This window comes from Brevibacterium renqingii (assembly GCF_017808105.1).
Taxonomy (GTDB): Bacteria; Actinomycetota; Actinomycetes; order Actinomycetales; family Brevibacteriaceae; genus Brevibacterium; species Brevibacterium renqingii.
In genome coordinates this window covers 169771-225493 of record NZ_JADBHF010000006.1, presented here as the reverse complement: position 1 = coordinate 225493, position 55723 = coordinate 169771, and the positions used below count along the sequence as shown (strand labels likewise).

General features: G+C 64.0%; 60 protein-coding genes (2 of these 60 running past the window's edge). 12 read left to right on the top strand and 48 right to left on the bottom strand.

What is annotated here, in order from left to right; genetic code table 11:
• The 3 genes from IHE57_RS08415 to IHE57_RS08405 form a co-directional block, all read left to right on the top strand.
• Window positions 1–536, top strand: partial view of an enoyl-CoA hydratase/isomerase family protein gene (locus IHE57_RS08415; protein WP_209325741.1) — the 3' portion only. The gene continues 520 nt to the left of window position 1, outside the view; 536 of the gene's 1056 nt are visible here — the last part of the coding sequence; its start codon lies beyond the left edge, outside the window; the stop codon is at window positions 534–536.
• A complete protein-coding gene (locus tag IHE57_RS08410) occupies window positions 533–1309 on the top strand; it encodes an enoyl-CoA hydratase (RefSeq protein ID WP_209325742.1) in 777 nt (258 codons plus the stop codon). The genes IHE57_RS08415 and IHE57_RS08410 overlap by 4 nt, the downstream gene beginning before the upstream one ends.
• Before the next feature lie 204 nt (window positions 1310–1513).
• Complete coding sequence (locus IHE57_RS08405; protein ID WP_209325743.1) at window positions 1514–2512, top strand: NAD(P)H-dependent flavin oxidoreductase; 999 nt, start codon at window positions 1514–1516, stop codon at window positions 2510–2512.
• A gap of 71 nt (window positions 2513–2583) precedes the next feature.
• Here IHE57_RS08405 and IHE57_RS08400 read toward each other — a convergent pair whose 3' ends face one another.
• The 3 genes from IHE57_RS08400 to IHE57_RS08390 form a co-directional block, all read right to left on the bottom strand.
• Window positions 2584–3633: an App1 family protein phosphatidate phosphatase gene (locus IHE57_RS08400; RefSeq protein WP_209325744.1), complete on the bottom strand. Its 1050-nt coding sequence runs from the start codon at window positions 3631–3633 to the stop codon at window positions 2584–2586.
• A gap of 2 nt (window positions 3634–3635) precedes the next feature.
• Entirely contained in the window at window positions 3636–4634 is a 999-nt protein-coding gene (trpS, locus tag IHE57_RS08395; RefSeq protein WP_209325745.1) for a tryptophan--tRNA ligase, read from the bottom strand.
• Between the two features lie 248 nt (window positions 4635–4882).
• Window positions 4883–5698 carry an exodeoxyribonuclease III gene (locus tag IHE57_RS08390; protein WP_209325746.1) on the bottom strand — a complete coding sequence of 272 codons (816 nt, stop codon included), beginning with the start codon at window positions 5696–5698 and terminating at the stop codon, window positions 4883–4885.
• Between the two features lie 85 nt (window positions 5699–5783).
• On the opposite strand from IHE57_RS08390, the gene IHE57_RS08385 reads away from it, so the two are divergent.
• Window positions 5784–6272: a GNAT family N-acetyltransferase gene (locus tag IHE57_RS08385; RefSeq protein ID WP_209325747.1), complete on the top strand. Its 489-nt coding sequence runs from the start codon at window positions 5784–5786 to the stop codon at window positions 6270–6272.
• A 112-nt stretch (window positions 6273–6384) separates the two neighbouring features.
• On the opposite strand, the gene IHE57_RS08380 is transcribed toward IHE57_RS08385, so the two are convergent.
• Window positions 6385–7272: a bifunctional methylenetetrahydrofolate dehydrogenase/methenyltetrahydrofolate cyclohydrolase gene (locus tag IHE57_RS08380; RefSeq protein WP_209372366.1), complete on the bottom strand. Its 888-nt coding sequence runs from the start codon at window positions 7270–7272 to the stop codon at window positions 6385–6387.
• The gene (glyA, locus tag IHE57_RS08375) at window positions 7272–8546 is read right to left on the bottom strand and encodes a serine hydroxymethyltransferase (protein ID WP_209325749.1); all 1275 of its coding nucleotides are present in this window, start codon (window positions 8544–8546) and stop codon (window positions 7272–7274) included. Before glyA ends, IHE57_RS08380 begins: the two co-directional genes overlap by 1 nt.
• Before the next feature lie 169 nt (window positions 8547–8715).
• Between glyA and purU the strand changes: the two genes are divergently transcribed.
• Both purU and putP read left to right on the top strand, forming a co-directional pair.
• Window positions 8716–9567, top strand: a complete 852-nt coding sequence (gene purU, locus IHE57_RS08370; protein ID WP_209325750.1) for a formyltetrahydrofolate deformylase — start codon at window positions 8716–8718, stop codon at window positions 9565–9567.
• 93 nt (window positions 9568–9660) lie between these two features.
• Window positions 9661–11181 (top strand): sodium/proline symporter PutP, encoded by a 1521-nt coding sequence (gene putP / locus IHE57_RS08365; RefSeq protein WP_209372364.1) that lies wholly within the window; start codon window positions 9661–9663, stop codon window positions 11179–11181.
• Between the two features lie 267 nt (window positions 11182–11448).
• Here putP and rplQ read toward each other — a convergent pair whose 3' ends face one another.
• The 6 genes from rplQ to infA all read right to left on the bottom strand — a co-directional run bounded on the left by rplQ (window position 11449) and on the right by infA (window position 14578).
• The gene (gene rplQ / locus IHE57_RS08360; RefSeq protein ID WP_209325752.1) at window positions 11449–11973 is read right to left on the bottom strand and encodes a 50S ribosomal protein L17; all 525 of its coding nucleotides are present in this window, start codon (window positions 11971–11973) and stop codon (window positions 11449–11451) included.
• A gap of 23 nt (window positions 11974–11996) precedes the next feature.
• A complete protein-coding gene (locus IHE57_RS08355) occupies window positions 11997–12995 on the bottom strand; it encodes a DNA-directed RNA polymerase subunit alpha (protein ID WP_209325753.1) in 999 nt (332 codons plus the stop codon).
• Window positions 12996–13146: 151 nt separating this feature from the next.
• Entirely contained in the window at window positions 13147–13551 is a 405-nt protein-coding gene (gene rpsK / locus IHE57_RS08350; protein ID WP_209325754.1) for a 30S ribosomal protein S11, read from the bottom strand.
• 52 nt (window positions 13552–13603) lie between these two features.
• The gene (gene rpsM, locus IHE57_RS08345) at window positions 13604–13972 is read right to left on the bottom strand and encodes a 30S ribosomal protein S13 (protein ID WP_025777905.1); all 369 of its coding nucleotides are present in this window, start codon (window positions 13970–13972) and stop codon (window positions 13604–13606) included.
• A gap of 211 nt (window positions 13973–14183) precedes the next feature.
• A complete protein-coding gene (rpmJ, locus tag IHE57_RS08340) occupies window positions 14184–14297 on the bottom strand; it encodes a 50S ribosomal protein L36 (protein WP_009884960.1) in 114 nt (37 codons plus the stop codon).
• A 59-nt stretch (window positions 14298–14356) separates the two neighbouring features.
• Window positions 14357–14578, bottom strand: a complete 222-nt coding sequence (gene infA, locus IHE57_RS08335; RefSeq protein ID WP_009379245.1) for a translation initiation factor IF-1 — start codon at window positions 14576–14578, stop codon at window positions 14357–14359.
• Between the two features lie 428 nt (window positions 14579–15006).
• On the opposite strand from infA, the gene IHE57_RS08330 reads away from it, so the two are divergent.
• A complete protein-coding gene (locus tag IHE57_RS08330; protein WP_209325755.1) occupies window positions 15007–16152 on the top strand; it encodes a MalY/PatB family protein in 1146 nt (381 codons plus the stop codon).
• Window positions 16153–16211: 59 nt separating this feature from the next.
• Here the strand turns inward: IHE57_RS08330 and map are convergent, their stop codons facing one another.
• The 27 genes from map to rpsL form a co-directional block, all read right to left on the bottom strand.
• Window positions 16212–17045, bottom strand: a complete 834-nt coding sequence (map, locus tag IHE57_RS08325) for a type I methionyl aminopeptidase (RefSeq protein WP_209372362.1) — start codon at window positions 17043–17045, stop codon at window positions 16212–16214.
• The gene (locus tag IHE57_RS08320; protein WP_209325757.1) at window positions 17042–17608 is read right to left on the bottom strand and encodes an adenylate kinase; all 567 of its coding nucleotides are present in this window, start codon (window positions 17606–17608) and stop codon (window positions 17042–17044) included. Before IHE57_RS08320 ends, map begins: the two co-directional genes overlap by 4 nt.
• Before the next feature lie 49 nt (window positions 17609–17657).
• On the bottom strand, window positions 17658–18959 hold the full coding sequence (secY, locus tag IHE57_RS08315) for a preprotein translocase subunit SecY (protein WP_209325758.1): 1302 nt from the start codon (window positions 18957–18959) through the stop codon (window positions 17658–17660).
• Between the two features lie 222 nt (window positions 18960–19181).
• A complete protein-coding gene (gene rplO, locus IHE57_RS08310; RefSeq protein ID WP_209325759.1) occupies window positions 19182–19634 on the bottom strand; it encodes a 50S ribosomal protein L15 in 453 nt (150 codons plus the stop codon).
• Between the two features lies 1 nt (window position 19635).
• Window positions 19636–19818 carry a 50S ribosomal protein L30 gene (gene rpmD / locus IHE57_RS08305; RefSeq protein ID WP_209325760.1) on the bottom strand — a complete coding sequence of 61 codons (183 nt, stop codon included), beginning with the start codon at window positions 19816–19818 and terminating at the stop codon, window positions 19636–19638.
• Window positions 19818–20501: a 30S ribosomal protein S5 gene (gene rpsE, locus IHE57_RS08300; RefSeq protein ID WP_216629780.1), complete on the bottom strand. Its 684-nt coding sequence runs from the start codon at window positions 20499–20501 to the stop codon at window positions 19818–19820. Before rpsE ends, rpmD begins: the two co-directional genes overlap by 1 nt.
• Window positions 20498–20878, bottom strand: coding sequence for a 50S ribosomal protein L18 (gene rplR, locus IHE57_RS08295; protein WP_209325761.1), 381 nt, complete (start codon window positions 20876–20878; stop codon window positions 20498–20500). Before rplR ends, rpsE begins: the two co-directional genes overlap by 4 nt.
• Window positions 20879–20880: 2 nt before the next feature.
• Window positions 20881–21417 (bottom strand): 50S ribosomal protein L6, encoded by a 537-nt coding sequence (gene rplF, locus IHE57_RS08290; RefSeq protein WP_209325762.1) that lies wholly within the window; start codon window positions 21415–21417, stop codon window positions 20881–20883.
• A gap of 16 nt (window positions 21418–21433) precedes the next feature.
• Complete coding sequence (gene rpsH / locus IHE57_RS08285; protein ID WP_209325763.1) at window positions 21434–21832, bottom strand: 30S ribosomal protein S8; 399 nt, start codon at window positions 21830–21832, stop codon at window positions 21434–21436.
• A gap of 67 nt (window positions 21833–21899) precedes the next feature.
• Window positions 21900–22469 (bottom strand): 50S ribosomal protein L5, encoded by a 570-nt coding sequence (gene rplE, locus IHE57_RS08280; protein ID WP_209325764.1) that lies wholly within the window; start codon window positions 22467–22469, stop codon window positions 21900–21902.
• Window positions 22469–22837: a 50S ribosomal protein L24 gene (gene rplX / locus IHE57_RS08275; protein WP_166970657.1), complete on the bottom strand. Its 369-nt coding sequence runs from the start codon at window positions 22835–22837 to the stop codon at window positions 22469–22471. Before rplX ends, rplE begins: the two co-directional genes overlap by 1 nt.
• 2 nt (window positions 22838–22839) lie before the next feature.
• The gene (rplN, locus tag IHE57_RS08270) at window positions 22840–23208 is read right to left on the bottom strand and encodes a 50S ribosomal protein L14 (protein WP_025777921.1); all 369 of its coding nucleotides are present in this window, start codon (window positions 23206–23208) and stop codon (window positions 22840–22842) included.
• Window positions 23209–23352: 144 nt separating this feature from the next.
• The gene (gene rpsQ, locus IHE57_RS08265; RefSeq protein ID WP_209325765.1) at window positions 23353–23640 is read right to left on the bottom strand and encodes a 30S ribosomal protein S17; all 288 of its coding nucleotides are present in this window, start codon (window positions 23638–23640) and stop codon (window positions 23353–23355) included.
• The gene (gene rpmC, locus IHE57_RS08260; protein ID WP_246475954.1) at window positions 23640–23891 is read right to left on the bottom strand and encodes a 50S ribosomal protein L29; all 252 of its coding nucleotides are present in this window, start codon (window positions 23889–23891) and stop codon (window positions 23640–23642) included. Before rpmC ends, rpsQ begins: the two co-directional genes overlap by 1 nt.
• Window positions 23892–23893: 2 nt before the next feature.
• Complete coding sequence (rplP, locus tag IHE57_RS08255; protein ID WP_209325766.1) at window positions 23894–24310, bottom strand: 50S ribosomal protein L16; 417 nt, start codon at window positions 24308–24310, stop codon at window positions 23894–23896.
• Between the two features lie 3 nt (window positions 24311–24313).
• A complete protein-coding gene (gene rpsC / locus IHE57_RS08250) occupies window positions 24314–25129 on the bottom strand; it encodes a 30S ribosomal protein S3 (protein ID WP_209325767.1) in 816 nt (271 codons plus the stop codon).
• On the bottom strand, window positions 25129–25515 hold the full coding sequence (rplV, locus tag IHE57_RS08245; protein ID WP_025777926.1) for a 50S ribosomal protein L22: 387 nt from the start codon (window positions 25513–25515) through the stop codon (window positions 25129–25131). The genes rpsC and rplV overlap by 1 nt, the downstream gene beginning before the upstream one ends.
• 42 nt (window positions 25516–25557) lie before the next feature.
• Window positions 25558–25839, bottom strand: coding sequence for a 30S ribosomal protein S19 (gene rpsS / locus IHE57_RS08240; RefSeq protein ID WP_135537125.1), 282 nt, complete (start codon window positions 25837–25839; stop codon window positions 25558–25560).
• Window positions 25840–25854: 15 nt separating this feature from the next.
• Window positions 25855–26691 carry a 50S ribosomal protein L2 gene (gene rplB, locus IHE57_RS08235; RefSeq protein ID WP_209325768.1) on the bottom strand — a complete coding sequence of 279 codons (837 nt, stop codon included), beginning with the start codon at window positions 26689–26691 and terminating at the stop codon, window positions 25855–25857.
• A 30-nt stretch (window positions 26692–26721) separates the two neighbouring features.
• Window positions 26722–27021, bottom strand: a complete 300-nt coding sequence (rplW, locus tag IHE57_RS08230) for a 50S ribosomal protein L23 (RefSeq protein ID WP_209325769.1) — start codon at window positions 27019–27021, stop codon at window positions 26722–26724.
• Window positions 27018–27671 (bottom strand): 50S ribosomal protein L4, encoded by a 654-nt coding sequence (rplD, locus tag IHE57_RS08225; RefSeq protein WP_209325770.1) that lies wholly within the window; start codon window positions 27669–27671, stop codon window positions 27018–27020. Before rplD ends, rplW begins: the two co-directional genes overlap by 4 nt.
• Window positions 27672–27676: 5 nt before the next feature.
• Window positions 27677–28351 (bottom strand): 50S ribosomal protein L3, encoded by a 675-nt coding sequence (gene rplC / locus IHE57_RS08220; RefSeq protein WP_209325771.1) that lies wholly within the window; start codon window positions 28349–28351, stop codon window positions 27677–27679.
• 11 nt (window positions 28352–28362) lie between these two features.
• Window positions 28363–28671 (bottom strand): 30S ribosomal protein S10, encoded by a 309-nt coding sequence (gene rpsJ / locus IHE57_RS08215; protein WP_009379191.1) that lies wholly within the window; start codon window positions 28669–28671, stop codon window positions 28363–28365.
• Between the two features lie 494 nt (window positions 28672–29165).
• Window positions 29166–30359, bottom strand: a complete 1194-nt coding sequence (gene tuf, locus IHE57_RS08210) for an elongation factor Tu (RefSeq protein ID WP_209325772.1) — start codon at window positions 30357–30359, stop codon at window positions 29166–29168.
• Between the two features lie 116 nt (window positions 30360–30475).
• Window positions 30476–32581 carry an elongation factor G gene (fusA, locus tag IHE57_RS08205; RefSeq protein ID WP_209325773.1) on the bottom strand — a complete coding sequence of 702 codons (2106 nt, stop codon included), beginning with the start codon at window positions 32579–32581 and terminating at the stop codon, window positions 30476–30478.
• Between the two features lie 99 nt (window positions 32582–32680).
• Window positions 32681–33151, bottom strand: coding sequence for a 30S ribosomal protein S7 (gene rpsG / locus IHE57_RS08200; RefSeq protein ID WP_209325774.1), 471 nt, complete (start codon window positions 33149–33151; stop codon window positions 32681–32683).
• Window positions 33151–33525, bottom strand: coding sequence for a 30S ribosomal protein S12 (gene rpsL, locus IHE57_RS08195; protein ID WP_092015674.1), 375 nt, complete (start codon window positions 33523–33525; stop codon window positions 33151–33153). The genes rpsG and rpsL overlap by 1 nt, the downstream gene beginning before the upstream one ends.
• Window positions 33526–33977: 452 nt before the next feature.
• On the opposite strand from rpsL, the gene IHE57_RS08190 reads away from it, so the two are divergent.
• The 4 genes from IHE57_RS08190 (at window position 33978) to IHE57_RS08175 (ending at window position 38705) form a co-directional block, all read left to right on the top strand.
• On the top strand, window positions 33978–34454 hold the full coding sequence (locus IHE57_RS08190) for a Fur family transcriptional regulator (RefSeq protein ID WP_209325775.1): 477 nt from the start codon (window positions 33978–33980) through the stop codon (window positions 34452–34454).
• A gap of 121 nt (window positions 34455–34575) precedes the next feature.
• Window positions 34576–36783 (top strand): catalase/peroxidase HPI, encoded by a 2208-nt coding sequence (katG, locus tag IHE57_RS08185; protein ID WP_209372360.1) that lies wholly within the window; start codon window positions 34576–34578, stop codon window positions 36781–36783.
• Window positions 36784–36999: 216 nt separating this feature from the next.
• Window positions 37000–37683 (top strand): DUF1707 SHOCT-like domain-containing protein, encoded by a 684-nt coding sequence (locus tag IHE57_RS08180; protein WP_209372349.1) that lies wholly within the window; start codon window positions 37000–37002, stop codon window positions 37681–37683.
• The gene (locus IHE57_RS08175) at window positions 37680–38705 is read left to right on the top strand and encodes an ATP-dependent 6-phosphofructokinase (RefSeq protein WP_209372347.1); all 1026 of its coding nucleotides are present in this window, start codon (window positions 37680–37682) and stop codon (window positions 38703–38705) included. Before IHE57_RS08180 ends, IHE57_RS08175 begins: the two co-directional genes overlap by 4 nt.
• Window positions 38706–38812: 107 nt before the next feature.
• On the opposite strand, the gene IHE57_RS08170 is transcribed toward IHE57_RS08175, so the two are convergent.
• The 3 genes from IHE57_RS08170 to IHE57_RS08160 all read right to left on the bottom strand — a co-directional run bounded on the left by IHE57_RS08170 (window position 38813) and on the right by IHE57_RS08160 (window position 47582).
• Complete coding sequence (locus tag IHE57_RS08170; protein WP_209325779.1) at window positions 38813–42685, bottom strand: DNA-directed RNA polymerase subunit beta'; 3873 nt, start codon at window positions 42683–42685, stop codon at window positions 38813–38815.
• A 68-nt stretch (window positions 42686–42753) separates the two neighbouring features.
• Window positions 42754–46233 carry a DNA-directed RNA polymerase subunit beta gene (gene rpoB, locus IHE57_RS08165; protein WP_209325780.1) on the bottom strand — a complete coding sequence of 1160 codons (3480 nt, stop codon included), beginning with the start codon at window positions 46231–46233 and terminating at the stop codon, window positions 42754–42756.
• A gap of 197 nt (window positions 46234–46430) precedes the next feature.
• Entirely contained in the window at window positions 46431–47582 is a 1152-nt protein-coding gene (locus IHE57_RS08160) for a GNAT family N-acetyltransferase (RefSeq protein WP_209372345.1), read from the bottom strand.
• A 135-nt stretch (window positions 47583–47717) separates the two neighbouring features.
• On the opposite strand from IHE57_RS08160, the gene IHE57_RS08155 reads away from it, so the two are divergent.
• Entirely contained in the window at window positions 47718–48512 is a 795-nt protein-coding gene (locus IHE57_RS08155) for an MBL fold metallo-hydrolase (protein ID WP_209372343.1), read from the top strand.
• A 22-nt stretch (window positions 48513–48534) separates the two neighbouring features.
• Here IHE57_RS08155 and IHE57_RS08150 read toward each other — a convergent pair whose 3' ends face one another.
• From IHE57_RS08150 to exaC, 7 genes are all read right to left on the bottom strand, one after another.
• Window positions 48535–49683, bottom strand: a complete 1149-nt coding sequence (locus tag IHE57_RS08150; RefSeq protein WP_366933902.1) for a hypothetical protein — start codon at window positions 49681–49683, stop codon at window positions 48535–48537.
• Between the two features lie 11 nt (window positions 49684–49694).
• Entirely contained in the window at window positions 49695–50558 is an 864-nt protein-coding gene (locus IHE57_RS08145; RefSeq protein WP_209372339.1) for a hypothetical protein, read from the bottom strand.
• On the bottom strand, window positions 50558–51799 hold the full coding sequence (locus IHE57_RS08140) for a hypothetical protein (protein ID WP_209372337.1): 1242 nt from the start codon (window positions 51797–51799) through the stop codon (window positions 50558–50560). Before IHE57_RS08140 ends, IHE57_RS08145 begins: the two co-directional genes overlap by 1 nt.
• Before the next feature lie 141 nt (window positions 51800–51940).
• Window positions 51941–52330 (bottom strand): 50S ribosomal protein L7/L12, encoded by a 390-nt coding sequence (rplL, locus tag IHE57_RS08135; RefSeq protein ID WP_209325786.1) that lies wholly within the window; start codon window positions 52328–52330, stop codon window positions 51941–51943.
• 66 nt (window positions 52331–52396) lie between these two features.
• Window positions 52397–52924: a 50S ribosomal protein L10 gene (gene rplJ, locus IHE57_RS08130; RefSeq protein ID WP_209325787.1), complete on the bottom strand. Its 528-nt coding sequence runs from the start codon at window positions 52922–52924 to the stop codon at window positions 52397–52399.
• Window positions 52925–53276: 352 nt separating this feature from the next.
• Window positions 53277–54296, bottom strand: a complete 1020-nt coding sequence (gene adhP / locus IHE57_RS08125; RefSeq protein WP_209372335.1) for an alcohol dehydrogenase AdhP — start codon at window positions 54294–54296, stop codon at window positions 53277–53279.
• Between the two features lie 134 nt (window positions 54297–54430).
• Window positions 54431–55723, bottom strand: the 3' portion of a protein-coding gene (gene exaC, locus IHE57_RS08120) for an acetaldehyde dehydrogenase ExaC (protein ID WP_209372333.1). 231 nt of this gene lie beyond the right edge of the window; only the last 1293 of its 1524 coding nucleotides appear in the window; its start codon lies off the right edge, out of view — the gene reads right to left on this strand; its stop codon occupies window positions 54431–54433.

Here is a 55723-nt window from a genome sequence, read left to right as displayed (position 1 = left end):
GCCGACCGGTCGGAGCCGGCACCGCGATCGCCCTCGGGCTCGCCGACCACTACGTTCCCGATGCGCGGATCCCCGATCTCATCTCCGATCTGACCTCCGGACAGGAGCTCGACGCCGTTCTCGGCAAGTACTCCGCAGCAGCACCGGTCGATGAGCTCGCCGAGGCGGCCGACTGGATCAACGAATGCTACGTCGGCAACAGCGCCGAGGACATCGTCGCAGCCCTCGCCGCGCACGAGGATCCCGACGCTCAGGCCACCGCCGAGCTCATCGGCTCCAAGGCCCCCACCTCGGTGAAGGTGACGCTGGCCGCCCTGCGGAAGGCCGCATCCATGTCCCTGGCCGAAGTCCTCGAACAGGACTATCGCGTCGCCGTGGCGCTGACGGAAAGACCCGATCTCAAGGAGGGCATCCGCGCTCAGGTCATCGACAAGGACCGCAATCCGCAGTGGAGCCCGGCGACCCTGGCCGATGTCAGCGACGAAACCGTCGAGTCCATCCTCACCACCGATCACGAAGAGAAGGTGTTCTCATGAGCGAATACGAAACCATCCTCACCGCCGTCGAGTCCGGCGTCGCCACGATCACCATCAATCGGCCGAAGGCGCTCAACGCGCTCAACCTGCAGGTGCTCACGGACATCACCGATGCCGCCACCGGGTTCGACGCCGATGACGAGGTCAAGGCGATCATCATCACCGGCAGCGAGAAGGCATTCGCCGCCGGGGCCGACATCAAGGAGATGTCGAGCCTGGACTTCGCCACCGCGTACAAGGCCGACTGGTTCGCCGGCTGGTCACGCCTGACCGACGTGCGTAAGCCGGTCATCACCGCCGTCGGCGGCTTCGCGCTCGGCGGCGGCTGCGAGCTCGCGATGATGGGCGATATCCTCATCGCCTCGACGAAGGCGAAGTTCGGCCAGCCGGAGATCAACCTCGGCGTGCTGCCGGGCATGGGCGGATCGCAGCGGCTGACCCGGGCCATCGGAAAGGCGAAGTCCATGGACATGTGCCTGACCGGTCGGATGATGGACGCCGAGGAGGCCGAGCGTTCCGGCCTCGTCGCCCGCGTGGTCGAACCCGAGCAGCTGCTCGAGACGGCCACCGAGATCGCCCGGACGATCGCAGGCAAGTCCCGGGTCGCCTCGGCGATGGTCAAGGAAGCGGTGAATACCGCGTTCGAGACGACTCTCGAACAGGGGCTGCGCTACGAACGCCGCCTCTTCCACTCCTCGCTGGCCACGAACGACCAGTCCGAGGGCATGGCCGCCTTCGTCGAGAAGAGGGATCCGAACTTCACGGACTCCTGATCTCGCTCTCAGCTCGATCCACGGCGCAGGCCCCTCTTCGGGTCTGCGCCGTGTTCGTCTCAGGCCCGCTCTCGACCGCGCCCTGATCCGGGCATCGAGCGGTCTCTGCTGGCGCAGGCCTCGGCGCGGACGATCTTCGGCGGACACCGAACATGCGGATGTGGCGGATATCGCATTTAACAATCGTTCAGTTAAAGTGGGGGCATGCATTCATCTACTCAAGCAGGCATCGTGTCCTCTCTCACCGATCTGTCCTCCCAGCTGCGACTGCCCGTCTTCGGCTCCCCGATGTTCATCGCCTCCGGCCCCGAGCTCGTCAAGGCTCAGTGCCAGGCGGGAATCGTCGGTGCCTTCCCCACCCTCAATGCGCGACCGGCATCGCTGCTGGCGGATTGGCTCGACGAGATCACCGAGTCGAACGCCGCTTTCAATTCGGCCAACCCTGATCGGCCGGCCGCTCCCTTCGCGGTCAACCTCATCGTCCACCGTTCGAACAACCGACTCGAAGCCGACCTCGCCGAGGTCGTCCGCCATGAGGTTCCGATCGTCATCACCTCCCTGGGCGCCCGCGAGGAGGTCAACGAGGCCGTCCATTCCTACGGCGGCGTCGTCCTCCACGATGTCATCAACAACCGCTTCGCCCACAAGGCCGTCGAGAAGGGCGCCGACGGTGTCATCGCCGTAGCCGCAGGCGCAGGCGGGCACGCCGGTGCACAGTCTCCGTTCGCCCTCGTGCAGGAGATCCGGTCGTGGTTCGACGGTCCTCTGCTGCTCTCCGGTGCCATCGCCCACGGTCGGTCGATTCTCGCGGCGCTGGCGGCGGGCGCGGACTTCGCATATATCGGATCGGCGTTCCTGTCCACGCCCGAGGCGAATGTCGTCGAAGACTATCGGAAGATGATCGTCGAATCAGGGGCCGATGACGTCGTCTACTCGAACTACTTCACCGGGGTCAAAGGCAACTACTTGCGCGGTTCGATCGTCGCTTCCGGTCTCGATCCGGACAACCTGCCCGAGGCCGATCCGACGAAGATGGACTTCGGCACTGACCCGGACTCGGAGGCGAAGGCCTGGCGCGACATCTGGGGCTCCGGGCAGGGCATCGGCGCTCTGGGCATGCAGCAGACGACGGCCGAACTCGTCGGCACTTTCGCCTCTCAGTTCGAGGAGGCGAAGCAGCAGCTGCTCACGCGCCTGCGCTGAGCCTGCCTGAGAGCAGCGAGCCCGGTTCCCCAGTGTCGGGGAGCCGGGCTCGACTCGTGCCGGCGCAGTGCTCAGATGGTCGAGATGATTCCGCGTTCGGTCAGACGCGAGGCGAGCCCTGCGCCATCGGGAGCATAGATCCACGGCACCCCCTGCCCCCGGCCGTGGCGCTTCGACCGGCCTCCCGCCCACACGGCCTCGCCGACGGTCAGCTGCCGGATGGCCACGGCGGCGACGTTCTCCGGATGGTTCTCGACGAACTCCCCGTAGACCTCCTCGTCCTTCTGCCCGTCGTCGCCGATGAGCAGCCACTTCATCCATGGGAACTCCCGCGACAGGCGCTCGAGAGTGTTGCGCTTGTGCTCTTTGCCCGAGCGGAAGACTCGCGTCGTCGTCGGTCCCCAATCGGTGAGCAGCAGAGGGCCCATCGGGTAGAGGTTGCGGGAGAGGAACCTCTTGATCGTCAGAGCCGAGTTCCAGGCTCCGGTCGACAGGTAGATCATCGGCGTCGACGGTCGCATGAAGGTGATCCGGTCGTAGAGGACGGCCATGCCCGCCACCGGGGATCTGGCATGCTCGCTGAGCACGAATGTGTTCCACGCGGCCAGGAACGGTCGGGGCAGCGAGGTGACCATGACCGTGTCGTCGATATCGGAGATGATGCCGAATGTCGAGTCCTCGCCGATGATGCGCACCGCTGCGGAGTCGACGAGGGACCCATCGGTCCACAGCTCGATCTCCGTCTCCCCCGGTTCGAAATCGCCCGGAATGACGGTGTCGATGATGCCGCCGCGGTCCGAGGTGACCATGTGCTCTTCGTCGTTGACTCGCACCCACGCGGTGTCATTGGGCAGCGGAACGCTGACGAAGGACTTCCATCCGCGGATGCTCGCGTGGACGTCCGCGGCCGGCTGCCCGCTGGGGGTGAGCACCAGGCGACCGAGCACACGCACCCATCCGGTGCCGCCGTAGGTGTCGTAGGCGATGACCGTACGCTGATAGCTGTGGTCGGTGGCCCGGTTCTGGATCCACTCGTTGAACCGGTCCTCCACCCGCGCAGCGGTGTGGAGCATGTCCGGCGTGAGATTGAGCGGGCCCTCCTCGGGCTTCTTCCTCGCCACGATCAGATGAAGCCGATCTTGTCGTAGACCTCACGCAGAGTCGCCTCCGCGATCTCGCTGGCCTTGGCGGCTCCGCGATCGAGGATGGCCTGCAGCTCGGCCCGGTCCTCGAGCAGCTCCAGAACGCGCTCCCGCACTGGAGTGAGAGTCTCGACGGCCACCTCGGCGAGGTCGACCTTGAGGTGCCCGTACATCTTGCCCTCGTATTCGGCGACGATGTCGTCGACGGATCGGGAGGTCAGCGAGGAATAGATCGTCAGCAGGTTCGACACGCCGGGCTTGGCCTCGGGGTCGAAGGCGATCTCGGTGCCGTCATCGGTCACGGCGGATTTGATCTTCTTCGTCAGTGACTTCGCATCGTCGAGGATATCGATGCGGCCCTGGGGGCTCGGCTGCGACTTCGACATCTTCGCGCCTGGGTTCTGCAGATCGAAGATCTTCGCGGTGGCCTTGAGGATCTGCGCCTCGGGGACGACGAAGGTCTTCCCGAAACGGTAGTTGAAGCGTTCCGCGAGGTTGCGGGTCAGTTCGAGGTGCTGCCGCTGGTCCTCGCCGACCGGGACGAGCTGCGGGTTGTACAGCAGGATGTCGGCGGCCATGAGCGCCGGATAGGTGAGCAGACCCAAGGACACATGCTGCTGTTTGGCCGACTTGTCCTTGAACTGCGTCATCCTGCTCGCCTCACCCATCGAGGTGGTGCATTCGAGCACCCACGACAGCTGCGGGTGGGCAGGCACTTGGGACTGGACGAAGATCGTCGACTTCTCCGGGTCGAGACCGGCGGCGATGAACTGGGCGGCGGTGCGCAGCGTCCGCTCCCGCAGCTCGGCAGGATCCTGTTCGACGGTGATCGCGTGCATGTTCGCGATGAAGTAGAAGGCGTCGTGCGAATCCTGATGCGTCACGAACTGCTGCAGTGCCCCGATGTAGTTGCCGAGATGGAGAGAATCGGAGGTGGCTTGGATACCGGAGACCGTGCGAGGCAGTGAAGAGATCGTCATAGTCCTATGATGCCATCTTCGTCTCCCCTGCCCGACGTTCGGTCCTCGTCCGAACCGGGATGCCCGCCCACGTGTTCGAGGGCACGGAACGGAACGAGCGAGCGGTACAGTGACCTTGCCGATCACATGACTCGCCACGGCATACCCCATTTCGCGGCCGAACATCGAGCTGCAGCCCTCGATGGGACGGCAGCCGGGCCCGCCTGATCGGCTGCGGGGGAATGCTCGTCACTCCAGTTCGCCTCGCCTCAGGCCGCGGTGGCCGGGAGTTCGTAATCGATGACCAGCGGCGCATGGTCGGACCACCGTTCGCCCCAGCTGTCTGCTCTGTCCACGCTTGCCTTGACCGCAGATTCCGCGAGCGCCGGTGTGGCCATGTGGTAGTCGATGCGCCAGCCTGTGTCGTTGTCGAAGGCCTTCCCACGCATCGACCACCAGGTGTAGGGCCCGTCGACGTCACCGCTGAGCTTCCGGTGGACGTCGACATAGCCGACCTCGCCGAAGAAGCCGTCGAAGTAGGCACGTTCCTCAGGCAGGAAACCTGCCTTCTTCCGGTTGGCCTTCCAGTTCTTCAGATCCCGTTCGGTGTGGCAGACGTTGAGATCACCGGTGATGAGTACGTGGTCGGCCCTCTCCGCCAGCTGCGGCATCCGGACGGTCATGCGGTCGAGGAACCGATACTTGTCGTCCTGTTTCGGGGTGTCGACCTCGCCGGAGTGCACATAGGCGGAGACGAGCGTGAGCAGAGATCCGTCACCGAGTCGGTAGTCCGTCTCCAGCCATCGTCCGGCCCGGTCGAAGTAGCCGTCGTCCCCGAGTCCTTCCCGCTTCGACTCCGGTTCGGACCGCGCCATCACGGCCACTCCCGCGCGCCCCTTCGCCTCCGCGTCATGGCTGACCGTGGTGTACCCGGTGTCCTCGAGGACACCGAGGGCGACGTCGTTGGCGGCACGCACTTCCTGCAGAGTGATGAAGTCCGGTTTCGCGGCATCGACCCAGGTGGGCATCCCCTTCCTCCATGCTGCGCGGACTCCGTTGACGTTGACTGAAGCAATCCGAATCATGTGATCTATCATGACATGTGCGCGCTACTCTTCCGGGGCGGGGCGTTATAGAGTGAGGGAAAGAACGAATACATCAGGAGGCGCAATGGCCGTTGACGAAACTTTCGAGACCGAGCAGCTGAGCATCAGTCCGCTCGATGAAGTCGACGCCCGTGAGATGCGAGAGTTCCTGCTGGGAGCACAGGAGAATTTCTGGGGAGACCGGGACCTCAGCGGGGACCACGACGCCTATTGGTTCCGGCAGTTCGTGACCTCCGGCCTGGTCGCCCGCTACCGCTCGGAGATCGTCGGCTACCTGCTGGGCGTCATTCCGCACGACGGACCCGCTTATATCCATCTGGTCGCCGCCCGCACCGATTACCGGCATCGGGGAATCGGCCGTCACCTCTATCAGCACTTCATCGACCGCGCTCGTGAGCTCGGAGTGGCGTCGGTGCAGGCGACGACGAAGCCCGAGTCCTCCGGCGCGATCTCGTTCCACTCCTCGCTGGGGTTCAACGGCGAGCTCATCGAGGACTACGCAGGGTCGAACAACCCGAGAGTGTTCTTCGAACTCAAACTGGCCGAGGAGTGATCAAGGCCGACGCCCCGCCCCCGCAATGAGTTGGGCCCCGAACATCAGTTCGGGGCCCAACTCATTCATGGACTTAGTGGATGCGGTCCGCACGATGGAGACCACGAGCGTTTCAGACGTCTGCGACAGCTCGCTGTGCGGTATCGACGACGTTCTTCAGCAGCAGGGCTCGGGTCATCGGACCCACGCCGCCCGGATTCGGAGACACCCAGGCAGCCACCTCGGCGACGCCGGAATCGACATCGCCGACGATCTTCGACTTGCCCGTCTCGGGATCGGTCTCACGAGAGACTCCCACATCGAGGACGATCGCTCCGGGCTTGACGGACTCGGCCTTGACGATCCGGGCGGAGCCGGCGGCCGCGACGATGACATCGGCCTGAGCCAGCAGTTCGTCGAGGTTCCGGGTCCCGGTATGGGTCAGCGTCACCGTGGCATTGTGCTCACGCCGCGTCAGCAGGGCGCCGATGGATCGGCCGACGGTGACTCCGCGGCCGATGACGACGACGTGTTTGCCGTTCAGCTCGATCCCGTTGCGCGTCATCAGCTCGATCACACCGCGCGGGGTGCACGGCAGCGGTGTGGTGATCTCGGAGCTGACGTTGAGCATGAGCCGACCGAGGTTCGTCGGGTGCAGACCGTCGGCGTCCTTGGCCGGGTCGATGGCCTCGAGGATGGTGTCGGTGTCGATGTGCGCAGGCAGCGGCAGCTGCACGATGTAACCGGTGCAGGCAGGATCGTTGTTGAGATCGTCGATGACGGCCAACAGCTCGTCCTGTGTCACTGTCTCCGGCAGGTCGCGGCGGATCGAGTGGATGCCGACCTCGGCGCAGTCGCGGTGCTTGCCGGCGACGTACCACTTCGACCCGGGGTCCTCCCCCACCAGGACGGTGCCGAGGCCGGGAACGATCCCGGTCTTCCCCAGCTTCTCCACCGCCTCGGTGAGTTCCGACTTGATCTGCTTGGCGCAGGCCCTGCCGTCGAGGATCTGTGCACTCATCAGTACTGTTCCAGTCCCTCATAGAGCGGGAAGTCATCACTGAGCCTCTGCACCCGGGCGGCGAGAGCCTCGACGTCAGCCCCGGGCTTGAGCGCCTCGGCGATGACGTCGGCGACCTCGGTGAATTCCTTGTCGCCGAAGCCACGGGTGGCCAGGGCCGGGGTGCCGATGCGCAGACCCGAGGTCACCATCGGCGGGCGGGGGTCGAACGGGACGGCATTGCGGTTGACCGTGATCCCGACCTCGTGCAGGAGATCCTCGGCCTGCTGCCCGTCGAGGGCGGAGTTGCGCAGGTCGACGAGCACCAGATGCACATCCGTGCCGCCGGTGAGCACGGTGGCTCCGGCTTGGGCCACGTCGTCGGCGAGCAGGCGCTCAGCGAGGATCTGGGCACCGCGCACTGTCCTCTCCTGCCGTTCCTTGAACTCTGCCGCGGCAGCGAGCTTGAAGGCCACGGCCTTGGCCGCCACGACGTGCATGAGCGGTCCGCCCTGCTGGCCCGGGAAGACAGCGGAGTTGAGCTTCTTCGCGAATTCCTCCTTGCCGAGGATGAACCCGGAACGCGGACCGCCGATCGTCTTGTGGACCGTGGAGGACACGACATCGGCGAAGGGGACCGGGTTCGGGTGGAGATCGGCGGCGACGAGACCGGCGAAGTGGGCCATATCGACCCACAGCTTCGCATCCACCTCGTCGGCGATATTCCGGAAGGCCTGGAAATCCAGCTGACGGGGGTAGGCCGACCAGCCGGCGACGATGACCTGCGGACGGTGCTCGAGCGCCTTCTCCCGCACCTTGTCCATGTCGATGCGGTAGGTGTCGGGGTCGACCTCGTAGGAGGCCACGTCGTAGAGGCGTCCGGAGAAGTTGATCTTCATGCCGTGGGTGAGGTGCCCGCCATGGGCCAAGGAGAGCCCGAGCAGCTTGTCTCCATGCCGAGCGAGTGCGTGCATGACCGCCGCATTCGCCGATGCGCCGGAGTGCGGCTGAACATTGGCGTATTCGGCGCCGAAGAGGCTCTTGGCCCGCTCGATCGCCAGGTTCTCGGCGACATCGACATATTCGCACCCGCCGTAGTAGCGCTTGCCGGGGTAGCCCTCGGCATACTTGTTCGTCAGCACCGAACCCTGCGCTTCCAGCACGGCGCGGGGGACGAAGTTCTCCGAGGCGATCATCTCGAGAGTCGAACGCTGGCGGCCCAACTCGAGGTCGAGGACCTCGGCGATCTGGGGATCGATGTCTGCAAGCGAGGCCTGCATCGAGTTTTCGGTCATGAGTACTCTCCTGTGGCATCCGATGTGGTGAGTGGAACAGCGAGATCAGCCGCCGCGAACACCCGCAGACCATGCTAACAGCGAACGTCGCGAGCACCGCGGGCCGACCGCCATCCGGATGACGGCACCGGATTCTTGCCGATGGACTCCAAAGGCTAGGATCGAGCCCATGAGCAGAGAATGGATCCTGAGAGTCACCTGTCCCGACTCGACCGGCATCGTCCATGCCGTGACGGGCGTGCTCGCAGGCCTCGGCGGCAATATCACCGAATCACAGCAGTTCTCCTCCCCCGATTCCCGCCAGTTCTTCCTCCGTCTGCAGTTCTCCACTTCCGCAGAGGTCTCCGCCGAGACGCTCGAAGCCGAACTCGCCGAGGCGGCCGACCGCTTCGCGATGACCGTGAGTCTGCAACCGGTGGAGAAGAGGACTCGCACGCTCATCCTCGTGTCCAAAGCCGCACACTGCCTCAACACCCTGCTCTTCCAGCATTCCTCCGGCCAGCTGCCCATCGACATCGTCGGGGTCGCCGGGAACCACGATTCGCTGAGGTCTCTGGCCGAATTCCACGGTCACGCCTTCCACCACATCCCAATCACACCAGACACGAAGCCCATCGCCGAGGCGAAGCTGTCCTCCCTCGTCGATGAGCTCGACGTCGAACTCATCGTGCTGGCCCGCTATATGCAGATCCTCTCCCCCGATCTCTGTGACCGGCTCGAAGGCAGAGTCATCAACATCCACCATTCCTTCCTGCCCAGCTTCAAGGGAGCCAAGCCCTATCACCAGGCGCACGCACGAGGTGTGAAGATCATCGGCGCCACCGCGCACTATGTCACCGGCGATCTCGACGAAGGTCCGATCATCGAACAGGACGTCGCACGCGTCGACCACAACCGAGCGATCGCGGACTTCGTCCAGCGCGGTCAGGACGTCGAGGCGGCTGTCCTCGCACGGGCCGTGGCCTGGCACGCGGAGGGACGGGTGCTCATGGACGGGCACCGCACAGTCGTCTTCAACTGAGCTTGGCCGCCGCGCGCAGTCACCCAGGGAATTCACACCCGGGATCACTTCTGCTGTAAAGTCGCGACGGCCTATTGAAGGAGCTGAGCTCGAATGACGGAAACCACTTTCCGGACAATCGCGATCGTCCTGTATTTCATCGGGATGCTGGCCATCGGTTGGTTCGCCTATCGCAAGACGAAGAACAGCCTCGACGACTACATGCTCGCCGGCCGGGGTCTGCGCCCGAGTGTGGCGGCTCTCAGCGCGGGCGCCTCGGACATGTCGGGGTGGCTTCTCATGGGCCTGCCCGGAGCGATCTACCTCTCCGGCCTCATCGAAGCGTGGATCGCCATCGGCCTCACGGCCGGCGCCTGGGTCAATTGGAAGTTCGTGGCCCCGCGCCTGCGGGCCTTCACGGAGAAGGCCGGCGACTCGATCACGATTCCCAGCTTCTTCGAACAGCGCCTCAAGGACCGCTCCCGGCTGCTGCGCATCGTCTGCGGCGTCATCATCCTCGTATTCTTCACCTTCTATGTCTCCTCAGGCATGGTCGCCGCGGGCAAATTCTTCGAATCGAGCTTCGGACTCAACTACCTCGGGGGAATGCTGCTCGTCGCGGCCATCACCATGGTGTACACGCTCTTCGGCGGATTCCTCGGCGCGACGCTGACCGATGTCGCCCAAGGTCTGCTCATGTTCGCCGCCCTCGTCGCCGTGCCCATCGTCGCGGTCATCAACGCCGGCGGCCCCTCAACCGTGCTCAGCAACGTCTCGCAGATCGATCCCGGACTGCTCAGCCTCCTCGGCAGCGAACCGTTCTGGGCCAGCGGCGCGTACTTCACAGTGATCTCATCCCTGGCGTGGGGCTTGGGATACTTCGGCCAGCCCCACATCATCGTGCGCTTCATGGCTCTGCGGACCCCAGCCGATGCCAAGGTCGCCCGACGGATCGGCGTCGGCTGGATGGGCATCTCCGCGCTCGGCGCTGTCGCCACCGCGATCGTGGGCATCTCCTACTTCTCCCATCACGCGGGAATGGAACCGGCCGATGCCGAGACCGTCTTCCTCGATCTCGCCCAGATCCTGTTCCACCCGTTCATCGCGGGCCTCGTGCTAGCCGCGGTGCTGGCCGCGATCATGTCGACGATCTCCTCCCAGCTCGTCGTCACGTCCTCGGCGCTCATCGAGGACCTGTTCAAGATCGTCGCTCTGCGCGCCGGATCCAAGCGCACCCTGCAGGACAGGACGTATGTGCTGCTCGGCCGCCTCGGCGTGCTGGTCATCGCCATCATCGCGGTGATGCTGGCGATCTCTCCGTCCAACAGCATCCTCGATCTCGTGGCGTTCGCCTGGGCAGGATTCGGCGCATCCTTCGGGCCGATCGTGCTGCTCACCCTGTTCTGGAAGCGCCTGAGCAATTGGGGTGCGCTGTGCGGACTCCTCTCCGGTGCCGTCGTGGCGTTCGTCTGGGGCCAAGTGAGCATTCCGATGACGGACAAGATCTATGAGATCATCCCCGGCTTCGCCGTCAACCTCATCGTGGCGGTCGTCGTCAGCCGCTTCACCTACAAACATGACGATGAGGCCGACAGGGAGTTCGACGAATCGGTCGCCCTCTCCCGCGTGCAGTAGCCGCAGGCGAGCCGGTCCCCGAACGGTGACCGGCTCGGTCTGCGGTGGCCCCTGGCCGGCGACGAACCTGCGACGGGCACGTCGGCTGTCAGCTGTCCGGTCCACAGGAATGGCCGGAGCCCTCGCGCTCCGGCCATTCGTCTGTCCGCCCCACATGCACGTCGGCGCTCAGTGCGTGAATACACCTCAGGCGGGCACCCGGAGTGGGTGCCCGCCTGAGGTGTTCGGCCGTCCGCTCCCTCAGTCGAGGCGAACAGCCCGAGGAGCTTACTTGTCCTCGGCAGCCTCGGTGGACTCTTCTGCGGTCTCGGCAGAGGTCTCGTCGGAGGCCTCTGCGGAAACCTCGTCGGTCTCGACCGGAGCCTCTTCCTCCGCAGGTGCGGCCGCTGCGGTCGCCTGCTCGGCTTCCTTCACGGTTGCCTGCTTCGGCGAGTAGGGCTCGAGGACCAGTTCGATGACGGCCATCGGAGCGTTGTCCCCGGGACGAGGGCCGATCTTGGTGATACGGGTGTAACCACCGGGACGCTCCGCCATGGTCTCGGCGATCGAGGTGAAGAGCTCGTGCACGACCGACTTGTCGGAGATCTGAGCGAGCACGCGACGACGTGCGGCCAGATCACCCTTCTTGGCGTTCGTGATCATCCGCTCGGCGACAGGGCGCAGGCGCTTGGCCTTGGTCACTGTCGTGGTGATCTGCTTGTGCTCGAACAGCTGGGCAGCCATGTTGTTGAGCATCATGCGCTCGTGTGAGGGCGATCCGCCGAGGCGGGGACCCTTGGTTGGGGTTGGCATTGTGAGTTACTCCTAGTTCTGAATCAGTACTGTTCGTCTTCGACGTAGGACTGGTCCTCATCAGCGAGACCGGACTCGAATCCGGCGGGACTGTCCTTGAGGCTCAGGCCCAGCTCATTGAGCTTCGCCTTGACCTCGTCGATCGACTTCGAACCAAAGTTGCGGATATCCATGAGGTCGGCCTCGCTGCGAGCAACGAGCTCACCGACGGTGTGGATGCCTTCGCGCTTGAGGCAGTTGTAGGAGCGCACGGTCAGGTCCAGGTCTTCGATGGCCAGCGCCAGGTCGGCGGCCAGGGCCGCGTCCACAGGCGAGGGACCGATCTCGATGCCTTCGGCTTCGACGTTGAGCTCTCGCGCCAGGCCGAAGAGCTCGACCAGGGTCTTGCCCGCAGATGCGATCGCATCGCGGGGGGTCATCGAGGGCTTCGTCTCGACGTCGAGGACCAGACGGTCGAAGTCGGTGCGCTGCTCGACACGAGTGGCTTCGACCTTGTAGGTGACCTTGAGAACCGGAGAGTAGATCGAATCGACCGGGATCCGGCCGATCTCTGCATCAGCGTTCTTGTTCTGGGCGCTCGAGACATATCCGCGTCCGCGTTCGATGGTCAGCTCCATATCCAGACGGCCCTCACCATTCAGCGTGGCGATGTGCAGGTCCGGATTGTGGATCTCGACTCCGGCGGGAGCAGAGACATCGGCAGCGGTCACAGTGCCAGGGCCCTGCTTGCGCAGGTAGGCGACGACCGGTTCGTCGAACTCGGAGGACACGACCAGGGACTTCAGGTTGAGGATGAATTCGGTGACATCCTCCTTGACCCCTGGCACGGTGCTGAACTCGTGGAGAACTCCGTCGATCCGGATGGAGGTGACGCTGGCACCCGGAATCGAGGACAGCAGGGTCCGCCGAAGCGAGTTGCCGAGGGTGTAGCCGAATCCGGGCTCGAGCGGTTCGATGGCGAATCGTGAGCGATTGTCGGAGACGACTTCTTCCGTGAGCGTTGGGCGCTGTGCAATGAGCACGTGGGCTTCCTTTCAGCGAACATCCGCTATATGACGTTCGCACTGCACGTCATGGCGAGAAGCCATGAAGAACGGTTCGGGTTATCTGGGAATCCGTTCTGCGACCGATGCCGGGCCGAGGCCCGCCATCCGTTGCAGTTCCACGGAAGGATCAGCCGCGGCGGCGCTTGGGGGGACGGCAGCCGTTGAACGGAACCGGGGTGACATCCTGGATGGTGCCCAGTTCCAGACCGGCGGCCTGCAGCGAACGGATCGCGGTCTCGCGCCCCGAACCCGGTCCCTTGACGAACACGTCGACCTTCTTCAGGCCGTGTTCCTGCGCTCGGCGAGCGGCCGATTCCGCAGCCATCTGCGCGGCGTAAGGGGTCGACTTGCGCGAGCCCTTGAAGCCGACCTCGCCTGAGGAGGCCCAGGAGATGACAGCACCGGTCGGATCGGTGATCGACACGATCGTGTTGTTGAAGGTTGATTTGATGTGAGCCTGGCCGGCGACGATATTCTTCTTCAGCTTGCGGCGAGGCTTGCGCACTGTAGCGGCGCGTGACTTGGGAGGCATATGTTCCTACTCCTGATCGAGGTGGTCGGCCGCAGCCGACCGGGTGAGCGAGTTACTTCTTCTTACCGGCCACGGTGCGCTTGGGGCCCTTGCGGGTACGCGCATTCGTCTTGGTCCGCTGACCGCGAACCGGCAGACCGCGGCGGTGACGCAGGCCTTCATAGCTTCCGATCTCGACCTTGCGGCGGATATCGGCGGCCACCTCACGACGGAGGTCACCCTCAACCTGGAATGTGCCCTCGATGTAGTCACGCAGCTGGACGAGCTCTGCGTCGCTCAAGTCCTTCACACGGGTATCAGGGCTGATTCCCGTTTCGGTCAGGGTCTGGCGCGCACGGGTGCGGCCCACACCATAGATGTAAGTCAAGGCGACTTCCACGCGCTTTTCACGCGGGATGTCGACTCCGGCAAGTCGTGCCATAGGTACTGTCTCCTGTTGTTGTTTCGGAGGTGCTGATGCAAACCTGTCCCTGGTCTCCCAAGGTCTCCGGCCCCCGACCGGAGGTATCGTCCTGCGGGTGTCCACGGAAGTTCGCACTTCCCATGGAATCGACCGCAGATGGCGAGGTTTGCGCGGGTGTGGTGCTGCTGAAGCTCCTCAGCGGAGCTTCGATCTGCTCAGAACGAGCTGCTCAACCCTGGCGCTGCTTGTGGCGCGGGTTGGAGCAGATGACGATGACCCGACCGTGACGGCGGGTAATCTGGCAATTCTCGCAGATCTTCTTGACGCTGGGCTTAACCTTCATCGTTTTTCCTTCTTTCGGCCCTTGCCCGCATGGAGCAAGACGCGAATGATCGAAGATCCTTACTTGTAGCGGTAAACGATTCGTCCGCGCGAGAGATCGTATGGAGACAGCTCCACAATGACCCGGTCCTCGGGAAGGATGCGGATGTAATGCTGACGCATCTTTCCGGAGATATGCGCCAGCACCTTGTGCCCATTGCTCAGCTCGACCCGAAACGATGCGTTCGGCAGAGCCTCGACAACGGTGCCTTCGATCTCAATGACCCCTTCTTTTTTGGCCATATCGTTCGCTAACCTCGTATTCCCGCGAAACCTTCGCGTTCGACGTAATCGTGTATCACCGGCTCACTGTCGGTGACCCCTTGGACTGCAGACCTCGTCACCACATGAAAAGAAGTGGATGGCAGAAGCCGCCCACATCTGAAAAAGGGTGAGTTGAGTGAGAACAGACCAATCATCAACCTTACACTACGGACGAAGAATCTTCCACATGGTGCTCGCTTCCCGGGGTGAAGTCGCTTACAATCCACCCGCACCGCAACGGTCGGCTGTGTCGCCCGCGGTCCGGGCCGTCGCACATGAACGCCGAAGTCGCTGACACCCCAGCGCGGATGCCGCGACTGCTAGCGTGAGAGCAGCGTCTCCCCTCCTGCCGGGAGATGGGGTCGTCGACCGCGATCCGTCGAAATCATCAGCAGAGGAGAATGAGGATGTCCGAACTCGACGCCATCACCGAAGAGTCCCTCGTCACCAAGGGCGGGCGCAAGTGGTCGACCTTCCCCGGCTCGATCGGAGCCTTCATCGCGGAGATGGACTTCGGCGTGGCCCCAGCGGTCCGTCAGGCGATGCGAGAACTCGATGAGCACGACCTCTACGGTTATGCGCCCCACGCTCTGACAGCCGAGCTGAGGACTGCGACTGCCGACTTCTACGCAGATCGCTTCGGCTGGCGGATTCCGGACGACCACATCCAACCGGCCAGCGATGTCATCGCGGCCTTCTTGGGCGTGCTCACCCATCTCACACCAGCCGGGACGCCGATCGTCCTGCCCACCCCCGCATACATGCCGTTCTTCGACGTCGCGAGGACCACCGGTCGCGAACTCATCGAGGTGCCGATGCGGCGTACCGAGACCGGCTGGTCGTTGGATCTCGATGGGATCGCCGCCGCCCTCGTGCCCGGCGCCACGCTCGTCCTGTGCAATCCCCACAACCCGATCGGCAAGGTCTACTCCGAAGCCGAGCTGCTCGCCCTCGCCGACGTGGTCGAGGACGCAGGTGCCCGAGTGTTCTCCGACGAGATCCACGCTCCCGTCGTCTACGGTCCCGCCCGACACATCCCGTACGCCGCACTCACCGAGGCGACCGCCGCCCACACGGCCACCGCGACAGCGGCGTCGAAGGCCTTCAACATCCCGGGGCTCAAATGCGCCCAGCTCATCCTCACCGCACCCGACGATCGCGACCTCTGGACACAGAAGGGGCAGTTCGTCTCCGGCGCCGCGTCCAATCCCGGCATCCTTGCCACCACCGCCGCCTACACCCGTTCACGTGACTGGCTCACCGAGATCAACGGCTACCTCAAGGGCAACCGTGATCTGTTCACCGACCTCGTCGCGGACATGCTGCCCAAAGCAGTCTTTCTCCCACCGGAGGGCACCTATCTGGCCTGGCTGGATCTGCGCGGCTACGGTCTCGAATCGGGTCTGGCGGACCACATCAACTCCCGCGCCGAGGTGGCCGTGACCGAGGGTCGGCTGTGCGGTGAGGTCGGCGCTGGGCACATCCGATTCAACTTCGCGCTCCCCCGCCCCCTGCTCATCGAGGCAGTCGACCGGATCGCACGGATCCTCTGAAGGGATCGGAGGCACTGCCCCGGCGTGCGCGGACGTGTCCTCCCCTCCGTTCTTCGGGCTCAGCCCGCCGGCGGCACCGGCGTGATCCCGAAGGGCGACAGCCCGGCCGCTCCCCCATCCTCTGCGGTCAGCACCCAGACGCCGTCCACGTGGCGAGCCACACTGTGTTCCCAATGGCTCGCCCGCGAACCGTCGGCGGTGACCGCGGTCCAGTCATCATCGAGAGTGACCGTCTCACCACCGCCTCGAGTGAGCATCGGTTCGATTGCCAGGCACATGCCCGCCTTGATCTTCGGACCATTGGATCGTGCACGGTAGTTGAGCACCTCGGGTGCCATGTGCATGGCCGTGCCGATCCCGTGACCGGTGAATTCCTCGACCAGTCCCAGATGCGGAAAGCGTTCGGTCACGAAATCATCGATCGCGTCTCCGATGTCGCTCACTCGAGTTCCGATGGCGAATGCCGCGATGCCGGCCCACATGGCCTGCTCAGTGGCTGCGGACAGTTCACGGTCGGCCGCGCTGCCGGCATCGTCGCCGCCCACGATCATCGTCAGCGCAGAGTCGCCGTGGAACCCTTCGACGATGGCACCGCCGTCGATCGAGACGAGGTCGCCGGCTTCGAGCGTTCGGGGGCCGGGGATCCCGTGGACGATCTCCTCGTTCACCGAGATGCACACGACGGCCGGAAATCCCTGGTATCCCTTGAAGTTCGACCGAGCGCCGGCCGCGACGATGACGTGCTCTGCGGCTGCGGCCACCTCGGCGGTGGTGGCTCCTGGAACCGCCGCGGACCGGGCCGCTGCAAGCACTTGACGTGTCAGCTGCCCGGCCCGATGCATGACCTGAAGCTCGGCGGGAGTCTTCAGCTCGATCCGTGGTCCGAAGATCATCGAATGGCGGCGAGGATGCGCTCGGTGATGTCGTTGACTTCGCCGAGACCATCGACCTGGTGCAGCAGTCCGCGCCTGCGGTAGATATCGGTCAGAGGCTGGGTCTGCTCCTCGTAGACGTCGAGGCGGTGACGGATGACGTCTTCGCTGTCGTCGCTGCGCCCTTCTGTCTGTGCGCGGGTGAGCAGACGGGCGACGACTTCGTCGGTATCGGCTGTGAGTTCGACGACGTGTTCGATGGCCTTGCCTTCGGCCGCGAGCATGCGATCGAGCTCTTCGACCTGAGCACTGGTGCGCGGGTAGCCGTCGAGGAGGAAACCCTCTGCAGCGTCATCCTGGGCCAGACGGTCGGCGACCATCGAGTTGGTCACCTCGTCGGGCACGTATTCGCCGGCGTCCATGTAGCGCTTGGCGAGCCTGCCGAGTTCGGTCTCACCCTTGACGTTCGACCGGAAGATGTCTCCCGTGGAGATCGCCGGAACGCCGAGTGCCTCGGACAGACGGGCGGCCTGGGTGCCCTTGCCTGCCCCGGGCGGGCCGATCAGGATGATGCGTGAGCTCATGAGGTGTCCTTCCAATGTTCGTCCGCTGAACGTCAGCGTCCGGTCGTGATCAGCGCAGCAGTCCCTCGTAATGGCGCTGCTGCATCTGAGCGTCGATCTGCTTGACTGTCTCCAGCCCGACACCCACGACGATCAGCAGAGAAGTTCCGCCGAACGGGAAGTTCTGATTCGCGTTGATCAGCACCAGGGCGATCAGCGGGATCAGGGCGACGAAGGCCAGGTAGAGAGAGCCGGGGAAGTTGATGCGGCTGAGCACGAAGCTCAGGTAGTCGGCGGTGGGTCGACCGGCGCGGATGCCCGGGATGAATCCGCCGTACTTCTTCATGTTGTCGGCGACCTCTTCCGGATTGAAGGTGATCGCGACGTAGAAATAGGCGAAGAAGATCGTCAGCAGCGCGTAGACCGTGATGTAGATCGGATGATCCCCGCGGGTGAAGTAGGTGTTGATCCATTCGACCCATTTGGATTCGGGGTCGAAGAACTGGGAGATCAGACTCGGCAGATAGAGCACCGAGGAGGCGAAGATGACGGGGATGACGCCGGCCATGTTCACCTTGATCGGGATGTAGGTCGAGGTGCCGCCGAACATCCGTCGGCCTACCATGCGCTTGGCGTACTGGACCGGAACGCGTCGCTGCGACTGCTCGACGAAGACCACGAGGGCGACGAGCACGAGGCCCACGGCCATGACGATGAGGAAGATGTCGACGCCCTGCTCGCGGAAGATCGCGCCCAGCGAGGAGGGGAAGGCCGAAGCGACCGAGGTGAAGATCAGCAGGGACATACCGTTGCCGACGCCGTGTTCGGTGATCTGCTCGCCCAGCCACATGATCAGGCCCGTGCCTGCGGTCAGGGTGAGCACGAGGACCGTGATCCCCCACCAGGTGTCGTTGGCGATGAGGTCCTGGCAGCCTTCGACATTGCCGAAGAGCGCACCGGAGCGGACGGTGGCGACCAGTGTCGTCGAGTTGAGCACAGCCAGGCCGATCGTCAGGTAGCGCGTGTACTGCGTGAGCTTGGCCTGACCGGAGGCGCCCTCCTTATGCAGCGATTCGAAGCGCGGGATGACCACGCGCAGCAGCTGCACGATGATGCTGGCGGTGATGTAGGGCATGATGCCGAGAGCGAAGATCGACAGCTGCAGGAGCGCGCCGCCGCTGAAGAGGTTGATCATCGCGAATCCGCCCTCGTTGAGCTGAGGCGAAGCCACGCATTCCTGCACCTGGGTGTAATCGATGCCGGGGGAAGGAATGAACGAGCCGAGTCGGAAGATGACGAGAATGCCCAGGGTGAAGAGGAGTTTGTTCCTCAGGTCGGGCGTTCTGAAGGCCCTCCGGATTGCGCCGATCAAGCGTCCTCCTCGTTGGGGGATGGAAAGTCAGAGTCGTGGTCGCGACCTGGCGAATGAGACAAATACCTGCAAAAGACTATCAGGGTGAGGCCCCAAGGCCGAAACCGGTGAGCCCCGGTGGCGGCTGACGTTCATTCCCCTGATCGAGCATGCAGAAGGGGGCGGTCACCGCAGTGACCGCCCCCTCGAACCGTAGCCTGGGACCCGCAGTGCGGGAACTGATCAGGCTTCGGTGGCGCTTCCGCCTGCAGCCTTGATCTTCTCGGCTGCCGAGCCGGAGAACTTGTCTGCAGTGATGTTCAGGGCCACGGTGATCTCACCGGTGCCGAGAACCTTGACGGGCTGCTTCGCACGCACAGCACCCTTGGCCACGAGATCGGCGACGGTGACGTCTCCGCCCTCGGGGAACAGGGTGGACAGCTTGTCCAGGTTGACGACCTGGAACGTCACCTTGGCCGGGTTCTTGAACCCACGCAGCTTCGGCAGACGCATGTGCATCGGAGTCTGGCCGCCCTCGAAGCCGTGCGGAACCTGGTAACGGGCCTTCGTGCCCTTGGTTCCGCGACCGGCTGTCTTGCCCTTCGAAGCCTCACCACGACCGACACGGGTCTTGGCGGTCTTGGCTCCTGGGGCCGGACGGAGATCGTGCAGCTTCAGCGAGTCGTTGTTCGACATATCAATCGACCTCTTCCACAGTCACGAGGTGACGCACGGTATTGATCATTCCCCGGATCTCGGGACGATCATCCTGCACCACAACGTCGTTGATCCGCTTGAGACCGAGCGAACGCAGCGTGTCGCGCTGGCTCTGACGGCCCCCGATGGCGGACTTGCGCTGAGTAACCTTGAGCTTTGCCATCAGGACTTCGCCCCACTTTCAGCAGCTGCTCGCAGCAATGCATGCGGAGCAACCTCGTCGACGGGAAGGCCGCGGCGAGCCGCAACTTCCTCGGGACGTTCGAGGTTCTTCAGCGCAGTGATCGCAGCGTGCACGATGTTGATTGCGTTCGACGAACCGAGCGACTTCGACAGGATGTCCTGGACACCCGCAGCGTCGAGGACCGCGCGGACCGGTCCGCCGGCGATGACACCCGTACCGGGAGCGGCCGGACGCAGCAGGACGACGCCTGCGGCTTCCTCGCCCTGGACCGGGTGCGGGATGGTCTTCTGGATGCGCGGAACGCGGAAGAAGTTCTTCTTCGCTTCCTCGACACCCTTGGCGATGGCGGCAGGAACTTCCTTCGCCTTGCCGTATCCCATGCCGACCATGCCGTCGCCGTCTCCGACCACGACCAGAGCCGTGAAGGAGAAACGACGTCCGCCCTTGACGACCTTCGACACGCGGTTGATCGTCACGACATGTTCGATGAACTGGTTCTTGTCGTCACGGTCGCCGCGACCGCCGCGACCACGGCCTTCGCCGCGTCCGCGGCCCTGGCCGCTCTGACCACCCTGGCCGCGGCCACGGGAGGAGCGATCGCTGCTGTTGTCGTTGCGGGTCTCAGCAGTCGCCTGCTGTTCCTTGTTCTCTTCAGTGCTCATAGGGCCAATCCTCCTTCACGGGCACCTTCGGCGATTGCCTGCACACGGCCGTGGTAGGCATTGCCGCCACGGTCGAAGACGACGGCTTCGATACCGGCGTCCTTGGAGCGCTGGGCCACCAGCTCGCCCACTTTGCGGGCCTTGCCGGTCTTGTCGCCTTCGAATGTCCGCAGATCGGCTTCCATGGTGGAAGCCGAGACCAGGGTCTTGCCGACGGTGTCGTCGATGACCTGGACGAAGACGTGGCGCGTGGAACGAGTCACCGAGAGGCGAGGGCGCTCGGCCGTTCCGCTCACGTGCTTGCGCAGACGAGCGTGACGGCGCTTGCGAGCAGCTGCCCTGCCCTTGCCGTAGCTTTCCTTCTTGCCAAAGGCCATCTTTACTTACCAGCCTTTCCGACCTTGCGACGGACGATTTCGCCGGCATAGCGCACGCCCTTGCCCTTATAGGGCTCGGGACGGCGCAGATTCCGGATGTTGGCAGCGGTCTCACCGACCAGCTGCTTGTCGATTCCGTGAACGGCAACCTTCGTCTGGCCGTCGACGCTGAAGGAGATGCCCTCCGGCGGCTCGACGGTGATCGGGTGGCTGTAGCCGAGGGCGAATTCGAGGTTCGATCCCTTGGCCAGGACACGGTAACCGGTTCCGACGATCTCGAGGGCCTTGGAGTAGCCATCGGTCACACCGACGATCAGATTGTTGATGAGCGTGCGGGACAGTCCGTGCAGCGAGCGCGATTCGCGCTCTTCGTCCGGACGGGCCACTGTGATGACACCATCTTCGAGCGATACGGTGATCGGCTCCGGGATGGTGACGGACAGCTCACCCTTGGGTCCCTTGACGGCGACATCCTGGCCGTCGACCTTGACCTCGACGCCGCTGGGAACGGAGATCGGGTTCTTGCCAATACGTGACATCTTCTTCTCTCCTTCCTTACCAGACGTAGGCGAGGACTTCCCCACCCACACCCTTCTTGGCGGCCTGACGGTCCGTCAGGAGGCCTGACGAGGTCGACAGGATGGCGATGCCGAGTCCACCGAGGACCTTCGGCAGGTTCGTGGACTTCGCGTAGACGCGCAGCCCCGGCTTCGACACACGGCGCAGGCCGGCGATCGAACGTTCCCGGTTGGGTCCGAACTTGAGGTCGAGGAGCAGGGTCTTGCCGACCTCGGCGTCCTCGACGCTCCAGTCGGTGATGTAGCCCTCGATCTTCAGGATCTCGGCGATGTTCGACTTGAGCTTCGAGAACGGCATGCTGACGTCCTCGTGGTAAGCCGAGTTGGCGTTGCGCAGACGCGTAAGCATGTCTGCGACTGGATCAGTCATTGTCATTTGGGCACTTGCCCTTCCTCGTTACGGTTTCCGCCCACGTACCGTGCTTGGACCTGCAACGTAGCGATTATTTTGTCTTGAACGGGAACCCGAGGTGACGCAGCAGTGCACGTCCCTCGTCGTCGGTCTCCGCAGTGGTGACGACGGTGATATCCATACCGCGGACGCGGTCGATCCGGTCCTGATCGATCTCGTGGAACATCGACTGCTCCGTGAGACCGAAGGTGTAGTTACCGTTGCCGTCGAACTGACGATCCGAGAGTCCGCGGAAGTCACGGATACGCGGCAGCGCCAGAGAGATGACGCGGTCGATGAACTCCCACATCCGTGCTCCACGCATGGTCACGTGGGCGCCGATGGGCTGACCCTCGCGCAGCTTGAACTGAGCCACGGATTTGCGAGCCCGAGTCACGACCGGCTTCTGACCGGTGATCAGAGTCAGATCGTTGATGGCACCCTCGATGAGCTTGGAATCGCGTGCTGCGTCACCCACACCCATGTTCACGACGACCTTGGTCAGTCCGGGAACCTGCATGGGGTTGGCGTAGTTGAACTCTTCCTGCAGCTTCGCGATGATCTCTTCGCGGTAAACCTGCTTGAGACGCGGTGCGGGACGGCTGGTGGTTGTTTCCGTCATCAGATCTCCTCCCCGGTGCGACGCGAGTAGCGAACCCGAACGGTCTTGGTGCGGCCGTCGCGCTCGACGCTCTCCTCGCGGTATCCGACGCGGGTCGGCTTGTTGTCCTTGGGGTCAACGAGCGCAACGTTGGATACGTGGATGGGGGCTTCGTGGGTCTCACGGCCACCAGCGGTGCCGCCGGCCTGAGTCTGCGTAGCCTTCTTATGCTTGATCACGCGGTTGACGCCCTCGACGAGAACGCGGTTGCGCTCGGGGTAGACGGCAAGAACCTTGCCCTGCTTCCCACGATCGCCTCCACGCGAGGCCCGAGCGCCTGCGATCACCTGGACGAGGTCGCCCTTCTTGATCTTGAGCTTGTTCGCCATGCTCACAACACCTCCGGTGCCAGGGAGACGATCTTCATGAACTTCTTGTCGCGGAGTTCGCGTCCCACGGGCCCGAAGATGCGGGTTCCGCGCGGCTCCTCATCGTTCTTGAGAATGACAGCGGCATTCTCGTCGAACTTGATGTACGAGCCGTCGGGACGACGGCGTTCCTTGGCGGTGCGGACGATGACGGCCTTGACGACGTCGCCCTTCTTCACGTTTCCGCCGGGGATTGCGTCCTTGACGGTGGCCACGATGGTGTCACCGATCGAGGCATAGCGCCGACCGGAACCACCCAGGATCCTGATTGCCAGGATCTGCTTGGCGCCAGTGTTGTCGGCGACTTTGAGTCGCGACTCTTGCTGAATCACTATTTTCTCCTGTCGTCGCGCTGGTTCTCACGCCGAAACATGAGCCTTGCGGAACGGATTCATTGACATTTCACCCCGTTCCCGGTAGCCGCCCGTGACCTGCTGGAGGCCGCGGGCGGGACCGGGTGGGTGGGGTGGCGTTGGTTACTTGGCGCGTTCGATGATCTCGACGAGCCGCCAACGCTTCGCGGCCGAAAGCGGCCGCGTCTCGGCCACGAGGACGAAGTCGCCGATACCGGCGGTGTTCTCCTCATCGTGAACCTTGTACTTGACCGACTTGCGCATGACCTTGCCGTAGAGGCGGTGCTTCATGCGCTCCTCGACCTCGACGACGATGGTCTTGTCCATCTTGTCGGATACAACGTAACCACGTGCGGTCTTGCGGGTATTGCGCTCCGCAGCCGTGGACTCAGTGTTCGTGGTCTCCGCCATCACTTGCCCTCTTCCTTAGCATCAGCGGGATTCGGCCGGATCTCCAGCTCCCGCTCGTTGAGCACGGTGTAGATACGAGCGATGTCGCGACGCACGGCCTTGAGTCGACCGTGGCTCTCCAGCTGGCCGGTGGCCGACTGGAACCGCAGGTTGAACAGCTCGGCCTTCGCCTTCTTGAGCTCTTCGAGCAGACGCTCGTTGTCGAAACCGTCCAGTGCGTCGATGGAAAGGTTCTTCGAACCGATTGCCATTCTCACTCACCACCTTCGCGGGCCACGATACGGGCCTTCAGCGGAAGCTTGTGGATCGCAAGGCGCAGGGCCTCACGAGCAACTTCCTCGGACACACCGGCGAGTTCGAACATGACCCGACCCGGCTTGACATTGGCGATCCACCACTCCGGCGAACCCTTACCGGAACCCATGCGGGTCTCGGCAGGCTTCTTCGTCAGCGGGTGGTCGGGGTAGATGTTGATCCACACCTTGCCGCCGCGCTTGATGTAGCGCGTCATGGCAATACGTGCGGCCTCGATCTGCCGGTTGGTGATGTAGGCGGGCTCGAGAGCCTGGATGCCGTACTCACCGAAGGACACCGTCGTGCCTCCCTTGGCGGCGCCGCCCCGCTTGGGGTGGTGCTGCTTGCGGAATTTCACTCGACGAGGGATCAGCATGTCTCAGCCCTCCGATCCGGCCTCAGCCGCGGGGGCTTCGGCGCTGTTCTCAGTGTTACGGGCCTGGTCATTGCGGCGCGATGCGCCTTCCTGACCACGTCCGCGGCCACCCCGACCGCGCCCACGGCCGCGCGGGCCACGAGCAGCAGGAGCCTTGGCCTGCTCGGCGGCAAGCTCCTTGTCGGTCAGGTCGCCCTTGTAGATCCACACCTTGACGCCGATGCGCCCGAAAGTGGTGTGGGCTTCGTGGACGCCGAAATCGATGTTCGCCCGCAGCGTGTGCAGCGGCACACGACCTTCACGGTAGAACTCGGAACGGCTCATCTCAGCTCCACCGAGGCGGCCGGAGCACTGCACGCGGATGCCCTTGGCACCTGCACGCTGAGCGCTCTGGATCGCCTTGCGCATCGCACGGCGGAAGGCCACGCGGCTGGCAAGCTGCTCGGCAACGCCCTGAGCGACGAGCTGTGCGTCGACCTCGGGGTTCTTCACCTCAAGGATGTTGAGCTGAATCTGCTTGCCGGTGAGCTTCTCGAGCTGACCGCGGATGCGGTCGGCTTCGGCTCCACGACGTCCGATGACGATGCCCGGACGTGCGGTGTGGATGTCGACGCGGACACGGTCACGCGTGCGCTCGATGTTGACCTTGGAGATGCCGGCCCTTTCCAGACCGGTGTTCATCATCCTGCGGATCTTCACATCTTCGAGCACGTAGTCCTTGTAGCGCTGCCCCGGCTTCGTCGAGTCAGCGAACCACTTGGATTTGTGATCCGTGGTGATTCCGAGTCGGAATCCGTTCGGATTGATCTTCTGGCCCATTAACGGTTCCCCTTCCGGCTCTTGCGCTGAGGCAGGTCGTCACCGCTGGCCAGGACCACGGTCACGTGGCTGGTGCGCTTCTCGATGCGAAAAGCACGACCCTGGGCACGCGGACGGAACCGCTTCATGGTCGGCCCCTCATCCACGAAGGCTTCGGAGATGACCAGTTCGTTCTCGTCGAACGCAACGCCTTCCTCGTCGGCCCGGACACGCGCATTGGCGATGCCGGAGGCCACGAGCTTGTAAATCGGATCTGATGCCGACTGTTCTGCAAACTTCAACACTGCAAGTGCTTCGGTCGCCTGCTGACCACGAATGAGGTCGATGACGCGCCGAGCCTTGCGAGGCGTAACGCGCAGGTACCGCGCCTTAGCCTTGGCTTCCATCGCTTCCTTCTCTCTTATCTAGGATCGAAAGAGTGCCCCGCCTCAGCGGCGGCGACCCTTGCGATCGTCCTTTTCGTGGCCACGGAACGTCCGTGTCGGTGCGAACTCGCCGAGCTTGTGTCCGACCATCGACTCAGTGATGAAGACGGGGACATGCTTGCGTCCGTCATGTACTGCGATGGTGTGTCCCAGGAAGTCCGGGATGATCATCGAGCGACGAGACCATGTTTTGATGACATTTTTGGTGTTCTTCTCGTTCTGACGAGCCACCTTCTGGTACAGGTGTTCGTCGACGAAAGGACCCTTTTTGAGGCTACGAGGCATAAGTCAGTACTCCAATCAGCGCTTCTTGCCGGTCCGGCGACGGCGCACGATGTACTTGTCGCTCTCCTTGTTCGGCCGGCGTGTGCGGCCCTCCAACTGACCCCACGGGCTGACTGGGTGACGACCACCCGAAGTACGGCCCTCGCCACCGCCGTGCGGGTGGTCGATCGGGTTCATCACGACACCGCGCACGGATGGGCGCTTGCCCTTCCAACGCATGCGGCCTGCTTTGCCCCAGCTGATGTTCGACTGCTCGGCGTTGCCGACCTCGCCGACGGTGGCACGGCAGCGCGCATCGACGTTGCGGATTTCGCCCGAGGGCATCCGCAGCTGAGCGAAACGACCGTACTTCGCCACGAGCTGCACGGAGGAGCCGGCAGACCGGGCGATCTTGGCACCGCCACCGGGACGCATCTCGACTGCGTGCACCACGGTGCCGACTGGGATGTTGCGCAGGGCAAGGTTGTTGCCCGGCTTGATGTCTGCGCCCGGACCGGCTTCCACCTGCGCACCCTGCTTGAGGTTCTGCGGTGCGATGATGTAGCGCTTCTCTCCGTCTGCGTAATGCAGCAGAGCGATGCGAGCCGTGCGGTTCGGGTCGTATTCGATGTGAGCGACCTTCGCCGGAACGCCATCTTTGTCATGGCGGCGGAAGTCGATGACACGGTACTGACGCTTGTGACCGCCGCCCTGATGGCGAGTGGTCACGCGTCCCTGACTGTTGCGGCCGCCGTGCTTGGGCAGCGGACGCAGAAGCGACTTCTCCGGTGTAGACCGGGTCACTTCGACGAAGTCGGCGACCGACGAGCCACGGCGGCCCGGGGTCGTCGGCTTGTGCTTACGGATTCCCATGAGTCTTGTCCTTCTTTGACGAAGGATCGCTTAGAGCGATCCACCGAAGATGTCGATCGATCCGTCCTTGAGGGCGACGATGGCACGCTTGGTGTCCTTGCGCTTCCCCCAGCCGGTGCGGGTGCGGCGGCGCTTACCCTGACGATTCAGGGTGTTGACCTTGGCGACCTGCACATCGAAGATCGATTCAATGGCCTGCTTGATCTCGGTTTTGTTCGAGTCCTGGTCGACGAGGAAGGTGTACTTGCCCTCGTCCATCAGGCTGTAGGTCTTCTCCGAGACCACCGGAGCGACGATGATGTCGCGCGGATCCTTGAAGTTGAGACTCATGATGCGTCCTCCGATTTGCGGTTGCCGCTCAGGAACGACTGCAGCGCTGCCTCGGTGAACACGATGTCATCGGCGACCAGCACATCGTAGGTGTTGAGCTGATCGAAGGTGAGCACGTGGACGTGGGGCAGATTGCGCACGCTCAAGTAGTTGAGCTCGTCATCGCGGTCGAGCACCACGAGGGTGTTCTTGCGGTCGGACAGGCCGGCCAGAGCGGCCTTCGCCTGCTTGGTCGACGGCGCGTCGCCGGTGACCAGATTCTTCACAACGAAGACCTGATCGAGGCGTGCGCGATCGGACAGGGCACCGCGCAGGGCGGCAGCCTTCATCTTCTTCGGCGTCCGCTGCGAGTAGTCGCGCGGAACCGGTCCGTGCACGATTCCGCCGCCGTTGTACTGCGGAGCGCGGATCGAACCCTGACGGGCGTTGCCGGTTCCCTTCTGACGGTACGGCTTGCGACCGCCGCCGCGGACCTCGGAACGGGTCTTCGTCTTGTGCGTGCCCTGACGGGCCGCAGCCAGCTGTGCAACGACGACCTGGTGGATCAGCGGCACGTTGGCGGCCACGCCGAAGACCTCGGCGGGCAGCTCAACGGAGCCGGCTTTCGCACCAGCGGCGTCGATGACGTCGACTGTCTTGACATCAGTCATTGCGTTCAGGCCTCCTTCACGGCCGAGCGAACGAGGACGACTCCACCCTTGGGGCCGGGAACGGCGCCCTTGATGAGCAGGAAGTTGTTCTCGCCGTCCACGGCGTGGATCGTGAGGTTCTGGGTGGTGTGCTTGACAGCGCCCATACGGCCGGCCATGCGCATGCCCTTGAACACGCGACCAGGCGTCGCGGCTCCGCCGATCGAACCTGGCTTGCGGTGGTTGCGGTGCTGACCGTGGGAGGCACCGACACCGGCGAAGCCGTGACGCTTCATGACACCGGCTGTTCCCTTGCCCTTGGTCTTCGCGGTCACATCGACCTTGATTCCGGCCTCGAACGTGTCGACGCCGAGCTCCTGGCCGAGCTCGTAGTCAGCAGCGTCTGCGGTGCGCAGTTCGACGAGGTGACGACGTGGGGTCACGCCGGCCTTCTCGAAATGGCCTGCAGTCGGCTTGTTGACCTTGCGAGGATCGATCTCGCCGAACGCGATCTGCACAGCGGGATAACCGTCGGTCTCCTCGTTGCGGATCTGGGTCACGACGTTGTTCCCGGTGGCCACCACGGTCACCGGAACGAGGTTGTTCTGCTCATCCCATACCTGGGTCATCCCCAGCTTGGTCCCCAGAAGGCCCTTGACCTTGCGGGTGGTCGGGAGAGCCGCTGAACGAGTATTCGCCATTGCTGCCTCCCTTAGAGCTTGATCTCGATGTTGACGTCGTCGGCGAGGTCGAGACGCATGAGCGAATCGACGGCCTTCGGCGTCGGATCGACGATGTCGATCAGACGCTTGTGCGTGCGCATTTCGAAATGCTCACGGCTGTCCTTGTACTTGTGTGGCGAACGGATGACGCAGTACACGTTCTTCTCCGTCGGCAACGGCACGGGGCCCACAACAGTCGCACCTGCGCGAGTGACGGTGTCCACGATCTTGCGCGCGGCACTGTCAATCACAGCGTGGTCGTACGACTTGAGCCGAATGCGGATCTTCTGTCCCGCCATGGCGTCGTCTCTTTCTTTAGTTGCTTCCGGCCATCAACGTGCGGTCCGTCTGGGACGTCCGCCGTCTGTGCCGGCTGACCATGACCGACCCCCGAGGTCGGGCGTGTCGGCTGTTCCCGGCGGAGAATTTCTCACTTCTCCTCGAGTGCCGACGGCGCTTCTACTCAATGGCTGCTCGGTCCGAACCCGCAGAGTGCAGATTCATCGATCCGATAGTGTTTCGGGCTGTTCGCGGTATCACTACCGCAGTGCAGGGGTCAACGCCCAAAACGCAACCTGACCATCTTGTCACAGAGCACTCGAGCCGCGCAATTCCGGGCATGGCGCCTGTGAGGGATCTCTCAGCCGAACCCGGCGCCGTCGGACGCGTCCGACGGCGCAGCTCCAGCACCACCGGAAAGAAGCGGACGAGGCATCTGCCCCATCCGCGTATACGACAGGGGCCGCAATCCCGAAGGATTGCGGCCCCTGGCTGAAATGCTCAGTGAGTCAGATCAGGCGTTGATCTTGGTGACTCGACCGGCGCCGACGGTGCGACCGCCCTCGCGGATGGCGAAGCGCAGGCCGTCCTCCATGGCGATCGGCTGGATGAGCTCGACCGACATGTCGGTGTTGTCGCCGGGCATGACCATCTCGGTGCCCTCGGGCAGCGTGATGACGCCGGTGACGTCGGTGGTCCGGAAGTAGAACTGCGGACGGTAGTTCGAGTAGAACGGGTTGTGACGTCCGCCCTCGTCCTTGCTCAGGATGTAGACCTGGGCCTCGAACTTGGTGTGCGGGGTGATTGAACCCGGCTTCACGATGACCTGACCGCGCTCCACGTCCTCGCGCTTGGTGCCGCGCAGGAGCAGACCGACGTTCTCACCTGCACGAGCATCCGGCAGGGTCTTGCGGAACATCTCGATGGCGGTGACGGTCGTCTTCGACGACTTGTCCTTGATGCCGACGATCTCGATGTCGTCGTTCGGCAGAAGCACACCGCGCTCGACGCGACCGGTGACGACGGTTCCGCGACCGGTGATCGTGAAGACGTCCTCGACGGGCATGAGGAAGGGCTTGTCGACGTCGCGCTCCGGCTCGGGAACGTTGTCGTCGACGGCAGCCATGAGATCCTGCACGCTCTTGACCCACTTCTCGTCGCCTTCCAGCGCCTTGAGGGCCGAGACCGGGATGACCGGGGCGTTGTCGCCGTCGAAGTCCTGGCTCGAGAGCAGGTCACGGACTTCGAATTCGACGAGCTCGAGGAGCTCTTCGTCATCGACCATGTCGGACTTGTTCAGGGCGCAGACGATGTAGGGCACACCGACCTGACGCGCGAGCAGCACGTGCTCACGGGTCTGGGGCATCGGACCGTCAGTGGCGGCGACGACGAGGATGGCACCGTCCATCTGCGCCGCACCGGTGATCATGTTCTTCACGTAGTCGGCGTGGCCCGGGGCATCGACGTGAGCGTAGTGACGCTTCTCAGTCTGGTACTCAACGTGCGAGACGTTGATGGTGATGCCGCGCTCCTTCTCCTCAGGTGCATTGTCCACCTGGTCGAAGGCGCGAGCCTCGTTGAGATCCGGGTACTGATCCGCCAGGACCTTGGTGATCGCGGCGGTCAGGGTGGTCTTTCCGTGGTCAACGTGGCCAATGGTGCCGATGTTGACGTGCGGCTTAGTCCGTTCGAAACTAGCCTTTGCCACTGGGTTCCTCCTCGTGGTTGTCAAAAGATATGCGGTTCATATCTTAGACCTTTTGTTGGTTATCTTGCATTCCGGCGATCATGTTCTTGATCACCGGGGCGACCGGATTCCGGAGATTACTCTCCGCCGCGCACCTTCTGGATGATCTCCTCGGCAACAGTCTTCGGGACCTCCGCATAGCTGGAGAAGGTCATCGAGTACACCGCACGGCCCTGGGTCTTCGACCGCAGATCACCGATGTAGCCGAACATCTCCGACAGCGGGACCACAGCCTTGACGACCTTCACACCGGAAGCATCGTCCATGGACTGAATCTGGCCACGCCGGGAATTCAGGTCGCCGATGACGTCACCCATGTATTCCTCAGGGGTGCGCACCTCGACGTCCATGACCGGTTCGAGCAGAACCGGGTTCGCCTTCTTGACGGCCTCCTTGAAGACCATCGATCCGGCGATCTTGAATGCCATCTCCGAGGAGTCGACGTCGTGGTAGGCGCCATCGACCAGTGTGGCCTTGACACCGACCAGCGGATAGCCGGCCAGAGTGCCAAGCTGCATGGCGTCCTGGATTCCGGCGTCGACGCTCGGAATGTACTCGCGCGGAACACGCCCGCCCGTGATGGCATTCTCGAACTCGTAAATCGTATCGCCTTCGACCTCGAGAGGCTCGAAGGTGACCTGGACCTTCGCGAACTGTCCCGATCCACCCGTCTGCTTCTTATGGGTGTAATCGTACTTCTCGACAGTGCGACGGATGGTCTCGCGGTAGGCGACCTGCGGCTTGCCCACGTTCGCCTCGACCTTGAACTCGCGACGCATGCGGTCGACGAGGATGTCGAGGTGCAGTTCGCCCATTCCGCGGATGACCGTCTGACCGGTCTCCTCGTCGAGCTCGACCTGGTAGGTCGGGTCTTCCTTGACGAACTTCTGGATGGCTGCGGACAGCTTCTCCTGGTCGCTCTTGGTCTTCGGCTCGATGGCCACGGAGATCACCGGCTCCGGGAACGTCATCGACTCGAGTGCGATGGGGTTCGCCGGATCGCTGAGCGTGTCACCCGTCGTCGTGTCCTTGAGACCGATGAAGGCGTAGATGTGGCCGGCGAAGGCCTCTTCCACCGGGTTCTCCTTGTTGGAGTGCATCTGGAAGAGCTTGCCGACGCGCTCCTTCTTGCCCGAGCTGGTGTTGAGCACCTGGTCGCCGGACTTCACATGACCGGAGTACACGCGGACATAGGTCAGCGAGCCGAAGAACGGGTGCGTGGAGACCTTGAACGCCAGGGCTGAGAACGGCTCGTCCTTCGCAGGCTTGCGCGTGAGCTCTTCTTCGTCGTTGCTCGGGTTGTGTCCGATCATCGGAGGCACATCGAGCGGCGAGGGCAGGTAGTCGATGACCGCGTTGAGCATGGGCTGGACACCCTTGTTCTTGTACGCGGAACCGCACATCACGGGGAACGCCTCGGACTTGATGACCAGTTCGCGGATTCCGCTCTTGATCTCAGCAGTCGTGAGCTCTTCGCCCTCGAGGTACTTCTCCATGAGCTCTTCCGAGTTCTCGGCGACGTCCTCGACCAGCTGTGCCCGGTATTCGACGGCACGTTCCTTGAGATCCTCGGGGATCTCGATCTCCGTCATGTCCTGACCCATCTTGGACTCATCCGGCCAGACGTAGGCCTTCATGTCCAGCAGGTCGACGACACCGGCGAATTCGCTCTCGGCTCCGATCGGCAGCTGGATGACCAGCGGCTTGGCTCCGAGGCGGTCCTTGATGGTCTGGACGGTGAAGTAGAAGTCAGCACCGAGCTTGTCCATCTTGTTGACGAAGCAGACGCGCGGGACGTCGTACTTGTCGGCCTGACGCCACACGGTCTCGGACTGGGGCTCGACGCCCTCCTTGCCGTCGAACACGGCAACGGCACCGTCGAGGACGCGCAGCGAGCGCTCGACCTCGACCGTGAAGTCGACGTGACCGGGGGTGTCGATGATGTTGATCTGGTTGTCGTGCCAGTAGCAGGTGGTCGCGGCCGAGGTGATCGTGATGCCGCGTTCCTTCTCCTGCGCCATCCAGTCCATCGTGCCGGCGCCATCGTGGGTCTCGCCCATCTTGTAGTTCACGCCGGTGTAGAAGAGGATGCGTTCGGTCGTGGTTGTCTTACCGGCATCGATGTGGGCCATGATGCCGATATTGCGGACCTTGTTCAGGTCGGTGAGCACGTCAAGTGCCACGGTGTCTCTCTCTCAATCGATGATTTGCTCGACTCCCCCGGCTGACCGGTCGGCAGGCCTCACGAGCGATGCCCGCCGGCCGGTCAGCAGAGAAGGCGATTACCAGCGGTAGTGGGCGAAGGCCTTGTTGGATTCCGCCATCTTGTGAGTGTCCTCGCGGCGCTTGACTGCGGCACCGAGGCCGTTTGCGGCGTCGAGGATCTCGTTCATGAGCCGTTCGGTCATGGTCTTCTCACGACGCTGACGGGCGTAGCCCACCAGCCACCGCAGAGCCAGGGTGGTCGAACGAGTCGGGCGAACATCGACCGGCACCTGATAGGTCGCACCGCCGACTCGGCGGGAGCGCACCTCGAGGGACGGACGGATGTTGTCGAGAGCCTTCTTCAGGTTGACAACGGGATCGTTGCCGTTCTTCTCGCGCGTGCCCTCGAGGGCACCGTAGACGATCCGCTCTGCGGTCGAGCGCTTGCCGTCGAGCAGGATCTTGTTGATCAGCTGCGTGACGAGCGGTGAACTGAAGACCGGGTCGACGACGATCGGTCGCTTGGGTGCAGGACCTTTGCGTGGCATTACTTCTTCTCCCTCTTCGCACCGTACTTGCTGCGGGCCTGCTGACGGCCCTTGACGCCCTGGGTGTCGAGCGAACCGCGAACGATCCGGTAGCGGACACCGGGCAGATCCTTGACGCGGCCACCGCGCACGAGCACGATCGAGTGCTCCTGCAGGTTGTGTCCCTCGCCCGGAATGTAGGCGGTCACCTCGATCTGGCTCGAAAGCTTTACACGAGCGACCTTGCGAAGAGCCGAGTTCGGCTTCTTTGGGGTGGTGGTGTACACACGGGTGCACACTCCGCGACGCTGCGGGCTGCCCTTGAGGGCAGGAGCGTCGGATCCTGCTGAATTGACATGCCGTCCCTTGCGGACGAGCTGCTGGATTGTCGGCACTAAGCGTTCTCCATTTGCTTCTCGATAGACCTAATTCCCAATTCCGGCCACAACCGCAGTCGTCTCTGTGAACCGTGGGACATATCCGACTGAACACCGGGTGAAGCTTGGCTCCCGATGCCAGTAACCACGCGAGTCATCGACCCCTGCGCTCGGGTGTGTCGTATTGACATGGAGCGGCAGAACCGACGTCACGGCGGCCCGCATCGTCGAATTCTCACAGGGGGTCCGAGTCTCACAGAACACTCGGCAGGATCGTCCGACGACGCAGATAACACAATCAGTCGCTTTACAGAATATCTCTCTTCTGCACATCTGGTCAAAATGGCGAAGAACCACCCTACCCCACCCGGCCCTGCGGATCGAGCACCACTGCCCCGCCCCGGGGCCGCCTCGGCGCGCGGACAGGCGCTTTCCTTGACTGATTCAAAAGAAGCAGGCATTCTGGACATGTGAACGAGACCAAACACGGACACGAAGAGGACCCTGCCACAGCTCTGCGGCAGACCTCCCTGCGTGTGACGAAACAGCGGGTCGCAGTGCTCGAGGCCGTACGGGTCCACCCGCATGCCGATACCGAGACCGTCATCCGCTCCGTCCGGGAGACGTTGCCCGCAGTCTCCCACCAGGCTGTCTACGACTCGCTCCACACCCTCACCGAGGTGGGGCTCGTCCGCTGCATCCAACCTTCCGGTTCGGTTGCTCGGTACGAGCGGCGGATCGGGGACAATCACCACCACCTGGTGTGTCGCTCGTGCGGTCTCATCGTCGATGTCGACTGCACGGTCGGTCAGGCCCCCTGTCTGACTCCGTCCCATGATGCGGGCTTCGTCATCGAACAGGCCGAAGTGACCTTCTGGGGCCTGTGCCCCGACTGTGCGGTCTCCGGCGCTGCGATGGTCGGTGACGACCACCGCTCGGCCGTGTGAGCCCGAGGCTCGTTCATATTCCATCCGTCTTCTTCCGAGGACACCTCTATGCCCTCTTTTCGAGGTCAGCCTTTGTCGTCAACCGAGTCGCCGAAGCCGACTCGACTGTGAAAGGAACACGATGATGCACACGACCACCGGCGGCTGCCCTGTCGCCCATACGAGCAAGGAGCCGGCGACGGCGCCGGATTCCGAGCAGCTGGTCAACCCCGTTCAGGGCGACGCCAACGCACAGTGGTGGCCGAACCGTCTCAACCTCAAGATCCTCGCGAAGGGTCAGCCCGCGCGCGATCCCATGGACCCCGACTTCGATTACGAAGCCGAGTTCAACAGCCTCGACTACTTCCAGCTCAAGGCCGATATCGAACAGCTGCAGAAGACGAATCAGGAATGGTGGTCCGCTGACTTCGGCAACTACGGCCCCTTCATGATCCGCATGGCCTGGCACTCAGCCGGCACATACCGCGTGCAGGACGGACGCGGCGGCGGAGGCGAAGGTCAGCAGCGTTTCGCTCCGCTGAATTCCTGGCCCGACAACGTTCTGCTGGACAAAGCCCGACGGCTGCTGTGGCCGGTGAAGAAGAAATACGGCAAGAAGATCTCCTGGGCCGACCTGTTCATCCTCGCCGGCAACGTCGGTCTCGAACAGATGGGCTTCAAGCCCTTCGGCTTCGCCGGCGGTCGTGACGATGTCTGGGAGCCGGACAACGATGTGTACTGGGGTTCGGAGTCCGAATGGTTGGGCACCGACAAGCGCTATGCCGGAAACCGCGAGCTGCAGAAGCCGCTGGCCGCGACCACCATGGGGCTCATCTACGTCAACCCCGAAGGGCCCGAGGGCGAACCGGACCCGCTCAAGGCGGCCATCGATATCCGCGAGACCTTCGCGCGGATGGCGATGAACGACGAGGAGACGGTCGCCCTCATCGCCGGTGGCCACACCTTCGGCAAGACCCATGGTGCGGCGCCCGAGTCCCACAAGGGGGCCGACCCCGAGGCTGCCCCCTTCGAGGAGCAGGGTCTGGGCTGGCGCAGCGATTTCGGCTCCGGCCAGGGCAATGACACCGTCGGCAGCGGCATCGAGGTGACCTGGACCTACCACCCCACGCGCTGGGACAACGAGTTCTTCCATATCCTCTTCGCCTATGAGTGGGAGGTCTTCGAGAACGAGGCCGGACACCTGCAGTGGCGACCCATCGACGGCGGCGGAGACGATATGGTCCCGATGGCCCAGGGCAGCGGACGCCGCGAACCCCGCATGCTCACGACCGACCTGTCGCTGCGCTTCGATCCGATCTACGAGAAGATCTCACGCCGCTTCAAGGACGATCAGAAGGCGTTCGAGGACGCTTTCGCCCGCGCCTGGTTCAAGCTCACCCACCGCGACATGGGCCCGGCCACCCGCTACCTCGGCCCCGAGGTCCCCAGCGAGGAGCTCATCTGGCAGGACCCGGTTCCGGCCGGCACCCCGCTCGACGACAGCGCTCTGGAGGCTGTCAAGGCCGCGGTCCGCGACTCGGGTCTGACGGTCTCGCAGCTCGTGTCGACAACGTGGGCCGCGGCCTCCTCGCACCGCGTCTCGGACAAGCGCGGCGGCGTCAACGGCGGCCGCCTCCGTCTCGAGCCGCAGCGCAGCTGGGAGGTCAATGAGCCTGCCGAGCTCGACCAGGTGCTTCCCGTGCTCGAGGGCATCGCAGAGCAGACCGGTGCATCGTTCGCCGATGTTCTGGCCATCGCAGGTGCCGTCGGAGTCGAGACCGCGGCCAAGGCCGCCGGCCATGAGATCACCGTGCCCGTCACCACCGGACGCGGAGACGCAACTCAGGAGCAGACGGATGTGGATTCCTTCAGCTTCCTCGAGCCCACCCACGACGGCTTCCGCAACTACCTCACCGAGGATCTGCCGCTCAAGGCCGAGTACCTGCTGCTCGACCGCGCCAGCCTGCTCGGACTCACTCCTCCGGAGATGACTGTGCTCATCGGTGGGCTGCGGGTCCTGGGCGTCAACTTCGACGGCTCCGAACTCGGTGTCTTCACCGACCGTCCGGGCGAGCTGACGAATGACTTCTTCGTCAACCTCCTCGAACTCGGCAACACGTGGAAGCCCGTCGGCCCATCGGAGACCGCCGATGTCTACGAGTGCTTCTCCCCCTCCGGTGAGAAGCTGTGGACCGGCAGCCGGATCGATCTCCTCTTCGGAGCGAACTCCGAGCTGCGCGCCATCGCCGAGGTCTACGGATCCGATGACGCCGGTGAGAAGTTCGTCGCCGACTTCGTCAAGGTCTGGACCAAGCTCGTCGAAGCCGACCGCTACGATCTCCACCGCTGAGGTTGTGCCCGCAGCTCAGCGCGATGTCACCCGCACCGGCTGAGCTCTGAGGTCTCCGAGGAGAAGACAGGTGCCCCCACCGTTCGCGGTGGGGGCATCTGCGTACTCGATTCGGGCCGCTGGGTCCTCGGTTCGGGCCGTTAGGTTCTGCGGAGACCGAACCGGCTGCGTGCCGGACACCCACCCGCGATACGGGGTTCCCGCTACACTGGCTTCATGCCCCATGACGATTCCCCGCCGCCTCCGGCTCGGCGCATCCGCGCCTCCGACAAGGACCGCGATGCCGTGCTCGGGGTCATCACCGAGGCCGTCTCCTCCGGTCGTCTCGATCCGAACGAGACCGCCGAGCGGCAGGACGAAGCCATCTCGGCGAAATTCCTCGACGAACTGATCCCGCTCATCGAAGATCTGCCGGAGGGACACGAACTCCTCCGCGCACTGCAGCGACAGACCGGGCAAGGCGGAGCCCCGGGCACCGCTGTGACTCGGAGCGGGTCGAACGTGCCGGGGCCCTTGGCCGATCCCGGCTCAGCGTCTCCGATGAATTCCGTGGCGGTTCTCTCCGGCCGCGAGGTCGATGTTCCTCCGGGGACCGCAGCGGTGACCACCTATGCGCTCATGGGCGGGGACGACATCGACCTCTGCGATGTGATGGGACCCGATGTGACGGTCGAGCTCGCGAGCTACGCGATGTGGGCGGGGCATAACATCTTCGTCCCGCCGGGTGTGCGCATCCGCGATGAGACGATCAACATCATGGCCGGCAACGAGATCCGCGCGTCGGCCAAGGGAGACGGGTCCAATGGGATACTCGTCCTCAAGGGCTTCTCACTCATGGCCGGACACGATGTGCGGCTTGCCAAAGGCTACCGAGCAAAGGATCAGGGACAACTGGAATGAAGATCGGCGTACTCACCTCGGGTGGAGACTGCCCGGGTCTCAATGCAGTCATCCGCGGCATCGTCCGCAAGGGAATCCGCACCCACAATGCCTCATTCGTCGGCATCCGCGACGGCTGGCGCGGACTGCTCGATGATGACATGTTCGACATGTCGATGCTCGACGTCCGCGGCCTCTCCGGACGCGGCGGCACGATCCTCGGCACGTCCCGCACCCATCCCTATGAAGGCGGCGGACCCGATCGGATGCGCGAGGTCATGGCGGCTCACGACATCGATTCGCTCATCGCCATCGGCGGCGAAGGTACTCTCGCAGGTGCCTCTCGGCTGGTCCATGAGGAGGGTCTTCATATCGTCGGAGTGCCCAAGACCATCGACAACGATCTCGGCAACACGGACTACACCTTCGGCTTCGACACCGCCCAGTCCATTGCCACCGAGGCGATCGATCGGCTGCGCACCACGGCCGAATCCCATCATCGATGCATGGTCATCGAAGTCATGGGCCGCAATGTCGGGTGGATCGCCCTGCACGCAGGAATGGCAGCCGGTGCACATGCGATCCTCATGCCCGAGTTCCCCGTCTCCTTCGACCAGATCGCCGCCTGGGTGACCTCGGCGAGAGAACGCGGACGCGCACCCATCGTCGTCGTTGCCGAAGGCTTCATCCCTGAGGGGCTCGACTCACAGATCGCTGACCAGGGTGTCGACAACAAGGGACGGACCCGCCTCGGCGGGATCGCGAATCATCTGGCGCCGAAGATCGAGGAGATCACAGGCATCGAGACCCGTGCCACAATCCTCGGACACCTGCAGAGAGGCGGCTCCCCCACTGCCTACGACAGGGTCCTGTCGACCCGGCTGGGGATGGCGGCCGCCGATCTGGCCCAGCACGGTCACTGGGGCAAGATGGCCAGCCTCAAGGGCACCGACATCGTCTCCGTCGAGATGTCTTCGGCCGTCGACAGCCTCAAATCGGTGCCTCTGCACCGGTGGGAAGAGGCACAGGTCCTCTTCGGCTGAGCCCTTCGCCCGAGAGAACGGCGCGGAAACACCTGGCAATGACAGGAGGGGCACCCACCAGATGGTGAGTGCCCCTCCTGTCTGCCTGCCGGCTCGGGATCAGCGGGTCAGCTGAAGGCTCCGTAGTCGTAGTCCTCCAGCGGGATGGCGGAGCCAGAATCGGCTCCGATGCCCGCGTAGAAGTCGCCGTAGCTGTTGGTGAACATCTCGGCCTTGGCCTCTTCGGTCGGCTCCACCACGATGTTGCGGTGGGTCTGCAGGCCGGTGCCCGCAGGGATGAGCTTACCGAGGATGACGTTCTCCTTCAGACCCATGAGCGTATCCGACTTGCCTTCCATGGCCGCCTCGGTGAGGACGCGGGTGGTCTCCTGGAAGGACGCGGCCGACAGCCACGATTCGGTCGCCAGCGAAGCCTTCGTGATGCCCATGAGCTCGTCACGTGCCGATGCCGGCTGGCCGCCCTCGGCGACCACACGGCGGTTCTCCGCCTGGTAGCGGCCACGGTCGACGAGCTCGCCGGGCAGCAGGTTCGTGTCGCCCGACTCGATCACGGTCACGCGACGCAGCATCTGCCGCACGATGACCTCGATGTGCTTGTCGTGGATGCCCACGCCCTGCGAACGGTAGACCTTCTGGACCTCCTCGACGAGGAAGCGCTCGGCCTCGCGACGACCGCGGATGCGCAGGACCTGCTTCGGGTCGACCGCACCGACGATGAGCTGCTCGCCGGCCTTGACGTGCTGTCCGTCCTCGACGAGGAGACGGGCGCGCTTGGAGACTGCGTGCTCGATCTCGTCGCTGCCGTCATCAGGTGTGATGATGACGAAGCGGGTCTTGCGGCTGTCGTCGATCTTCGCCCGACCGGTCGCCTCGGCGATGGGGGCGAAGCCCTTCGGTGTGCGGGCTTCGAAGAGCTCGGTCACACGGGGCAGACCCTGGGTGATGTCACCCGAGGACGCAGCGGCACCACCGGTGTGGAAGGTCCGCATCGTCAGCTGGGTGCCGGGCTCACCGATCGACTGGGCAGCGACGGTGCCGATGGCCTCGCCGATGTCCACGAGCTTGCCGGTCGCCATGGAGCGGCCGTAGTGCTCGGCGGAGATCTGCGTATCCGAATCCGCGGTCAGCACCGAGTGGACCTTGATCTCCTCGATCCCGGCGGCCACGAGAGCGTCGACAGTCGCAGCGGTGACATCGGACTTCGCGGGAACGATGACATTGCCCTCGGCGTCGGTGACGTCGTTGACGGTGAGTCGACCGTAGACGCTGGTCTCCGCGTACTCGTGCGGGACGAGGTTGCCCTCGTGATCGCGTTCGGCGACCGGCAGGGTGATGCCCTTGTTCGAATCGGCGTCGGCGGTGCGGATGATGACGTCCTGCGACACATCGACAAGACGACGCGTCAGGTAACCGGAGTCAGCGGTACGCAGAGCGGTGTCGGCCAGACCCTTACGAGCACCGTGCGAGGCGATGAAGTACTCCAGCACCGCCAGACCCTCACGGTAGTTCGACACGATCGGACGAGGGATGATCTCACCCTTCGGGTTCGTCACCAGACCGCGCATACCGGCCAGCTGACGCACCTGCATCCAGTTGCCGGAGGCACCGGATTCGACCAGACGCAGCACCGAGTTCTCCTCGGGGAAGTTCGTGCGCATGATCTGGTCGACCTTCTCGGTCGTCTCGGTCCAGAGCTTGACGAGCTCGTTGCGGCGCTCGTCATCTGTGAGCGCACCGAGTTCGTACTGCTGCTGGACCTTCGTGTCGATGGCCTCGGCGTCGTCGAGGATCTCGGCCTTAGCCTCGGGCGAGACGACATCGGACATGGCGATGGTGATGCCCGAACGGGTGGCCCAGTAGAAGCCGCCGGACTTGAAGTTGTCCAGCGTGTGGGCGACCTCGACCTTCGGGTACTCCTCGGCGAGGTGGTTGACGATCCGGCTCAAGGCCTTCTTGTCGATCGTCGAGTTCACGAAGGTGTAGTCGGCAGGCAGGTATTCGTTGAACTGCGCGCGACCCAGGGTGGTCTGCACATCCAGCGGATCACCGGCTTCCCAGCCCTCGGGCAGGTCCATGTCCGCCCCGGGAACGACGTTCTCCAGACGGATGGTCACCGGCGAACCGAGATCGAGCTCACCGCGGTCGAAGGCCATGATGGCTTCGCCCATACCGGAGAAGGAACGTCCCTCACCGGCCAGTCCCTTGCGCTCGGAGGTGAGGTGGAACAGACCGATGATCATGTCCTGTGAGGGCATGGTCACGGGCTTGCCGTCCGAGGGCTTGAGGATGTTGTTGGCCGAGAGCATGAGGATGCGGGCCTCGGCCTGCGCCTCGGGACTCAGCGGCAGGTGCACGGCCATCTGGTCACCGTCGAAGTCGGCGTTGAACGCCGAGCACACGAGCGGGTGCAGCTGGATGGCCTTGCCCTCGATGAGCTGGGGTTCGAAGGCCTGGATGCCCAGACGGTGCAGGGTCGGTGCGCGGTTGAGCAGCACCGGGTGTTCGGTGATGACCTCTTCGAGGACGTCCCACACCTGCGGGTGCTGGCGCTCGACCATGCGCTTGGCCGACTTGATGTTCTGCGCATGGTTGAGATCGACCAGGCGCTTCATCACGAAGGGCTTGAACAGTTCCAGGGCCATGGTCTTGGGCAGACCGGCCTGGTGCAGGTGCAGCTGCGGACCGACGACGATGACCGAGCGGCCCGAGTAGTCCACGCGCTTACCGAGGAGGTTCTGACGGAAGCGTCCCTGCTTGCCCTTGAGCATGTCCGACAGCGACTTGAGCGGCCGGTTGCCCGGTCCGGTCACCGGGCGTCCGCGACGACCGTTGTCGAACAGCGAGTCCACGGCCTCCTGCAGCATCCGCTTCTCGTTGTTGACGATGATCTCGGGAGCGCCGAGGTCGAGCAGACGCTTGAGTCGGTTGTTGCGGTTGATGACGCGACGGTAGAGGTCGTTGAGATCCGAGGTCGCGAAGCGGCCGCCGTCGAGCTGCACCATCGGTCGCAGCTCGGGCGGGATCACCGGCACGACGTCGAGGACCATGCCCTCGGGGTTGTTGTCGGTGGTCAGGAACGCGTTGACGACCTTGAGGCGCTTGAGCGCACGGGTCTTGCGCTGCCCCTTGCCCGTGGCGATCAGCTCACGCAGCTTCTCGGCTTCGGCCTCGAGGTCGAAGTCGATGAGACGCTTCTGGATCGCCTCGGCGCCCATGGCGCCGGTGAAGTAGAGACCGAAGCGATGGAACATCTCGCGGTACAGGCTCTCGTCGCCTTCGAGGTCGTTGACCTTGAGGTTCTTGAACCGGTCCCACACCTGCTCGATACGGTCGACCTCGCGGTCGGCGTTCTTGCGCAGCTTGTCCATTTCCTTCTCGGCGGTGTCGCGCAGCTTCTTCTTGGCCTGGGCGGTGCCGCCGTCGGCCTCGAGCGCGGCGAGATCCTCTTCGAGCTTCTTGGCACGACGGTCGATGTCGGCGTCACGGCGGGTGCCGATCTGCTGCTTCTCGACGTCGATCTTGTTCTGCAGGCTGGGCAGATCACGGTGACGGGAGTCCTCGTCGACCGAGGTGATCATGTAGGCCGCGAAGTAGATGACCTTCTCAAGATCCTTCGGGGCCAGGTCCAGCAGGTACCCCAGACGGGAGGGAACGCCCTTGAAGTACCAGATGTGGGTCACGGCAGCGGCGAGTTCGATGTGGCCCATGCGCTCACGGCGCACCTTGGCACGGGTGACCTCGACACCGCAGCGTTCGCAGATGATGCCCTTGAAGCGGACGCGCTTGTACTTTCCACAGGCGCACTCCCAGTCGCGAGTGGGGCCGAAGATCTTCTCGCAGAAGAGTCCGTCCTTCTCCGGCTTCAGGGTCCGGTAGTTGATGGTCTCAGGCTTTTTCACCTCACCGTGTGACCAGCCGCGGATGTTCTCCGCGGTGGCAAGACCGATGCGCAGTTCATCAAAGAAATTGACGTCAGGCACGTAAATCCTCTTTCCTGGCGATGAACGTCTCGTTCATCAAAAAGTTGTGTCGGTTGAAGTGGAAGTCCTCAGACTTCTTCTACGGTCTGTGCTTCGCGGCGGGACAGGTCGATGCCGAGCTCTTCAGCTGCACGGTAGACTTCGTCCTCCGATTCGCCCATCTCGACCTGGCCTCCGTCGGAAGACAGGACTTCGACGTTGAGGCACAGGGACTGCATCTCCTTGATGAGGACCTTGAACGACTCGGGGATTCCCGGATCGGGCAGGTTCTCGCCCTTGACGATGGCTTCGTAGACCTTCACACGGCCCGGGATGTCATCGGACTTGATCGTCAGAAGCTCCTGCAGGGTGTAGGCGGCGCCGTAGGCCTCGAGGGCCCAGACTTCCATCTCACCGAAGCGCTGACCACCGAACTGTGCCTTACCACCGAGCGGCTGCTGGGTGATCATCGAGTACGGTCCGGTCGAACGCGCGTGGATCTTGTCGTCGACGAGGTGGTGGAGCTTGAGCATGTACATGTAGCCGACCGAGATCGGGTACGGGAACGGCTCACCGGAGCGGCCGTCGAACAGCTGAGCCTTGCCCGAGGAGTCGATGAGACGGTCCCCATCGCGGTTCGGGGTGGTCGAATCCAGCAGTCCGCGCAGCTCCTGCTCGTGCGCACCGTCGAAGACCGGGGTGGCCAGGTTGGTGCCGGCCTCGGCCTCGCGGGCCGCCGTCGGCAGCTCCGCCGCCCACTCGGGGTTGCCCTCGATCTTCCAACCCTGCTTCGAGATCCATCCGAGGTGGACCTCGAAGACCTGACCGATGTTCATACGACGCGGCACACCGTGCGGGTTGAGGATGACGTCGACGGGGGTGCCGTCGGCGAGGAACGGCATGTCCTCGACAGGCAGGATCGTCGAGATGACGCCCTTGTTGCCGTGACGGCCGGCCATCTTGTCACCGATGGTGATCTTGCGGCGCTGGGCCACGTAGACGCGGACCATCTGGTTGACGCCGGGCGAGAGCTCGTCATCGTCCTCACGGTCGAAGACGCGGACGCCGATGACGGTGCCGATCTCGCCGTGGGGAACGCGCAGCGAGGTATCGCGGACCTCGCGGGACTTCTCACCGAAGATCGCGCGGAGCAGGCGCTCCTCCGGGGTCAGCTCGGTCTCACCCTTCGGGGTGACCTTGCCGACGAGGATGTCTCCGTCGGTGACCTCGGCGCCGATGCGGATGATGCCGCGATCGTCGAGATCGGCCAGGGCGTCGGGAGAGATGTTCGGAATGTCCCGCGTGATCTCCTCGGCACCGAGCTTGGTGTCGCGGGCGTCGACCTCGTGCTCCTCGATGTGGATCGAGGACAGGACATCGTCCTGGACGAGGCGCTGGGAGAGGATGATCGCATCCTCGAAGTTGTAGCCTTCCCAGGACATGAACGCCACGAGGAGGTTCTTGCCCAGAGCCATCTCACCGTTCTCGGTGGACGGTCCGTCGGCGAGGACGGAACCGGCTTCGACGCGGTCCCCCTCGTCGACGAGGATGCGCTGGTTGTACGAGGTGCCGTGGTTCGAACGCTTGAACTTCGAAGCCTTGTAGGTCATCTGGGTTCCGTCGTCGGCGAGCACCGTGACATAGTCCGCGGAGACCTCGGTGATGACACCGGACTTCTCGGCGGTGATGACATCACCGGCGTCGACTGCGGCACGATACTCCATGCCGGTGCCCACGACCGGGGACTCCGCCATCACCAGCGGCACGGCCTGGCGCTGCATGTTCGCCCCCATGAGGGCGCGGTTGGCATCGTCGTGCTCGAGGAACGGGATGAGAGCTGAAGCCACTGACACCATCTGACGTGCGGAGACGTCCATGAAGTCGATCTGGTCGTACTGGACCAGCTCGGCTTCGCCGCCGCCGCCCTTCGGACGGGCCAGAACCTCGACCTCGGCGAAACGATGCTCTTCGGTCAGCGGCGCGTTGGCCTGCGCGATGTTGAAGTCGAGTTCGTCATCGGCGGTCAGGTACTGGGTGTCATCGGTGACGACACCGTCGACGACCTTGCGGTAGGGCGTTTCGATGAAGCCGAACGGATTGATGCGGGCGTAGGAGGCCAGCGAACCGATGAGGCCGATGTTCGGACCTTCGGGGGTCTCGATCGGGCACATACGGCCGTAGTGGGAGGGGTGGACGTCGCGGACTTCCATGGCGGCGCGGTCACGCGAGAGACCGCCGGGGCCCAGCGCGGAGAGGCGGCGCTTGTGGGTCAGACCCGCGAGCGGGTTGTTCTGATCCATGAACTGGCTCAGCTGGGAGGTGCCGAAGAACTCCTTGATCGCAGCCACCACCGGGCGGATGTTGATCAGCGTCTGCGGCGTGATCGCCTCGACGTCCTGCGTGGTCATGCGCTCACGCACAACGCGCTCCATGCGCGACAGACCCGTGCGGATCTGGTTCTCGATGAGCTCACCGACCGCGCGGATGCGGCGGTTGCCGAAGTGGTCGATGTCGTCGAGCTTGACGCTGAGTTCGACCTCTTCGCCGTCCCGGGTGCCCTTGGCGGTCTCCACTCCGGCGTGTAGGGACACGAGGTAGCGGATGGTGGCCACGATGTCATCGGTCGAGAGCACCGAATCCGACAGCGGAGCCTCGACACCGAGCTTGCGGTTGAGCTTGTAGCGGCCGACCTTGGCCAGGTCGTAGCGCTTCGGGTTGAAGTACAGGTTGTTGAGCAGGTTGCGAGCGGCCTCGGCGGTCGCCGGCTCTGCCGGGCGCAGCTTCTTGTAGATGTCGAGCAGCGCCTCGTCCTGCGTGCTCACGGTGTCCTTGGCCATCGTCTCGCGGATGGACTCGAACTCGCCGAACTCCTCGAGGATCTTCGCCTCGCTCCAGCCGAGGGCCTTGAGGAGGACGGTCACGGACTGCTTGCGCTTGCGGTCGAGGCGGACGCCGACCTGGTCGCGCTTGTCGACCTCGAACTCCAGCCAAGCACCGCGGGAGGGGATGATCTTCGCAGTGAAGATGTCCTTGTCCGTGGTCTTGTCGACGCTCGATTCGAAGTAGGCGCCCGGTGAGCGGACGAGCTGTGAGACGACGACGCGTTCGGTGCCGTTGACGATGAACGTGCCCTTGTCGGTCATCAGGGGGAAGTCACCCATGAACACGGTCTGGCTCTTGATCTCGCCCGTGTTGTTGTTCATGAACTCGGCGGTGACGTACAGCGGCGCCGAGTAGGTCATGTCGCGTTCCTTGCACTCGTCGATCGAGTACTTGGGCGATTCGAACCGATGCTCGCGGAACGACAGCGACATGGATCCGCCGAAGTCTTCGATCGGCGAGATCTCTTCGAAGATGTCCTCGAGTCCGGAGGTGGTCGCGACGGAGTCGTCTCCGATTTCGATGGCCTCGGCGACGCGGTCCTGCCACGCCTCCGATCCGATCAGCCAGTCGAAGCTGTCCGTCTGCAGACCGAGCAGATCGGGAACCTCGAGGGGCTCGCGAATCTTCGCGAAGGAAATTCTCTGGGGGGGATTAGCGGTCCTGGTGTTGTCGTTGGCGGCGGCCAATTGGTTCCTTCCGAGTGCTTCACCATCTGATACTTCGTCTGCCCACTCGTCTTCGCTTCGACGACCCGCGGGTGTGTCGGATTTCGACTCCCGGCGTCGACGTGGTTCACTTGAGTGGAAATGACGTGCCCACCGCTATATGAAGGCACACCACAGGCAGAACGATGCAAATATCAAGCTTATAGCATCAGGTCAAGTCACGCAAGGATCTTCTTCCACAGGCCGACCCAGCCCACGACTTCGAACCCTGCCCGCTCGTTGATCGCCAGCATCCACGAGTTCTCCGCCGCGTTCCACGTGTAGACGCGTTCGACCTCCGATCCCTCCAGCAGCGCCGCATGGTTGGAGCTCTTCAGCCTCGCACCCAAACCGTGGCCGCGATGCTCGCGGACGACGAGCGTGGCGCCCTGAAAGGCCACATGGGGTCGCTGGGCATAGCTGACGACCTCGGTGAAGCCGACGCCCTCACCGTCGTGGAGGGCCAGCGCCGTCTGCGTCCGCCCTCCTGCCTGCTCCCGGTCCGCTTCGAGCGCCCGAACCCGCGCGGGGTTCCAGATCTCCTCGTCCTGGAGATCCGCTGCGCCCGGCACATCTGTCGACATCCTCTGCCTCAGCAGGGCGATGGACTGCACGTGCTCGTGCGGGGCCGGGCCCGCCCAAGTGCGGATGACATATCCGTCGTCTGCTCCGACTCGGTCCCCGACTCCGGCCGCCGACCGCTCCGTCTCCCCCAGCCGGGTCGCCCGGTTGCCTGGCGAGCTGCCCACGCTGCCTGGCGAGCTGCCCTGTGCGCCTGACGTACTGTCCTGGATGTTCGCGACGGAGCACCGCTCGAGCTGTTGGAGACCGTAACCACGCCGAAGGGCGAAAGCGACCTCGGCTCGTTCGGCCGGAAGACTGCCGGTGCCGGCGGCCGCGGCGATCCTGGGTCTGCGCGGATCAGCGTCGAAGTCCGCAGCGGGAACTTCGCACCACGCGTTCAGCCGCGTCCTCCCGGCATCTCCCAGGTGGCGTTCCATGACCGTGAGCAGCTCGGTTCCCAGCCCCGAGCGCCTCCGTTCGGGCAGGACGCCCGCGTAGACATCGGCGACATCGGTGTTGTCCTGCAGACTGAGATACGCGCCGGCCTTGGCCACGAGCCTGCCGTCGACGCGACCCAGCCAGATCTCGTGCGATGTGAATTCGTCGGTGCGCACGAGTTTGCTGCGCACCGACCCGGGAAGAGGGTCGAAGTCCTCTCCGTATCCGAGAGCGCGGTTGATCCTCCGGTCGAAGTCGACGATCTCGTCGAGCAGCACGTCGACTGCCGGATCAGCGAGGGCGCCGGCGCGGATATGTGTGATCTCCATCGATCCCCTCATTCGCAGAGCAGCTGATGAATGCGATCCTAGCCGCCGAGCCCGGGCGCCGACAGTGATCGGAGTCAGCTCCGTCCTGCCCCGGTTCGCTCGCGGCGCCCGATCTCATGCCCCTAGAATCATCGCATGACGACAATCAGCGTGCTCAGCTCCGATCCGGCCGCCGTCAACTGCGGGATCATCACCGGCAGCACGAGCAGCCTCATCGTCGATGCCGGACCATGCCCGGATGCGGGCAGACGTCTCGCCGACCGCGCGGCCCGACTCCGCGGCCGATCCCCCGCCGCGACAGAGATCGATCTGGTCATCACCCACGATCATTGGGACCACTGGTTCGGGGCCGCCGCGCTGCTCGCAGCGGGAGCGGGCCGGGCCTTCGCCTCGAGCAGCTTCGCCACCGATCAGGAGGGCAGCGCATGGCTCGCCCTCGATGCTCTTCGCCACGACCCCGCCACAGCCGAGTTCGCCGCGCAGCTGCCCGTCGATCCCGGTGAGCTCTTCGTCGACGTGACGCCGGTCGCACCGTCCTCGTCGGGACCGGCCGAGGTCGACCTCGGCGGCTGCCGGGCCGAGTTCCATGTCCTCGAAGGGCATTCGACAGCCGATCTCGTCGTCCGTCTGCCCGACCTCGGTGTCGTCTTCGTCGGCGATCTCATCGAGGAGGGCGACGCCCCGCAGGCGGGTGCGGATGCCTCGCTCAGCCACTGGACGAACAGTCTTCGCACGGTCCTCGACTTCGCGGAGGCGACGACATTCGTCCCGGGGCACGGAGTGCCCGTGGACCGCAGATTCGTGCAGCGTCAGCTCGCAGACATCGATGGGATGCGACTTCACCAGGACGACGCCGAGGTGGCCCTGCCCGCACGGACGATGCCCGGTGATCATGATCGTCGCGTGCCCCGAGAGCTCAGGCTTCTCTGAGCGGCGATCCTCGATCGCATCCTCAGCGGGGCGGCTGCGATTTGAGAGCCGTGACGAGATCTCCGCCGATGGCGCCGAAGAGGGTCTCCGCCCACACACTGGCACCCTCGACATACGGCCGGTCCCCATCGAAGATCCACTGCAGGTCTCTGCCGTCCCGCAGATCGCTCTCGCAGACCGAGCACACCGGAACACGCGCCGCCTGCGATCCGACCGACACCGGCGAGGTCGTCTCCGCTTCACCATGCAGCGGGTTGACCGTGCACAGGCTCTCGGGCCGACTCGTCCGCGATGAGCGGCTGCGGCCTGCCAGTCTGATCTCGCGGCGCGCCTGCCGCAGCAGCACCATGGCCCCGGCGAGGTCGATGCGTTCGGCCGATTCGTCATCGACGATCACCCTCGCCTCGTGATAGGCGTCGAAGGCCTTCTCGACCTGACTGAGCTCGGCCGAGCTGAGATCATCGGTGCGCAGCTGATCCAGGGAGGAAGCCAACTCGGTGGCTTCAGAGCCGATGTCCTCGCGCAGCGCGCTGCGTTGCAGATGATCGACTCTGTGCAGCAGTGAACTGGGCAGTCGGAACCGTTCCCGGCGGCGCGACTCGGCCGCTTTGGCCCGTAGCGTGCGGAAGAGGAAGATCCCACCGATGACCAGCGCCAGGACGAGGATCGAGCCGCCCAGGAACAGTGGGGCGAAGCTGCCGCTGCCGGTGTCCTGGACCACGTCGCTGCCCGGCTGCTTCTGTTCGGCGACGGTGTCGCCGGATTCGACGTGTTCCTGCGGATGCTCGTAGAAATCGAGGAGCACATTGAGTTTCGACACCGACGGGGTGGAAGTGCTCCAGGCATCATAAGCGTTGAGCTGCTGATCCATGACTTCCATCTTCTTCTCGTGGTGTGCGTCGGTGAAGTATGTGTCGACCGCGATGCCGGTGCCGTCGTCGATCATGACGAATGCGCCTTCTGAGCCGGTGAAGACCTTGACCTGCTGGAGCAGGTCTCGGTCGACGCTGCCGTGCTCGGATTCCACTGCGATGACGTAGACATCGAAGTCGAGGTCCTTGACCGTGGCTTCGGCCTTGTCGACGAGACGACCGTCCAGGGTGTCCGCAACTGCGGGGTCGATATAGAAGGGATCGGTCTTCAGCGCTTGGGCGATCTGTTGTGCGTCCACGTCGTTCTGGCTCATTTCCTCTGCTGCTGGGTCTGTGGCAGGCCGTCCTCAGGGAACTGGCGCCTGCGGCACCAGCTGCGGACACCGAGGACCCCGCCCACGGCCAGTCCGCCGCCGATGATCAGGCCGATTCCCGCTCCGCCCACTGCCGAGCCGGTGGTGTAGCGGAGTGTCCTCGGGTCCTCCTCATCCTCCTCATGGACGACGATCGGATTCCCGCTGGGATCGAACGAGGCGCCATAGCCGAAGTCCTCCTCCTCGACCGGCGCGGCGGCCAGCGCCCGGGCGAAGGACAACCCGGACTGCGACAGGGAGTCGTCGTCGACGGTGCCGGGACGCCTGTCGATATCCCGGGAGATCCCCTTGTTCGCCACCGCCTCCCGGTTGCTCGCGATCACCAGAACCGTGGCCTCGTCATCGGGCACCTCGGCGATGATGCGATTGGCCAACAGGTCCGCTTGCCCATCGGCGTCGTCGAGTTCTGTGGCAGCCAGGAATGCCACGTAGAGCGGTGGGTCGCTTGCGTCGATCTCATCGTGGATGCCTGCGATGTCCTCGTCGCGCATCTCGAAGGCGAGGTAATCGTCGATCCAGACCGGATCCTCCTCGAAGGAGCGGGCGATCTCCTGGTATCGCGAACGATCGTAATCGGCATCGTACTGGCTCTCGATGCGGTCCGAATAGATGCTGTCGACCTGCGGCCGGTCGCTGTCGGCTTCCGCGATGCGGGCATCTTTGGCCTCGTCGAACAGGGAGATGCTGTACATCGTCGACCCGATGGCGACGATGATGAAGAGCAGAAGCGCGATCCCGGCCCTCACCGGACCGGGACCGTCTCCAGCGGGTTTCCTCCTGCCTGCCGTGCGCTGATTCATCACGGCCTCTCCCCCATCGTTCCCGCCGCCTTCGGGGCCCTGGCCAGAATCGCCGTCTCGAGTGCTTGGAAGCTGCCGAATCCACTGGTCGCGTAGGCATCATCACGGAGGAAATAGGGTACAGGTCTGACTCTCTTCGCTCCGGGACGTTTGGGCACCATCAAGGTCACAGGATCGTGACCGGTGGTCAGGTCGTCGCGGCACGCGTCGCAGGCGTTGACCGTCAGCGCAGTGGACTTCTGCTTCCAGACGACCGGTTCGATGCTGCCGGTGTGACTGGGCAGGAAGAAGCAGAACAGCGGCTCCTCGACATCCTCGCGGCCGCGGAGGGCACGGCGGATCCACTTGTCGCTTCGGCTCAGACAGTGGACCGCCATCCGGTGGGAGAAATCCTCGGAGTCGGCCCAATTGGGATGGGCCTGAGAGATCGCGGCGACCGCGTTCTGGACGCGGCGACCGCGATCGTACATCTGCCACAGGCCGTCCTCAGCAGCGTAGGGCTCGGGCAGCGGCTCGCTGATGTGCGCGACCCGCGAACGCAGATCGAAGTGCTTCGTCAGCTCCGGTGCCGTCGTCAAACCGGCTCTCCACGCGTAGCGCCTTCTTCGTGCGAGCAGCCAGGTGGTCAGCCCCGCGGCGACAAGCGCAGTCGCTCCCATGACCAGGACATCGGGGGGCCCTTCGTCGAGATCCCATTTCTCGATGTAGTCCTCGTTGGACTGACCGACGTCCTTCGGATCGAATTGCGGAGGGCCAGGTGCCGGTGCGCCGCCGGCCGCTGCGAGGAGGATCTGCATCTGATAGGGCACATTGAGTTCCACCGGGAGGAAGTCGTCGGATGCCGATCTCGTCAGGCCCCCTCCTCCTCGGGGGACGATCGGTCCGAGGTCGGAGACCAGATACGGCCATGATCTGGAGCCGCCGCCTGCTGTGGCGAAGAGAACGAGAACCTGTTCGGCGTCGCGGCTCTCGTACATCGTCTGGGCCAGATTCGAGGTGACTCTGCCCCAGTCCTCGAGATTGCCTGGGCCGTCCGGCTGGTCAGGGAGGACGGCGATGAAATAGGGCAGATCGGACTCGGCCGCCTCGCTGGAAGCGTGTTCGATGCTGTCGAGCTGGTTGCGGCTCAGACCGTCTTCGATGACGGGCTCGATGAAGAGCGGATCCTTCGCCCAGGCCTCCTGCAGACGAGAACGCAGGTGGGTGAGCAGCTCGTCTTCAGTGGTCGTGGTCGAGGTCACCCGACAAGAGTAGTAGGTTTGCGCGGAGATTCACAGCACACCCGCGTCGGCTCCGAACGGGGGCGGGGAAGCGAAGAACCCCCACAGCCGCAGCTGTGGGGGTTCGAAGCTTCGACAGCGGTCAGACCGCTGCCGGTGGGATCACTTGAGGGTGACGGTCGCGCCGGCAGCCTCGAGGGTCTCCTTGGCCTTCTCGGCGTCTTCCTTCGAAGCGCCTTCGAGGACGGCCTTGGGAGCTCCGTCGACGAGGTCCTTGGCTTCCTTGAGTCCGAGGGAGGTGAGTCCACGGACTTCCTTGATGACGGGAACCTTCTTCTCGCCGGCCGATTCGAGGATGACGTCGAACTCGGTCTGCTCTTCAGCAGCAGCGGCCTCTCCGCCTCCGGCGGCAGGGGCGACTGCGACGGCGGCGGCCGGGGCGGCAGCCTCGACGTCGAATTCCTCTTCGAACTTCTTGACGAACTCGGAGAGTTCGATGAGGGTGAGCTCCTTGAAAGCTTCGATGAGCTCGTCGGTGGTGAGCTTAGCCATGGTGGCTAGTCCTTCCTGTGATGGTCACTGACAGTGACCGGGTTTGATGGGTGTGATGCTCCGGCATCAGGAAGCAGGAGTGTCGTCCTGCTTCTCGCGGAGGGCATCGACAGTGCGCGCGGCCTTGACCAGCGGAGCGGTGAACAGGTAAGCCGCCTGGTGGAGGCTTGCCTTCATGGCACCGGCTGCCTTTGCAAGCAGCACTTCGCGGGATTCGAGGTCGGCGAGCTGGTTGACCTGCTCGGCGCTGAGAGCGGCTCCATCGAAGTAACCGCCCTTCACCACGAGCTGGGAGTTCGCCTTGGCAAAGTTACGCAGAGCCTTGGCAGCCTCAGGGGGTTCGCCGTTGACGAACGCGATCGCGGTGGGCCCGTTGAGGTGCTCATCGAGACCGGTGACTCCGGCTTCCTTGGCTGCAATCTTGGTCAGCGTGTTCTTTACCACGGCGTAGCTGACGTTCTCACCGAGAGAAACGCGCAGTTCTTTCATCTGCGCGACGGTGAGACCGCGGTACTCGGTCAGCAACACAGCGTCGGAGTTCTCAAACTGCTGTTTGATCTCCTCGACTGCGGCTGCCTTGTCTGGCCTCGCCATGGTGTTCCTTTCATAAGTCGTCCGGTCTGTCCCGACAACAGAAAAAGCGCTCCACGCAGGAAGGCGTGAAACGCTTGGCCGCCGATTCCGAAAGGAATCCAGCGGAAGTATCTCGAGCTCACCTGCGTGGGACACTCACTGGGAGTCTTCGCCCGCGGGCACCTGAATCCGATGGCGAATCCAGGTGGAACCGCAGAGACCGACGGTCTTGGGTGTGTTCAGTCTAGCCAACCCCGTCGCGCCAAGTCCAATCCCGCCCCGAGATCCCCACCACACCTCTCCCCCACAGCATCTGACGGCGGCTCTGGTGCCACGCGCGTGGCACCAGAGCCGCCGTCAGACAGCAGCGAGGTCAGTATTCGATGACGACGCGGCCGTCGATCTTGCCGTGGACCATCTCGTCGAAGATCGCGTTGATGTCCTCGAGCGGCCTCTTCGTGAACGTCGGACGGATCTTCCCGGCGGCATAGAATTCGAGCGCCTCGACCATGTCCTGCCGGGTGCCGACGATCGAGCCGCGGATCGTCAGTCCCTTGAGCACGATGTCGAAGATCGGTGCGGGGAAGTCGCCCGGAGGCAGACCGTTGAAGACGATCGTCCCACCTCGGCGGGTCATGTTGATGGCCTGACCGAAGGCCGCCGGGTGCACCGCCGTGACGAGGACTCCGTGCGAGCCGCCGATCTCGGACTGGATGATCTCGGCCGGATCCTCGGCGAAGGCGTTGACGGTGATCTCCGCCCCGTGCTTCTTCGCCAGCGCGAGTTTGTCATCGGCGACGTCGACGGCGACGACACGCATACCCATCGCCACCGCATACTGCACGGCGATGTGACCGAGCCCGCCGATGCCGGAGATGACGACCCACTGTCCCGGCTTGACCTCAGTGCGCTTGAGTCCTTTGTAGACGGTGACTCCGGCGCACAGGACCGGAGCGATCTCATAGGGATCGGAGCCTTCGGGGATGATCGCCGCGAACTTCGTGTCCACGAGCATGTACTCGCCGAAGGAGCCGTTGGTGCCGTAGCCGCCGTTGACCTGCCGCTCGCACAGGGTCTCCCAGCCCTGGCGGCAGTGCTCGCAGGTTCCGCAGGCGCTCCACAGCCATGCATTGCCGATCATCTGCCCGACCTCGACGTCGGTGACGCCTTCGCCGACCTTCTCGACGATGCCCACGCCCTCGTGGCCCGGGATGAGAGGGACCTTGGGCTTGACCGGCCAGTCGCCCTGCGCCGCATGGAGATCGGTATGGCAGACCCCCGAGGCGATGAGCTTGACGAGGGCCTGGCCCGGCCCGGGTTCGGGAATGTCGCTGTCGGTGACGGTGAGCTCCTTGCCGAGCTCTTCGACGATCGCTGCCTTCATTTCGGACATCATTCGCTCCTTTGTGACGATGTGGGGTTTCCTGATCATGCGGGGTTTGAGATCGCAGCGGCGGGCAGAATGTTGCTGCCGCCTCCGGAGTCGGTGCCGGACGGGACCCGGCACCGCTCGGTGAATCGAATCGCTCAGAAGAATCCCTGTGCGTTCTCCGAATAGCTGACTAGCAGGTTCTTCGTCTGTTGGTAGTGGTCGAGCATCATCTTGTGGTTCTCGCGTCCGATGCCCGAGGCCTTGTAGCCGCCGAAGGCCGCATGCGCCGGGTAGGCGTGATAGTTGTTGACCCACACGCGTCCGGCTTGGATGTCCCTGCCCGCGCGGTAGGCGGTGTTGCCGTCGCGCGACCAGACACCGGCACCGAGGCCGTAGAGGGTGTCGTTGGCCGTGGTCAGGGCATCGTCGTAGCCCGAGAAGGTCGCGACCGAGACGACGGGCCCGAAGATCTCCTCTTGGAAGATGCGCATCGAGTTCGTGCCCTTGAAGATCGTCGGCTGGACGTAGAAGCCGCCGGCGAGCTCGCCGTCGAGCTCGGCCCGGCCACCGCCGGTGAGCACCTCGGCGCCCTCCTGCCGACCGATGTCGAGGTAGGACATGATCTTCTCGAACTGATCGTTCGAGGCTTGGGCGCCCATCATGGTGTCGGTGTCGAGGGGATTGCCCTGGACGATCTTCTTGGTCCTGGCCACAGCCGCCTCGAGGAACGGATCGGCGATCGCGTCCTGGATGAGAGCACGGGACGGGCATGTACAGACTTCGCCCTGGTTGAGCGCGAACATCGTGAAGCCCTCCAGGGCCTTGTCCGCGAACGCATCGTCTTTCGCCAGCACATCCTCGAAGAAGATGTTCGGCGACTTGCCGCCGAGCTCGAGGGTCACCGGGATGATGTTCTGCGAGGCGTACTGCATGATCAGACGACCCGTCGTCGTCTCACCGGTGAACGCGATCTTCGAGATCCGCTTGTTCGAGGCCAAGGGCTTGCCGGCCTCGAGGCCGAAGCCGTTGACGACGTTGAGCACGCCGTCGGGCAGCAGGTCGGCGATGAGTTCGACGAGCACGAGGATCGAGGCCGGCGTCTGCTCGGCCGGCTTGAGGACGATCGCGTTGCCGGCGGCCAGTGCCGGAGCCATCTTCCACACGCCCATGAGGATCGGAAAGTTCCAGGGAATGATCTGGCCGACCACGCCGAGGGGCTCATGGAAGTGATAAGCCACGGTGTCGTCGTCGATCTGGGACAGTCCGCCCTCCTGGGCGCGGATGGCTCCGGCGAAATAGCGGAAGTGGTCGACGGCCAACGGCAGATCCGCATTGAGAGGTTCACGGATCGCTTTGCCGTTGTCCCAGGTCTCGGCCACAGCGAGCAGCTCGAGGTTCTCCTCGATGCGGTCGGCGATCCTGTTGAGGATGTTCGCCCGTTCGGCCAC

Excerpts from the sequence above, each read along its gene's own strand:
- IHE57_RS08410 (WP_209325742.1), top strand. The coding sequence starts at position 533 with ATGAGCGAATACGAAACCATCCTCACCGCCGTCGAGTCCGGCGTCGCC.
- IHE57_RS08405 (WP_209325743.1), top strand. The coding sequence starts at position 1,514 with ATGCATTCATCTACTCAAGCAGGCATCGTGTCCTCTCTCACCGATCTG.
- trpS (WP_209325745.1), bottom strand. The coding sequence starts at position 4,634 with ATGACGATCTCTTCACTGCCTCGCACGGTCTCCGGTATCCAAGCCACC.
- IHE57_RS08390 (WP_209325746.1), bottom strand. The coding sequence starts at position 5,698 with ATGATTCGGATTGCTTCAGTCAACGTCAACGGAGTCCGCGCAGCATGG.
- IHE57_RS08385 (WP_209325747.1), top strand. The coding sequence starts at position 5,784 with ATGGCCGTTGACGAAACTTTCGAGACCGAGCAGCTGAGCATCAGTCCG.
- IHE57_RS08380 (WP_209372366.1), bottom strand. The coding sequence starts at position 7,272 with ATGAGTGCACAGATCCTCGACGGCAGGGCCTGCGCCAAGCAGATCAAG.
- glyA (WP_209325749.1), bottom strand. The coding sequence starts at position 8,546 with ATGACCGAAAACTCGATGCAGGCCTCGCTTGCAGACATCGATCCCCAG.
- purU (WP_209325750.1), top strand. The coding sequence starts at position 8,716 with ATGAGCAGAGAATGGATCCTGAGAGTCACCTGTCCCGACTCGACCGGC.
- putP (WP_209372364.1), top strand. The coding sequence starts at position 9,661 with ATGACGGAAACCACTTTCCGGACAATCGCGATCGTCCTGTATTTCATC.
- rplQ (WP_209325752.1), bottom strand. The coding sequence starts at position 11,973 with ATGCCAACCCCAACCAAGGGTCCCCGCCTCGGCGGATCGCCCTCACAC.
- rpsK (WP_209325754.1), bottom strand. The coding sequence starts at position 13,551 with ATGCCTCCCAAGTCACGCGCCGCTACAGTGCGCAAGCCTCGCCGCAAG.
- rpsM (WP_025777905.1), bottom strand. The coding sequence starts at position 13,972 with ATGGCACGACTTGCCGGAGTCGACATCCCGCGTGAAAAGCGCGTGGAA.
- rpmJ (WP_009884960.1), bottom strand. The coding sequence starts at position 14,297 with ATGAAGGTTAAGCCCAGCGTCAAGAAGATCTGCGAGAATTGCCAGATT.
- infA (WP_009379245.1), bottom strand. The coding sequence starts at position 14,578 with ATGGCCAAAAAAGAAGGGGTCATTGAGATCGAAGGCACCGTTGTCGAG.
- IHE57_RS08330 (WP_209325755.1), top strand. The coding sequence starts at position 15,007 with ATGTCCGAACTCGACGCCATCACCGAAGAGTCCCTCGTCACCAAGGGC.
- map (WP_209372362.1), bottom strand. The coding sequence starts at position 17,045 with ATGATCTTCGGACCACGGATCGAGCTGAAGACTCCCGCCGAGCTTCAG.
- IHE57_RS08320 (WP_209325757.1), bottom strand. The coding sequence starts at position 17,608 with ATGAGCTCACGCATCATCCTGATCGGCCCGCCCGGGGCAGGCAAGGGC.
- rplO (WP_209325759.1), bottom strand. The coding sequence starts at position 19,634 with ATGTCGAACAACGACTCGCTGAAGCTGCACGATCTCCGTCCGGCCCCA.
- rpmD (WP_209325760.1), bottom strand. The coding sequence starts at position 19,818 with ATGGCAAAGCTCAAGGTTACTCAGCGCAAGTCCGCCATCGGGGGCCGT.
- rpsE (WP_216629780.1), bottom strand. The coding sequence starts at position 20,501 with ATGAGCACTGAAGAGAACAAGGAACAGCAGGCGACTGCTGAGACCCGC.
- rplR (WP_209325761.1), bottom strand. The coding sequence starts at position 20,878 with ATGGCCTTTGGCAAGAAGGAAAGCTACGGCAAGGGCAGGGCAGCTGCT.
- rplF (WP_209325762.1), bottom strand. The coding sequence starts at position 21,417 with ATGTCACGTATTGGCAAGAACCCGATCTCCGTTCCCAGCGGCGTCGAG.
- rpsH (WP_209325763.1), bottom strand. The coding sequence starts at position 21,832 with ATGACAATGACTGATCCAGTCGCAGACATGCTTACGCGTCTGCGCAAC.
- rplE (WP_209325764.1), bottom strand. The coding sequence starts at position 22,469 with ATGACGGAAACAACCACCAGCCGTCCCGCACCGCGTCTCAAGCAGGTT.
- rplX (WP_166970657.1), bottom strand. The coding sequence starts at position 22,837 with ATGGCGAACAAGCTCAAGATCAAGAAGGGCGACCTCGTCCAGGTGATC.
- rpsQ (WP_209325765.1), bottom strand. The coding sequence starts at position 23,640 with ATGGCGGAGACCACGAACACTGAGTCCACGGCTGCGGAGCGCAATACC.
- rpmC (WP_246475954.1), bottom strand. The coding sequence starts at position 23,891 with ATGGCAATCGGTTCGAAGAACCTTTCCATCGACGCACTGGACGGTTTC.
- rplP (WP_209325766.1), bottom strand. The coding sequence starts at position 24,310 with ATGCTGATCCCTCGTCGAGTGAAATTCCGCAAGCAGCACCACCCCAAG.
- rpsC (WP_209325767.1), bottom strand. The coding sequence starts at position 25,129 with ATGGGCCAGAAGATCAATCCGAACGGATTCCGACTCGGAATCACCACG.
- rplV (WP_025777926.1), bottom strand. The coding sequence starts at position 25,515 with ATGGAAGCCAAGGCTAAGGCGCGGTACCTGCGCGTTACGCCTCGCAAG.
- rpsS (WP_135537125.1), bottom strand. The coding sequence starts at position 25,839 with ATGCCTCGTAGCCTCAAAAAGGGTCCTTTCGTCGACGAACACCTGTAC.
- rplB (WP_209325768.1), bottom strand. The coding sequence starts at position 26,691 with ATGGGAATCCGTAAGCACAAGCCGACGACCCCGGGCCGCCGTGGCTCG.
- rplW (WP_209325769.1), bottom strand. The coding sequence starts at position 27,021 with ATGAGTCTCAACTTCAAGGATCCGCGCGACATCATCGTCGCTCCGGTG.
- rplD (WP_209325770.1), bottom strand. The coding sequence starts at position 27,671 with ATGACTGATGTCAAGACAGTCGACGTCATCGACGCCGCTGGTGCGAAA.
- rplC (WP_209325771.1), bottom strand. The coding sequence starts at position 28,351 with ATGGCGAATACTCGTTCAGCGGCTCTCCCGACCACCCGCAAGGTCAAG.
- rpsJ (WP_009379191.1), bottom strand. The coding sequence starts at position 28,671 with ATGGCGGGACAGAAGATCCGCATTCGGCTCAAGTCGTACGACCACGCT.
- rpsG (WP_209325774.1), bottom strand. The coding sequence starts at position 33,151 with ATGCCACGCAAAGGTCCTGCACCCAAGCGACCGATCGTCGTCGACCCG.
- katG (WP_209372360.1), top strand. The coding sequence starts at position 34,576 with ATGATGCACACGACCACCGGCGGCTGCCCTGTCGCCCATACGAGCAAG.
- IHE57_RS08180 (WP_209372349.1), top strand. The coding sequence starts at position 37,000 with ATGCCCCATGACGATTCCCCGCCGCCTCCGGCTCGGCGCATCCGCGCC.
- IHE57_RS08175 (WP_209372347.1), top strand. The coding sequence starts at position 37,680 with ATGAAGATCGGCGTACTCACCTCGGGTGGAGACTGCCCGGGTCTCAAT.
- IHE57_RS08160 (WP_209372345.1), bottom strand. The coding sequence starts at position 47,582 with ATGGAGATCACACATATCCGCGCCGGCGCCCTCGCTGATCCGGCAGTC.
- IHE57_RS08155 (WP_209372343.1), top strand. The coding sequence starts at position 47,718 with ATGACGACAATCAGCGTGCTCAGCTCCGATCCGGCCGCCGTCAACTGC.
- IHE57_RS08145 (WP_209372339.1), bottom strand. The coding sequence starts at position 50,558 with ATGAATCAGCGCACGGCAGGCAGGAGGAAACCCGCTGGAGACGGTCCC.
- rplL (WP_209325786.1), bottom strand. The coding sequence starts at position 52,330 with ATGGCTAAGCTCACCACCGACGAGCTCATCGAAGCTTTCAAGGAGCTC.
- rplJ (WP_209325787.1), bottom strand. The coding sequence starts at position 52,924 with ATGGCGAGGCCAGACAAGGCAGCCGCAGTCGAGGAGATCAAACAGCAG.
- adhP (WP_209372335.1), bottom strand. The coding sequence starts at position 54,296 with ATGTCCGAAATGAAGGCAGCGATCGTCGAAGAGCTCGGCAAGGAGCTC.